Genomic DNA, 57,117 nt, shown 5'->3' on the forward strand with positions numbered 1-57,117 from the left:
ATGACTTTAAGGTGGCAGAGCTTATAAATCGTGAGGTTAAAGATTCGATGATATCTGGTGAGGAAGGAAAAGTTAGAGTCGAATTGATAATTGAGCATAATGGCAAGGTCTATAGGGTGGCACGGTATCAGATATTAGAGAAGAAAAATGGACGTTTAAAATTAATTAATGATGGTTTTATAATGCGCGAACAAGATGATTTGGGAGAATGGAGAAGTTTAAGCAAGGATGAGGCGTATGTCCAGATGAAGACGTTGTTGCCAGAATCGTTGGCAAGATTCTTTTTCTTTGATGGGGAACGAATTGAAGCAATGAGTCGCACATTGTTAGATGAAAAGAAAAGTGAAGAATTCCAAGATGCTGTAAAAGGGCTTGTGGGTCTGGATGCTGCTTTGAATGCAATAACTCATTTTGGGCCGGAGAGTCTTAAACGTACAGTAATGGGAAAGTTTTTTCAAGATGTTGGGGCTGGTGGTAATAATAAGATAGAAGAACTTACTGAGCAGATAAACAAGTTTAACGACGATGTGAAAACTCTTCAGGAACAAATACAAGGTGTAAAAGAAGAGGCAGAACGTTTTCAGCGAGATTTAACAAGGGCTGAAAATAAGAAAAATGAAATGAGGGAGGGTATTGACCGTAGTAATGAAGTTCGGAAATATACATTGAATTTGAATCAATATCATAATAATAAAAAGCAACATGCAGAGCGTTACATACATAAGTTTGCTGAAAATGCTCAAGCGTTGTGCTCTAAGTATGTTGTGGAACAAGCCTTGACGGTCATAAAAAATGCTGGAGCGTTAGATTCAGGAATACCTGCGCTTCATGCAGATGCAGTTCAGTTTTTGTTAGACCGTGGGATGTGTATATGTGGAGCTGATTTGAATAATGACTATGAAAAAAAGAAACATTTAGAAAAAATGTTGCAGATGCTCCCTCCATATAGTGTGTCTACAATTGCGTCTCAGCTTGCAGCTGATCTTCAAGAACAGGTAGCTAGGGTTGAAAATGTAGAAATAGAATTAGAAGAATTGTTGAAAGATGAGCGGCGTGATGAAGCACAAATTTCTGATTTGGAAGACAAGCTGAGTATGATTGATCGGAATATTCCAAGTCAAGACAAAATCGAGAGCCTCAATAATCAGATTAGTCGGTTTAAAAAATTGAAATTAGATGCGGGAAATGAGTTTGCAAAACTTAATAGCCAGAAGGGAAAGGTAGATTATCAGTTAAAAACAGCAATAAATAAGCGTAATGAATTGCTGATTGAAGATCAAAGAAATCGGACAAATTTAGTATACTTGTCTTATGCTCGATCTGTTTATGATAAGTTGTTAGACTATTATAAAGTAAGAGAAGTGGAAACGAGAAAGCTGCTTCAAGATGAGATTAATAGGATTTTCGAGGATATTTATGATGGCGGTATTCAAATTAATGTTGCAGATAATTATACTATAACCACAGATGTTATAGATCCTTCAGGACAATTTGATGGAACAAATCTTGAGCAGAATACTGCACAGAGCTATGCGATTATTTTTGCGTTTATTGCAGGATTAATTGAGTTGGCGAAGAAGAAATATATTCAGCGTAGTGAAGAATATTCCGATGAGGATATGGATGTTATAGATGGATATCCGTTAGTTATGGATGCGCCGTTATCTTCTTTTGATAAAAATAGAATTCATAAAATTTGCAACGAGCTGCCTAGAATAGCAGAACAGGTTGTCATTTTTATAAAAGATACGGATGGTGAATTGGCAGAACAGCATTTAGCAGATAGAATTGGGACGAAATGGACTTTGATAGCTGATAGCAAAGTATGTAGTCATATCGAAAGGAGAGCGTGATAATGTTTGATAAGCAGATGACGTTTTCGGGTAAACATGCAGATTATTTACGACACTTAGCCCCTTCTAAAAAGATGGGGGAAAGCAAAATGCAACGGACGACGATTTTTTCCTCGAATATCGAAGTGTTGAAAGTTGCACCAGTCGTGGGATTCTTATTTAATCGTTTAGGGCAAGTAGAACATGATAAGGAGATTACAGATAATACCATTTTTCTTGAGCAGGTTCTTAAAATTCAGAAGAATCTTATACAGAATTATCGTCTAATAATGTTGTTGCATGATCAAGATAAAGTATCGGTAGATGAACGTATTAACAGAGCCTTTAGGTATGATCGGCAACCAGAAAAAAGAGTCTACGGGGATAAAGTGTTTAATCAGTATTTATTAGGCGGCATAGAGGTCTTGTACGAAGAACTTGTCGAAGGGAAAGATAGTTTAGATGAGGATGTCAGAGGTGTAGCAGAATTCCTTTTGACATGTAAGGAGATGTTTGGAAGTAAATTTTCAATGGAGCGTATAGATGCGTTGTGTAACGAAACTAAAATTTAATAAAATTAATGGTTAGGTGGGAGGACGGTTGACATGTCAAAAAATGACTTGTCAATTGTCGTGAAGATTATTGTGATAGGAAGACCAAAAACGGCAGAGCTATCGAACTAGATAGCTCTGCCGTTTTGTCTATAGGAAATGATTATTTATCAACACCCCAGGCATGGATGCCGGTTTCGTCGCCGAGGATGGCCGGGTCGAAGACTGGTTCTTCGATGCCGCGGCGTTTCTGGTCGACGTAGTCGCTCAGCGTGATGCTGACGCGTTTGGCCAGGCGGGCGACGGCGTAGAGATTCGTCAGGCACAGGAAGCCCATGAAGAGGTCAGCCAGGTTCCAGACCAGCGAAAGTTCAGCTACGCTGCCGAAGAAGATCATGGCGACAACGAAGAGGCGGAACAGCGTCATGAAGCGCTTGCTCTTGCCCTCGAAGAAGGCGATGTTGATTTCGCCGTAGTAGTAGTTGCCGCAGATGGAGCTGAAGGCAAACATCATGATCATGAAGGAAACAGCGATCGGGGCAAGGGAGCCGAAGATGCTGGCCAGGGATGCCTGCGCGAGGGCGACGCCCGTGACTTCGCCGCCAATGGTGTACTGACCGGTCAGAAGGACGATGAAAGCCGTAGCCGAGCAGACGAGCCAGGTATCGACGTAGACGCCGAAGGCCTGCACAAGACCCTGCTTGACCGGATGCGTGACATCAGCGGTAGCGGCAGCGTTCGGGACGGAACCTTCACCGGCCTCGTTGGAGAACAGGCCGCGTTTGACACCCGTAAGGATAGCCGAGCCGAGACCGCCGCCGACAGCAGCCTGCGGGGAGAAGGCATCGTGGAGGATCAGGGCGAACATATCCGGTACCATGCCGATGTTGAGGATGATGATGACGATGGCCGTCAGGATGTAGAGGCCAGCCATGATCGGTACAAGGAACTCGGTGAATTTGGCGATACGCGTGACGCCGCCGAAGATGACGAGCGCCGTGAGCACGCAGAGGATGGTTGCCGTGATGACCGGCTCGACGCCAAAGGCGCTCTTGACCGACAGGGCGATCGTGTTGGCCTGTACCGAGTTGTAGATGAGGCCAAAGGTCACAGCAATCAGAACGGCAAAGAGCTTAGCAACGCCAGGCTGCTTGAGTGCGTTCTGGATGTAGTAAGCCGGACCGCCATGGTAGGCATTATTGCCCCGGGGCAGTTTGTAAATCTGGGCGAGGGTGCTCTCTACAAAGCCTGTAGCGCAGCCGATGAAAGCGATGACCCACATCCAGAAGACGGCACCCGGGCCGCCGGTAACGATTGCAATAGCCACACCAGCAATGTTGCCGACACCGACACGGGAGGCCGTGCTGACACAGAAAGCTTGGAAGGAGCTTATGGCCTTGCCTTCCGTTTTCTTGCCGATACCTTCGGTCAGCAGGCGAATCATCTCCGGCAGCATGCGCAGCTGGACGAATTTCGTCGAGAGCGTGAACCAGAGGCCGCAGCCGACGAGTACCGCAATGAGTACATACGACCAGAGGACGTTGTTGACTTCATTGACAACAGTGTTTAATAGATCCATGAATAATACCTCTTTTCCAATAAAATAAGCCTTTTGTTCCTACCACAAGAAAAGCACACGTCACCCATGTACCGGATAGTCGCAAAAGGCGCCATTGCCTTAAATATAATAATTTTTACATATCTATTATATCGGCAAGGATTAGTAACTGTCAAGTTTGTGTTAGTTTGTATACAAAAAACAGCCCCGCAAAATCGCGGGACTGTTGACTTATAGGATAACAGGAGGTGCCAAGTATTTTCAGGCTTTCTTGTAAGCCGTGATTTTCTGGTAGTGATTCTGGAAGAACTCTTCTGCGACCTGTGGGAACAGTGCGTAGGAGAGGACGTCCTCCTCAGACGGATTTAAATAGCCCTTCTCTTTGAGTTCGGCTTCGAACTCAGCGAAGGTTTTTGCCTTAGCGTCTTCGACGGAGCAATCTTCGATGATGTCCTCTGGAGCGATACCAAGCGTCTTCGTGAGGAAGTCGCGGTCAACGGCAACCGGCGTGCGGCCGAATTTGCCCCGGGCCAGATCCTTGAATTCTTTCGGAACCATCTTATAGCGCTGACCGCTCATGACGTTGAAGGTAGCCATGGTGCCGACAATCTGGGAGGACGGCGTGACAAGCGGCGGATATCCCAAGTCTTTGCGAACTCGTGGCATCTCATCGAGAAGTTCTTGATATTTGTCTTCCATGCCGGCTTCTTTGAGCTGGTTGGCAAGATTCGAGAGCATGCCGCCCGGAATCTGGAAGTCGAGGACGTTCGGATTGATATCGAAATACCCCTTGAGGTTGAATTCCTCAATGATGCGTTTCTTGACGGAGAGGAAGTGTTTGGAAATCGGTGTGAGTTTCTGAACGTCAATCCCCGTGTCGTATTCCGTTCCCTCAAGGGCGCGAACCATGGTTTCCGTGCATGGCTGGGACGTATCCGAGGAGAAGGGGGCAAGGGCCGTATCGATGATGTCGACACCAGCCTCGATTGCCTTGAGGTACGTGGCATGACCGAAACCGGACGTGCAGTGGGTATGGAGCTCAACCGGGATGTCGAGGGCAGCCTTGAGCTTCTTGACGAGGTCTTCTGCTACATAGGGCTTTAGCAGGCCGGACATATCCTTGATGCAGACGGAATGGCAACCCATATCTTGAAGCTCTTTGGCGAGTTCGACGAACTTTTCGTTGGTATGAACCGGGCTGATGGTGTAGACGAGGCAGCCCTGTACCTCTGGTTTTTCCGGACAATTGAGTGCTGCATTGATGGCAACTTTGAGGTTGCGGACATCGTTCAAGGCATCGAAAATGCGGAATACGCCGACACCGTGCTCGGAAGCTTTCTGGACAAATTTTTCCACAACGTCATTGGAGTAGTGATTGTAGCCCAAAAGGTTCTGGCCGCGAAGAAGCATCTGAATCGGTGTGTTGAGGTTGGCTTTCAACGTATCAAGGCGTTCCCAGGGATCCTCCCCAAGGAAACGCAGGCACGTATCAAACGTTGCACCGCCCCAGGCTTCCAGTGCTTTATAACCGACAGCATCTAATGCTTCCAGTTGCGGGAGCATATCTTCGATGCGCATGCGCGTTGCACACAAAGACTGATGACCATCACGAAGGACTGTCTCCATAATCTGAACTGGGTTCTTTGCCATAATGAAACACTCTCCTCAAAATTATTAACTCATAAGCCTAGCTTATGGATGATTTTAGCAAAAACAGTGAAAACTTAGCCGGAAAAACAACTTCGAAGCCGCATAAAAACTAGAATTTTCATGAATCAGCCATAATTATCATCTCAAGAATAGTATAGGTACTAAAATGTTCTTTGTCAATGGAAAACGTGATTATTTTCCCATTCTATAACTAATTTGAATCGTTATTTGCAATTGTTATGATATAGTTATTATTGATTGTAGGGCGGAGGATAAAGGAAGATTATCGTATTACTGGAAATAGTTTTGAAAAAATGAGCGTTGTCCTGTATAATCAATAGGGTTAGATTTTTAAATATATATAGATAGGAAGACTGCATAATGTTTCGTATGATAAAGGTTAAGGCTATTATTGCTGGCATATTGATTTTACTGTTGCTGGGTGGAGTCGTTTTGTTTGGATTGGTCAAGATTTCGCGGGAGCGGTTGCTGGCTGAGAACTTGGAGAAAGGTAAGGCGATGCTGGCAGAGGACGATTACCAATCGGCCCGGGTATATCTGTCCTTGTTTGAAGACGAAGGCCAGAAAAGCCTTGGCTATAATCTTTATGGCTATGTGTCCGCAGAGATTGCTTACCGGGTCTATCTGGGCAATGGTGATATCAATAAGCTTCAGGTGGCTAGCGATTACCTGTCAGCGATTAACATGAATGACCTTGGCGGATATGGCAGTAATGCCAAAGAGTTGAAGAAGACAGTAGAGGACTGTTTAACCTCTTACGAGGAGCAAGTCCAGGCACAGGAACAGGCTGCGGCTGATGCAGCAGCTGCTGCTGAAGCGAAGGCAAAGGGAAAACAGGAAGCAGCGAAAAATGGCAAGGCAGAAAAGGCCGTTGTGCCGGAAAAACAAGAGAAAACAGTTCCTGCAACTAAAGCCGCCCAGCCGCCTAAGACACCTGCTGGACAGGAAACTAAGGCTGCACCGAAAAAATAACGGAGAAATTGCATAATCATACAGTTTTTCTTGCAAAAAATAAATAATGCTGTATAATAATTACTGCACATGAATAAAACGCAACGACATTTCATAAAACAGGTAACATCGTGAAATGTCGTTGCTTATTTTATGAAAGAAGGTACAAGGATGGAAGGTGCGATGGAAAAAGAACAAGCACAAAAAAGGAAATATTCTTGGAAGGAAACGGTAAAATTTTTGCTTTGCTCGGGCTTTGGCTGTTTTATGTTTCTGTTCCCAGTGAGCGGTGGTCAAAGCGATTTCAACACGACCTTGTCGGTGCTGACGGAAATGTTGGACAAGGCCATCCAGGCGAATCTGCCATGGCTGCTGACGGCAATCGTAGTTTTTTCTTCAGTCGGGGCGTTAGTGGGGCAGTTCTGGAAGCCAGCTTTTGTGCGGAAATATGAATGGCTATCCGAGCTCTTATTTGTCTCTAAGCCCTATATGGTAACGCGGTTGGTGGCCCTGTTCGTTACCCTGTGCGTGGTGTTAGGCGTCGGCCCCGAAGCAGTTCGCAGTGCGGATGTAGGCGAAAGCATGGTGGGACTTTCTCAGACGTTGGTGGCATTGGCCGTGACGTTGAGTTTTGTGTTGCCTTTTTTGACGGATTGCGGCATTATGGAATTTACGGGGATTTTGCTGAAACCCTTGATTCGTCCGTTGTTTCATGTTCCAGGCCGGGCGTCCGTGGACCTTATCGCTTCTTGGCTGGCATCCTCCAACACGGCGGTGCTGATCACGGGAAATCAGTACAATAGCGGGTTCTATAGCAAACGAGAGGCCGCATCGATTATGACGAATTTCTCCTTGGTGTCGATTCCCTTCTGCATGGTGGTAGCGGAGACCCTTCACGTCACGTCCCATTTTCTGCTGCTTTACGGTTCGGTTACGATTATCGGTCTGATATTGGCGGCAATTGGTGTTCGCATTCGTCCGTTGAAATCCATTCCGGATACGTTTCATGGGGAAAAGAAAATCAACGAAGAAGTGCCTAAAGATGCTTCGCTCGTTCGTTGGGCGTGGACTGAGGCGTTGGGACGAGCTGCAAAATTCCGTCTTGCCGAAGCCTTAAAGGCCGGTGGTAAAATGACAATCGGTATCGTGCTGGATCTCATTCCTATCGTTATCGCCTGGGGAACCATTGGCACGCTGCTGGTCAATGAGACGAGCATCATGCAGTGGATTTCCTATCCTATGGGGGCTTATATGAGCCTTATGGGAATTGAAGGGGCATTTCAGATTGCACCAGCAACCTTGGTGGGTTTTATCGATATGTTTATCCCCGCCTTGATTACCAGCCCGGATTTGCCCGAAACTACGCGGTTCCTCGTGGCCGGTCTTTCTCTGGTACAGATTATCTATTTGACTGAAGTAGGCAGTATCATCGTAAAATCAGGCGTCGGACTTGACTTCAAAAAGTTGTTCCTCATTTTCTTGGAACGCACGATTATTGCTATTCCTTTGTTTGTCATGGTGACGAAGCTGTTGTGATTTTTTCGCCTATTCCTGGCGCGCCAACAGGATTTTCAAGAAAAGCTGTAGAATATAGTGGAGCAATGATGTTGGAAAAGGCGGGGGATGGATATGAACATACTATTGCGAATTATCCTGTTGACAGGTGTTTGGCTTGTCCTGCAGGTTGGATGTCTGCAAGCCGCTGGTTGCGATTCGGATTCGGAGTGTGAGATAGAAGACTTCGCTTATGGAGTGCTATCTTTGGTGAATCAGGAACGGGAAAAACAGGGCTTGACTCCTTTGGTGATGGCTTCTGATTTGACGGCTGCCGCAGTCCTGCGGGCTGAGGAACTAACGGAAGTTTTTTCCCATACGCGCCCAAATGGGGAGCCTTGTTTTTCCGTGATTGCGGAGCAAAAGAGGACCATAGGCGAAAATATCGCCGCCGGACAGCCAACGCCGGAAGACGTTATGGACTGTTGGCTCAGCAGCCCCGGCCATCGTGCAAATATACTGAATCCCGATTTTCGGGAGCTGGGAGTCGGCTATCTCTATCGGGAGGGCGAAGAGTACCGGCATTACTGGGTACAGCTGTTTCGTGGATAGAATACAAGACAAAGGCCTTTCGATTTTTATCGAAAGGCCTTTGTTTATGTGTTTTTATAGGGGATTTACGGAGAAAATGTCTGTTTCATCAGGAGAAGCATTCTTTTTGTACGAGATTTTGATATTCTTCAAGCAGGGCTTTTGCTACTGGGCCAGGGGCGCCACTGCCGATTTTTTGGCCGTCGATTTCGATGACGGGGGTGACTTCGAGGCTGGTACTGGTGGCGAAGGCTTCGTCAGCGGTCAGGGCAAATTCTGGGGTAAAGGCTTTTTCGACGACGGTGTAGCCGAGTTTGGGGATGATTTCTTCCATTAAAATAGAGCGGGTGACGCCTTTTAAGATGTAGTTATCTGTTGGATGGGTCCAAATCAAGCCGTCTTTTACGATGAAGAAGTTGCTGCTGGAGCCTTCGGTGATGAGGTTTTTGTCCTTGCGGAACTGGATGGTTCCGTCGACGCCTTTGTCGTGGGCGGCTTGTTTGGCAAGGACGTTGCCGAGGAGGTTGAGGCTCTTGATATCGCAGCGAAGCCAGCGGATGTCTTCACAAGTAATGCAGCGCATGCCGGTTTCCTGCTGAGCAGTATTGGGGGTCGATTCGTGGATGGTCATGGAGAGATTGGGGATGACCTGGTCCGGGAAAGCATGGGTGCGTTTGGCGGTGCCACGGGTAAACTGGAAATAGATAGCACCGTTTTTGATGCCGCTTTTCTGGATGAGGTCGTAGTGGATGGCGGTGAGTTCTTCGTCCATGTAGGTGATGGGGATGCGCAGTTCGCGCATGGAACGGCGGCAGCGGGCCAGATGACGGTCTAAGGCAAAGCATTTGCCGTTGTAGACCCGGGTGACCTCGTAGATGCCATCGCCAAACTGGTAGCCGCGGTCTTCGAGGTTTACCGATGCCGAGTCAAGGGAGATAAATTGGCCGTTAAAAAATCCATAGTCCATAGAAAATCCTCCAATCAATAATTGCTTTTTTTATTATAGCGCGACTGCTCCTGTTTTGCCAAAGACAATTGTTAAAGTTAGGACATATGACATGTTTTTTTCGAAAGAATTTTCGCATGGCTATTGGTTTTTGCGGCTTACCTTGATATAATGAAGAAGATGATTTGTGTTGACACATTGTTCTATGGTTTACACAATAACAAGTAGAAGTTGGAATAAGAAGGAGAAATGTGTAAATGAAACTTGTAGTGACAGTCGTTGGTAAAGACCGTGTCGGTATCATCGCGATGGTTAGTCAAATCCTCGCCGAGAACAATGTCAATATTCTGTCTATCAATCAGAACATCATGGATGGCTTCTTCAACATGATTTTGATTGCTGAAATCAGCGAGAGTAAAATCAAGCTGGTGGACCTGCAGAAGACGCTCAAGGAGCGCGGACAGGAAATCAACGTAGATATTAAGGCACAGCATGAGGATATTTTTAACGTCATGCATAATATTTGACATGTCAAAAGTCAGATGTCAAAAGTCAATTGTCAATTGACAAGTCAGATTTGACCGTTTAGGAGGATTTTGAACCTGTGATAACAATAGATGACATTTTAGAAACCAATGCCATGATAACGGAGAATAAGCTCGACGTACGTACGATTACGATGGGGATTTCACTCCGCGATTGTGCGCATCCGAATATCAACCAGTTTTGCCAGAACGTCTATGACAAGATTACGAAGTCAGCAGAGTTTTTGGTAAAGACTGGCGAAGATATCGAGGCCGAATACGGAATCCCTATTATTCACAAACGCATTTCGGTAACGCCGATTGCCATTGCAGCAGATGCCTGCAAGACGGATTCTTATGTTCCGGTGGCAGAGGCGATGGATCGGGCGGCAAAAGCTGTTGGCGTAAATTTCATCGGCGGTTTTTCGGCACTGGTGGAGAAGGGCTTTACGCATGGTGACCGCGTGCTTATCAATTCGATTCCCCAGGCGTTGGCGTCTACGGATCTCGTTTGCTCTTCGGTGAACCTCGGCTCGACGAAGACGGGTATCAATATGGATTGCGTCCGTGAAATGGGTGAGGTTATCAAGCGTACGGCTGAACTCACGCGTGATACGCAGGCTTTGGGTTGTGCGAAGCTCGTAGTATTCTGCAATGCACCTGGCGATAATCCGTTTATGGCTGGTGCTTTCCATGGTGTCAGTGAGGCGGATAAGGTAGTAAGCGTTGGCGTCAGCGGTCCGGGCGTTGTAAAACACGCGCTGGAAGGTCTTAAAGGTGCAGATTTCACGGAAGTTGCCGAGACGATAAAGAAGACGGCGTTCAAGATCACGCGTGTTGGTCAGCTGGTGGCTCGTGAAGCGTCGAAACGCCTTGGCGTTCCGTTTGGCATCATCGATTTGTCTTTGGCACCGACGCCAGCCGTCGGTGACAGTGTGGCGCGTATTATCGAAGAGATGGGCATCGAAAGCTGCGGCGCTCCGGGCACGACGGCAGCATTGGCTCTTCTTAATGATGCGGTCAAGAAGGGCGGTCTTATGGCATCGAGCCATGTCGGTGGCCTTTCTGGTGCGTTCATCCCGGTCAGTGAGGATGAGGGCATGATTGCAGCCATTAAATCTGGCAGTCTCTCGATTGAGAAGCTTGAGGCTATGACTTGCGTATGCTCGGTAGGCCTCGACATGATCGCGATTGAAGGCGACACTTCGGCGGCTACGATTTCCGGCATCATTGCCGATGAGGCTGCAATCGGCATGATCAACAACAAGACGACGGCCGTTCGCGTCATCCCGGTTCCAGGCGCGAAAGTTGGAGATATGGTTGAGTACGGCGGTCTTTTGGGCTACTGCCCGATTGTACCGGTTCGGAACCAGTACAGTTCGGATGCGTTCATTGCCCGCGGCGGCAGAATCCCGGCGCCAATCCGAAGCTTGACGAACTAAAATTATATAGCCTTCCCTGCGGGGAAGGCTTCTTTATTCGGCGGACAAGAAGGTGTGAATATGCGGGTAACGAAAAAAATCAAGGAAGAACAGCTCGCCATTTTGGAAGAAACCTATCGTGGGGCCAAGCCGGAATTGGTGTTTTCCAATGCTTTTGAACTTTTGATCGCGGTGATTTTGTCGGCACAATGCACGGATAAACGAGTCAACGTGACGACCGCCCGCTTGTTTCAGAAGGCGGCGACGCCGGAGGCAATCCTGGAGATGGGATTGGCGCAGCTCGAAGAAGAGATTCGCGACTGCGGCCTTTTCCGCAATAAGGCGAAGAATATTTTGGCGGCTTGCCGGATTCTCTGCGAGAAATATGGCGGGCAGGTGCCGGATTCCTTTGCGGATTTGGAATCTTTGCCGGGCGTTGGGCGCAAGACGGCGAATGTTGTCATGAGTGTAGCGTTTCATCATCCGGCGATTGCGGTGGACACGCATGTGTTCCGCATCAGCAATCGGTTGAAACTGGCTGTTGGGACAACGCCTTTAGAGGTAGAAAAAGAACTACAACGGGTAATTCCGCGCGAGAAGTGGTCGGATGCCCATCATTGGCTTATTTGGCATGGCCGTAAAATTTGCAAGGCGCGAAAGCCACTTTGCGGAACATGTCCGTTGGCTGATGTCTGCCCCAGTGTGATGGCAGAATGAATTTTCGGAAATGAGATGATTGAGTGAAATACCGTAAAGCAACATTTGATGATGTCGAGGCAATCTATGCGCTGGTGTCGGATTACGCGACCGATGGCGTGATGTTGGCTCGTTCGCGAAATACGCTCTATGAGACACTGCGTGATATGGTGATCGCGGAAAATGATGAGGGGGAGATTGTGGGCGTTGGTGGCCTGCACTTGATTTGGGACCGTCTGGCCGAAATCCGTACCATGGCGGTATCGCCCAAGATGACCCGTCAGGGAATCGGTGCCGAGATTGTGACGCGTCTCATTGACGAAGGAAAAGCCTTAGGCGTGGAGAAGTTCTTTACCCTGACGTATAAGCCGGGGTTTTTTCAGACCTTAGGGTTCCGTACCATCACCAAGGAAGAACTTCCGCACAAGGTTTGGAAGGAATGTATCGATTGTCCGAAATTCCCCAATTGTGATGAAATCGCGATGATTCGGGAGTGATGAAATAAATGTGTTTCACTGATGGAATAGCTTTACAAATCGTTTGCAAAAAACTATTGACATTGTGGCGCTATCTTGATATATTATTAAGCAACAAGTGAAATGCATGGACGGAGAGAAGTAAATCGCAGGACTTCCTAAGAGAGCGGCGGGGTGGTGTGACGTCGTGAAGGACGCGATGGAAATACACTCCCGAGCAGCAGGCTGAACCTTTTAGTAGGCCGCGCCGGATGCCACCGTTATCATAGGCTAGGATATGTCAGTATCCGAATAGAGAGGCTTGCATCGGCAAGCAGGGTGGTACCACGGGTATATCAGCTCGTCCCTGTAGAGGGGCGGGCTTTTTCTATTTTCATTTTTCGCGAGATCATTTGCCAGCGTGCATCACAAAACTATTTGGAGGGAAGGAATATGATTATTGTAATGAGCCCAAACGCAACGAAAGAAAACCTTGATAAAGTTATTCATAAAGTAGAGGCAGCAGGCCTTAAGGTTCATGTTTCAACTGGTGAGGAAGTTACGATTGTCGGCGTTATCGGCGACAAGAAGAAAATCGCTGGTCTCGAGATGAACATGATGGAGGGTGTGGAGAAAACCGTCCGTATTACCGAAAAATATAAATTGGTCAGCCGTACCTGGCATCCGGAAGATTCCGTTGTTGATGTCGATGGCGTAAAAATCGGTGGCGAGGAAATCGTCGTTATGGCTGGCCCTTGCTCGGTGGAGAGCTTGGAGCAGCTGCGCGAGGCCGCTAAAGCGGTAAAGGCTGGTGGCGCACAGTTCCTTCGTGGCGGTGCATTCAAGCCGCGCACGAGCCCGTATGATTTCCAGGGGCTCGCGGAAGATGGCCTTAAAATGCTGCGTCAGGTAGCAGATGAGGTAGGACTTAAAGTAGTAACGGAGATTGTCGATAAGGATGATATTGAACTGGTTGGCAAATACGCCGATGTTTATCAGGTCGGTGCCCGCAATATGCAGAATTTCCAGCTGTTAAAGGCACTGGGACATGCTAAGAAGCCGGTTATGCTCAAACGCGGTTTGTCGGCAACGATTAGTGAGTGGCTCAATGCTGCCGAGTACATCATGGCCGGAGGCAATGAGAACGTCATCTTCTGTGAGCGTGGTATCCGTACGTATGAGACGTTTACCCGCAATACCCTCGACCTCAGTGCGGTAGCCGCCATCAAGGAGCTTTCTCATTTGCCGATTATCGTAGATCCGAGCCATGGCACGGGGCGTTGGCAGATGGTCAAACCGATGGCGCGGGCAGCGGTAGCCGCAGGTTGTGACGGTCTTATCATCGAAGTTCATCCGCATCCGGAAGTTGCCCTTTCCGATGGCGATCAGAGTCTTACGCCGAAAAACTTCAACCGCCTGATGGAAGACTTGGGTAAGATTGCGGAAGTCATGGGCCGGAAATTATGAGTGAAGAGCGGGTGAATCTTGCCATCATCGGCGTGGGCCTTATCGGCGGTTCTTTGGGCCTTTGCTTAAAGGAGAAGATGGGAGAAAACATCTACATAACCGGTCTTTGCCGTACGAAGGCTTCAATGGATAACGCGGTGAAGCTTGGCGCCGTTGACTATGCCGATGCGGATATTGAGACAGTAGTCAAGGATGCGGATATTGTCTTTTTGAGTCCGCCTGTTTTGCAGATTGTGCCGATGGTAGAGAAAATCCTGCCCTATCTGAAAAAGGGAGCAATCCTGACGGATGCTGGCAGTACGAAACAATATATCTGGCAGCATTTACAGAAAATCCTGCCGGAGGATGTGTATTACATCGCCGGACATCCGATGACCGGACGAGAAAAAAGTGGGGTCACGGCGGCGCAGAAAGATCTCTTTGTCGGCAAGGCTTATGTGATTGTGGAGGATACGGGAGCACCAAAAGAAGCGCACGAAAAGCTCATGCGTGTGCTTCGGCATACCGGGGCAAACTTCACGACGATGGATATTGCCAAGCATGACCGCTGTGCATCGGTTATCAGTCATGTGCCTCACGTGACGGCAGCAGCACTGGTAACGCTTTTGAATCGTACCGGAGGAGATTTGGATTCCTGTATCAAACTGATTGGCGGCGGGTTCAAGGATACGACGCGTATCGCCTCGTCGAATGCGGATATGTGGGCAGACATCTGCATGACCAATGGAGAGGCTATCGTGACCAATCTCAAACAACTGCAGAATATTCTCGGTGAGGTCATTACGGCCTGTGAAAATCACGACCGTCAGGCGGTGCATGATTATTTTGTCGCATCGAAACAGCGGCGTGACAGCTTGCTCCAAAATGCTGCCCAAAAATTCGATACGAATTAACCGATAAAGTCTTTCCCGTAAGGGGAAGGCTTTTCTTTTTCCAGGAAACCGTGTACAATAAAAAAGAATGCAAAAACGGAGGCAATGATATGAAAGTTAAACTGAAAGAACTGGCGGCGGCCATGCGGGAATCCGATGTGCGGCAAAGCTATGTCGATATTGCACAGGGCAAGGTCATCCTGCTCGACGAGGATATGGGAGAGGAAGAAGCGCTCGATCATGTCTTTGACATTGAGGATGACTGGGAACATTATATTCCGGTGCCAAATGTTATCGATGACGACCTGCCAGCTATCATGCAAGGCTTTGCCGAAACCTGCAAGCGGGAGGAGACCAAGGAACGCCTGCTGGAGGCATTGAAAGGGCCAGGGGCAGTGGCCCGATTTTATCATCAGGTAAAACATCTGTTATTAAAAAAGGCTTGGGAAGACTACCTTGACGAACGGCTGGTAGAGATTGCCCGTGACTGGTGCGAGGAAAATCAGCTGGAGTATGAAGATAAGGAGCGGTGACGATGCAAAAGAAGTCTCTTTCGAAGGTTGTGGCGGTAATGCTGGCAGCTTCCTGCGTGGCGATTCCCCTGCAGGCCATGGCGGCTGCGGTAGATTACACGAAACTTTATTCCGGTGTGGATTACCAGAATAAGACGACTTGTGTTATTGGCCCGGAAAGCCAGAATATGGATTCGGTGGGAGCGACCATCGGGTATGCCTATCTCAAATCGAAGCTAGGAATGGCGACAGAACCGCGGGTGGCAGCACCACTGAATCGCGATATGAGCTATATGCTGGAGTATTTCCACCTTCCGCAGCCGGCTGTTATGAACGATGCGACAGGCCAGCAGGTCATTCTCGTGGATCACAGCAGCTATGGGGCAGCCATAAATGGCATGAAAAAAGCCCGCATCGTGGAGGTCATTGACCGCCATAACTTGGGGGGCTTGCAATCCGATGGCTTGGTTTATTCGCGAAATATCCCGACGGCGGCGACTTCTTCTATCGTGTATCTTTCCTTCAAGGAAACTGGTGTCGATATGCCAAAGGCAATCGCGGGTGTTTTGTTTGCCGGGGTAATGTCAGCAACCGATAATTTACAGGGAAGCAATGTGACGGCGCTGGATCGTCAGGCCTATGAAGAGCTCAAGGGAAAGGCTGGGGTCGAGGACATTAACGGGTTCCATAAGGCATTGGAAAAAGCGGCGTTTACCCATGAGGGCATGAGTGACAAGGAAATCTTTGAGACGGATTGCAAGGACTACGCCGTAAAAGATTGGGCGATGACCATCAGTCAGTTGGAATGCCTCAATGACGAAGAGTTTGCCCAGATGAAGGAGCGCATGCTGGCATATATGAATAAGATTCCTGGCCGCAAAACTGGAATACTCTATTTCCTCGTGCTCAAAAACCGTAGCACGGGCGCAGCGGAACTCTTGTATACGGGGGATATGGCTGAGTCCGTAGCGAAAAAAGCCTTTGCTGGGGCGGATGCGAATCATGCGGTCCTCAAGAATAATGCAGACCGCAAGCGTGATGTCGAGCCGGCAATCCGCACGGAACTGGAACGTTATATGCAGTATTGATACCTGGAGAATAAGAAACAGCGCAGGCTGCAGGGCTTGCGCTGTTTTTGTGTGAATTTTTGCCAGAACCTGTTCAAAATGATATAATTACGATTGTATGATTTTTTTAGACGCGGCAGGTGTATTGGCATGTGCCCAAACAGGAGGTGTCTTTTTTGACACAGTTTGATAAACGAAACATTTCCATGATGATGGATTTTTATGAAATGACCATGGCGAATGGCTATTTCCAGGATCATGATAAAGACGTACAGGTGGCATTTGACGTATTTTATCGCGCCAATCCCGACAAGGGCGGCTTTGCGATTTTTGCTGGCTTGGAGCAAATCATCGAGTACGTGGAAAACATGGAATTTTCGAAAGAAGATGTGGAATACTTCCGTCAGCAGCATATCTTCTCGGAAGCGTTCCTGCAGTATTTGGAAAACTTCCATTTCTCCGGCGATATTTATGCTCTGCCGGAAGGCACGATCATGTATCCGAATGAACCATGCATCACGGTAGTGGCTCCGCTTATCGATGCGCAGCTGGTCGAAACGGCAATTCTCGCGCAAATCAATCATCAGTCTTTGATTGCGACGAAAGCCCGCCGCATTGTAAAAGCGGCCGATGGCCGGGCAGTATCGGACTTTGGCGCGCGTCGGGCACATAACATGGATGCGGCAACCTATGGAGCCCGTGCGGCTTATATCGGTGGTGTGGTCGGCACGGCGACGGTATCGGCAGGTCAGATGTTCAACATTCCGATTTCGGGCACGATGGCGCACAGCTGGGTTATGTTCTATAAGGATGAGTATACGGCTTTCAAGAAATATGCGGAGACTTATCCGGATGCAACGGTGCTGCTCGTAGATACCTATGATGTTATCCATTCGGGCATCCCGAATGCCATCCGCGTGGCGCATGAGGTCTTGGAGCCTATGGGCAAGCGCCTCGTCGGCATTCGCATCGATTCGGGCGATTTGGCGTACCTGTCCAAACGCGTGCGCAAGATGCTCGATAATGCCGGTTTGGAAGACTGCAAGATTGTCGTCTCGAACAGCCTCGATGAATTTACGGTTACGTCGCTTTTGAATCAGGGGGCCTGCATCGACAGCTTCGGTATCGGCGAACGCCTGATTACGGCTAAATCCGAGCCGGTATTCGGTGCGGTGTACAAGCTGGCTGCCGTGGGCGAGAATGGGGAATTTGCACCGCGCATCAAGGTTTCGGAAAATATCGAGAAAATCACGAATCCGGGCCTTAAAGATCTCTATCGCGTCTATGATGCCGATGGTCATGCGGTGGCTGATATGCTGGCGGTGTGCGGGGAACCTATCGATCTTTCGGAGCCGTTCCGTTATGTCGACCCAGTCAAGCCGTGGAAGAACCGTACCTTTGAAGGCTGCACCATCAAAAATCTGCGCAAGCTCTATGTGCGTCAGGGCAAGCGCACGGAAGAGCTGCCGACGCTTGACGAAATCCGCACGTATGTCAAGCAACAGCTCGACAACGAGATTTGGGAAGAGGAGCAGCGCTTCGAAAATCCGCACCGCCATTATCTCGATATGACGCCGGCTTACTACGAGCTCAAGATGGAGCTGTTGTCTAAGACGCGCGAAGAGCACGCCTGAGCCTGGCTGACAGGTAAGCCAAGACGGTGACAAGATTCGGAGGGATTTGTGATGCTTACGGGAACGACCAAAAATCTTGCGGTAATCGGCTGGCCAATAGCGCATTCGCTCTCGCCGGTTTTACAGAATGCAGCTATTGAAAAGGCAGGTCTGGATTACGTTTATACCGCATTGCCGGTAAAACCGGAGGACTTGCCGGCAGCGGTGCAGGGCTTGAAGGCGTTGCAGTTTCGCGGCTGGAATGTCACGATTCCGCACAAGACGGCTATCATGCCCCTATTGGATGCTATTGATGAGGATGCGCGTATCATTGGAGCGGTCAATACGGTCGTCAACGAGGATGGCCATTTGACGGGCTATAATACCGATGTGACGGGCTTTATCCAGGCGCTGCTGGACGCAGGCTTTGCGCCGCGGGGAAAGACAGCGGTGCTCTTGGGCGCAGGCGGCGCGGCCCGCGCGGTCATCTGGGGGCTTATCAAGGCGGGCGTTACAGCCATCCATATCGGTGTGCGGAATCCTGCCAAAATCCAGCCGCTGGTTCGCGAGTTTGGCGCCTATGGCACGCTTACGGCCAGCCATTGGGAACAGGAGGACTTTGCGGCAAAACTTTTATCCGCGGATCTTTTGGTCAATACGACGCCGCTGGGCATGACGCCGCAGACCGATGCCATGCCGCCCGTTGACTGGTCAAATGTCAAGGCGGATGCGTTTGTCTATGATATCATCTACACGCCTGCGGAAACGCGTTTGCTGCGTGAGGCGCGTGAACATGGCCATCGCATCCTGAATGGCGAAGGCATGCTCGCCGGACAGGGCGCGGCTGCTTTTCGCAAATGGACAGGCGTCACGCCGGATACCGGGCTGATGAAAGCCAGGCTGCGGGAAGCATTGTCAACGTGATAACAGAATACATAGTTAATCCATAACAGCAAAGAACAGCATCATCTACTAGGGATGGTGCTGTTTTTTGTACCCGTAAAAGCACTGAAATGCATGGGAAGATGAGGAGGAAATGCTTTTTTTTGGCGAAGAAAGCAGAAAGCATAATATGGTGTCGACCGTGAGAGGGAGGTAATGATTATGAAAGCTACGCGCAATCTTTTTTATGTTTGTTTACAAACCTGTTTTCTCATGATATGTCTGTTGGTGAGTGGAGTAAGTTGTGGGGATGCCAAGTCTGTGTATCGGCAGCCGGTTATTTTTGACACGGATATTGGCAACTCGACCGATGATCTTTATGCGATGGATTTGCTTTATAAAATGGCTCGAGACGGTAAGGTGGATATCAAGGGAATCGTGGTGGATCGTCAGGGTGAGGGATTTGCTGCACTGGCGGATATCATGAACACTTATTATGGATTCCCGGATATCCCTATCGGTGTAGAACGGCATGGTGTGGCAAACAGCAGGCTCTATATCGATTACCGCCTGTTGGATGATTTGAAAATGGCTGATGGCAGCAAGATGTTTGCCCGCACGGACAAAGATTTTCGGGATAATCTGGATGGGTATAAACTTTATCGCAAATTGTTGGCTGAAGCTAACGATCGTTCTGTTAAAATTATTGGCATTGGTTTTGTGTCCAGTTTGGTGCAGTTGTTGGAATCGGGGCCGGATGAATATTCGGATTTACCGGGCAGAGAACTGGTAAGGCGTAAGGTGGATTCTCTTTATTTTATGGCGACAAAGCTGGGGGAAAGCAAAGATCCAGGCTATAACCTGCGGTATGATCTTTCTTTGAGCAGACGCTTTTTGAGTGAATGGCCAAGGGAGGTAAAAGTGTATCTTTCTCCAAGTCCTGTGGGAGGAGCTATCGAGTATCCAGCGGAGACTGTCATGAAGGATTTGGCCGCTTTTGCTGTGCATCCCATCAAGGAAGTTTATCGCAATAAGGATTGCAGTACAGGTCAAAAGATGTGGGACTATCTTTGTGTGGTAAATGCGGTGGAGCCGAAGCGCTTTTCTTATTCCCGGCCAGGGTTTGTTTCCTTGAATGAAGTGGGGGAAATCTGCTATACCGAGGATCGTCAGGGCAATTTTGTCTATCAGTTGCCGGGCGATAAAATATGGAATGAAAATATGCTGGACTTCTTACGATTTTATGGGAAGTAAGAGGCGGAAGAATAAATTGATGGAAGGGGCTGTGAAAGAACATAGCCCCTTTTTGTGCGTGCTTTTTTATGAGTGGATGGTACTGATTCCGATTTGTGGCAAGCAGGATTTTCATGATATTTATAGAAACTAGGAAGATGTAGGTAAGGTTTTTGCCGATAGGGAAGTGGATGCGGAAGATATCGGAAGGATTATCTTGAAAATTGCATGGAGTGAAAAACATGAGTGAGAGCAAAGAAATCAAAGAAAACCAAGAAAAACAGGCACCCCAGGAACTCAAAACGATGGAGAAAATCGAGGAAAGTGTAGATACAAAAGTCTCCCCGAAGACAGTCAGCGGGGACGAAAAGAAACCGACGCCCCAGATAGCCGAAGGCGGTTTGGCCGATCAGGAGGCGCAGGAATACCAAGGGGAAAAGCGAAAAAATGTCGTTATTGTCATGTGTAAATACAGTGTGGTGGTGAAGGGAATCGAGCGGAAACTCAAAGAGCTTGGCTGCAAAGTATCCATTATCACGCAGGAAAATGATACGATTCCTCAGATTGATGAAGAAAGAGAATCGCAGCTATTTATCCTTTACCTACCGACGAAGATTATGGACGACATGCTTAAATTCAATTGGCTGGAGCATATTTATAATGCGATTTATGAAATGAAAGGCGAAATCCTTGTAATCGGGGATAAGTGGGATCGGGAGGATTTGGCTGGCCGGATTTTTGATATGCTCCATGTTGGCTGGCTCGATAGACCGTTGAAGATGGAAGAATTGGAACTGGCGGTGACGGAAGGGATACTGCCGCGCTCTGGGGATAAGCGCAAAAAGCATATACTCGTCGTGGATGACGATCCGTCATATGCGAAAATGGTGCGGGAGTGGTTGAAGGATGTCTATCAGGTAAGCATCGTTACTGCCGGGATACAGGCGATTACGTTATTAGCCAAAAACACTGTGGACTTGATTCTTTTGGATTATGCTATGCCGGTGGTCGATGGACCGCAGGTACTCCAGATGCTGCGGCAGGAAAAGTCTACCCGGGGGATTCCCGTGGTGTTCCTGACGGGAGTCGGCACGAAGGAAGAGGTAGAACGGGTCTTGCAGCTCAAGCCGAATGGCTATGTCCTCAAATCCACCACGCGAGAGAAACTGCTGAACTATTTGCAGACAAAGCTCTGAGCGCGCTGATGGAGGGAGACTGGGGACTTTATGGAAACCATTATGCAAATCAATGGTGTGGTAAATAACTTTGTCTGGGGACCTCCGGGGCTTACCCTGCTGGTCGGGACAGGGATTTATCTGTCCATTCTGCTTAAACTGCCACAGATTCGCTATTTTTTTCCGGCATTAGCGGAAGTGGTACGGTTCCGGAAGAAACGTGAAAAGGATAAGGGCATTCCTGCTTTTGCGGCAATGGCTACCGCGCTGGCTGCGACGGTGGGGACGGGCAACGTCGCCGGCGTAGCAACGGCGCTTCATCTGGGAGGTCCTGGGGCGCTGGTATGGATGCTCATTTCGGCGTTCTTTGGCATGTGCACGAAGTTTGCTGAGGTCACGCTGGCTGTCCATTTCCGTAAAGAGGACGAGCATGGCGACTGGCGTGGCGGGCCGATGTATGTCTTGGAGTACGGGCTCGGGGCATGGGGCGGTATATGGAAACCGATAGGAAAGCTGCTGGCCGTCCTGTTTGCTTTGTTTGTCCTCATGGCTTCCTGGGGGATGGGGGCGGCAGTTCAGGCAAATTCCGTAGCAGAAGTGCTATTCATGGGCTGGGATGTGGATCATCTGTATAGCGGCATCATGATAGCAGTGGCGGTAGGGTTGGTCATCATTGGCGGCCTTACGAGTCTTTCCCGGGTGGTCGTGCTTGTTGTTCCGTTCATGATCGTTTTCTATATGGTAAGTGCCGGTATCATACTGGCAGGTCATATAGCGCAAATACCTGCGGTGGTCGCTAATGCGTTCCAGCTGGCTTTTCATCCGGACCCATCCGTCATGGCGGGAGGCGTGGCAGGCTGGTGCGTGATGGAAGCCATCCAGCGCGGCGTAGCACGCGGTGCCTTTTCTAATGAAGCCGGGATGGGGTCTGCTCCAATGGCTTATGTCACGGCAAATAATACTCATCCGGTTCAGATGGGGTTCTACGGTATTGTGGAAGTGTTTGTGGATACTTTCGTAATCTGCACCATTACGGGTCTGGTCATTCTCGTGACTGGGACGATGACGTATGCACCGGAACTTACCGGCGCGCAGCTGGCGCTGCGGTCTTTTGAACTTGCGCTGGGAACGGCCGGCAAGTATCTGCTTTCCATTGGCATGATACTTTTTGCGGTCACGACGATACTCGGATGGTATTGGTATGCAGAGACGGCCGTGACGTATCTTTTGGGCATACGGTTCGAGTCGGTTATAAAACTATTGCTGCTGGTGATGATAATCTTTGGTGCTTCGGGCCTGCAGTTATTTGACGCTCCTGGCTATGAATTCTTGAATAATATATGGAATATTTCGGATACACTCAACGGCCTTATGGCATTACCAAATCTGATTGGATTATTGCTGCTTTCCCTGACGCTACGGCGCATTGTCGAGGATTATGATGGGCAAACGGTAGAGGATATGCCGGCAGGAAAGCTATGCGTCAAGGAGTGGCGGGGCAGGCTGGTGATGGCTGCCTGCGCAGTCCTGCTGCCATTGGCCATAGTTGCCTGGAGGGGCGGAGGGCAGGAGCCCCTCCATAAGCAGGATGTATCCCTGCAAATGGTAATGGATAGTGGAAAGTTTGTCTTTGGTGTCGATGACTGCTTCCCGCCGATGAGTTATATGAACGCTGACGGTGAACTAGTCGGTTTTGATATTGATCTGGCCCGTGAGATTTGTTCTCGGATGGGCGTTGCATGTGTGATGCAGCCCATCACCTGGAAAGACAAGGATGCGGAGCTGGCTGAACGCAGGATAGACTGTATCGCCAGCATGTCTGTGCCGTTGCAGCCGCTGGAGAACATGTGTCTGTCGGAAGCATATGTCAACGATAATCTGGTCTTTGTCGTCCGTGGCGATAGCCGCATTATGTGGATGCGTGACCTCAAGGGAAAGGTTTTGGGAGTGCAGGCCGGTTCCACTACCTTTGATGCGCTTCAGGCGTCGGATTTATACGAGGATGTTACAGTCGTTCCGTTGGAGGATAATATATCAGTTCTCCGACAGGTGAGGGAGAAAAAACTCGATGTGGGATTAGTGGATTCCCTGGCTGCGTTTTATTTTATCCGTTCGAACAAGGAGCGTTATTTTATTCTTCCGGAAAGCCTTAGTGACGAGGATCTGGCCATAGGTTTCCGCGCGGAGGACAAGGAGCTGCGCAACGAAGTGCAAAAAATCCTCAGTGAAATGAAAGCAGATGGAACTTTGGGGAAAATATCCCAAAAGTGGTTTGAAAGCGATATTATGATTGTTCGTTAGGCTCTGTCAGGAGGAAGAATATGGATGAAAAAAAAAAGAAAAAAGCCGATTCTGTCCTGAAACGAGTAGATGTGACAACGATTATCCTCTTGTTTTTCCTGGCAGTGATCATGGCTTATTACACGATGCTTCAGGCGGAGATGAAACAGAATATTATCGCCGAACGGGAGGTTATTGCCACAAAATCAGCTAATCAGATCAATGAGTATCTTTCCACAGGTGTGGATATCATAAATGTGGCATCTTACACCTTGGATGATATGATCCGCAAGGGGCGCTCGCATGAGGAGATGCTTGAGTTCCTGCGGAACCAGTCGGCTGCTACCGAGCATATCACCAAGGGAAATTCGGAGGGGATATATGCTGTCGTAGAGGATGTTTTCCTCGATGGGACCGGCTGGATTCCCTATGATGGTTATGTCCCGCAAAAACGGCCCTGGTATGGCGGTGCGATGGCAAACATCGGGGAGGTTGCTGTCGTTGACCCTTATCTTGATGCGAAAACCAATACGATGATGATTACGCTGGCCAAGTCGCTTTGTGATGTGAAAAGCGTGGCGGCGATGGATTTTTCGCTGGGGTATCTGCAGAATATGACGGAGGAACTGGCGGTTAATGGCGATTCGGATATTGAAATCGTCATGGACCGCAAGTATCAGGTGGTAGCCCATTCTGACCGTGGGGAAGTGGGGAAAAGCTATCTTACCGAGGAAGGCACGTTTGGCCGGGCACTGGTCGATAAGCTGCGTTCCTCGGAGGAAAGATATTTTTCCTTCCGGTATGGCGATGCGGAGTATATCGTTTATACGATGCCGGTGGCAAACAGCTGGCGCTGCCTGTCTGTGTTTGATGCGACAGCCACCTTTGCACAGCTTAGGAGAACCTTGGTCTTGACGATTTTCGTGCTGCTACTGGTCGTTTCTATCTTGTTGTTTATCATGACCCATTATGAGCAGAAGGCCCGCCTGGCCCAGGAGTATAACCAGAAAGCGGAAAATGCGGCCGCTGCCAACGAAGCCAAGTCGGCGTTCCTGTCGAATATGTCGCACGAGATACGCACGCCGATCAATGCGGTGCTCGGAATGAACGAGATGATCCTGCGTGAGAGCAGTGAACCGAATGTTATCGAGTATTCGGAAAATATCCGTACAGCGGGCAATACTTTGCTGGGGCTTATCAACGATATCCTTGATTTTTCCAAGATCGAGGCGGGAAAGCTGGAAATCATCCCGGTCGAGTATGATCTTTCTTCCATGCTTAACGATTTGGTGAATATGGTCCATACCCGCGCTGACGCCAAGGGACTTACTCTTGTGGTGGATTTCGATCAGGAAACGCCAAAATGCCTCTTTGGCGATGAGGTCCGCGTCAAACAGGTCATTACGAATATCCTGACCAATGCGGTAAAATATACGGAAAAAGGCAGCGTGACGCTTACGGTGGGGTTCGAGCGTATTGCAGCTGAGCCGGACAGCGTGCTGTTGGTGGTGGCTGTCAAGGATACTGGCATTGGTATCAAGCCGGAGGATAGGGAGAAGTTGTTTTCCAAGTTCGAGCGTATTGAAGAAAGGCGCAACCGCAACATAGAAGGCACAGGGCTTGGCCTGGCCATCACACTGAACCTGCTGGAAAAGATGGGGTCTGTCCTGGAAGTGGAAAGCACGTATGGTGTGGGCTCGACGTTTTCCTTCAAGCTGCGGCAGCGCGTGGTCAAGTGGGAGCCGTTGGGCGACTACAAAGCCGCGTATCAGGCACTGCTCAAAGGCCATAAGAAATATCAGGAGAAATTCACGGCACCCGAGGCTGCGGTTCTGATGGTGGATGACAATCCGATGAATCTGACCGTGTTCAAAAGTCTTATCAAGAAGACGAAAATCAAGGTCGATACAGCGGGCAGTGGCGATGAAGGGCTGCTGCTGGCTCAAGCGAAGAAATACGACATAATTTTCCTTGACCATATGATGCCGCATAAGGATGGTATTGAGACGCTGCACGAGCTGAAGGCGCAGCAAGCTGGACCCAATGCGGATACGCCGGTAATCTGTTTGACTGCTAATGCGATTTCTGGGGCAAGAGAGCAGTATATCGCGACTGGCTTTGATGACTATCTGACCAAGCCCATTGATGCAGGCCGCTTAGAAGAGATGCTGCTTGATTATCTGCCAGAAGGGAAAATCCAGGCGGCAGGGGCAGAAGCGGCCGTGCAGCAGGAAAATCTGGCGATACCGGAAAATTTGGAACCTCTCAAGGGACTGGCTTGGTTGGATCTGGCACTTGGTATAAAAAATAGTGGTTCTGTGGAAGGTTATTTGCCGCTTTTGAAGATTTTCTATGATTCCATTGAGGAAATGGCTGCGGACATCGAGGGCTTCTATGCCGAACGCAATCTAAACGACTATACCATCAAGGTGCATGCCCTCAAGAGCTCGGCAAGGATTATTGGTGCCAAGGATTTTGGCGAAGAAGCACAGATGCTGGAAAATGCGGGCAAGGCTGGGAATATGGACTATATCCGGGCGCATCATGAGGATTTCCTCGAGACGTATCGGGGCTTCAAGGTGCAGCTCGCGGCGGTCTTTGGCACTGGGCAGTCTGCGCTGGAGGCGGAAAAGCCAGAGGCAGATAAAGAGCTGATGGAAAGTGTTTACGAAGAATTGCGGGCGGCGGCAGAGGAAATGGACTGCGACCGCCTGGAAGATATTTTTACGGAAATGGAGGCGTATTGCATTCCAGCGAAGGAGGAAGAGCTCTATCAGAAACTTAGACAGGCTGCTGCGCATTATGATTATGATACCATTGTGACGTTGCTTGACGAGCAATAAGACGGGAAGAAGATAGGTGATAGCTATGGGATATTGGATTGTAGTAGTGGATGACGATGCAATGGCGCTGACACATGTCAAAAATATCCTGCGTGAGCAGGATATGCGTGTCAGCTGTCTGCGCTCTGGGCAGGATCTGTTGAAATTCATGACGAAAAACGCGCCGGATCTTGTCCTGCTCGATATTCAGATGCCGGAAATGGATGGATTTGAAACCTATCAGGAGTTGCGGCGAATAGAAGAGGAAACGGGACGAGAACCCACTCCAATCATTTTTTTGAGCGGAATGGAAAACAGCGAGGCAGAACGGCGCAGCTTGGAGCAAGGTGCTTCTGATTTTATTCGCAAACCTGTTCACAAAGGAATCCTGGTAAAGCGCATTCTGAATGCAGTCAAGCATACCAAGGATATCGAGAATCTGAAAGAAGAGGCAGCCGTTGACAAGCTGACAGGGTTTTTGAATAAAGCCGCAGGGACGGTCAAACTGACAAAACTTTGCGAAGAACGGGCGGGCATGTTGATGATTTTGGATCTCGACAATTTTAAGCAGGTCAACGATATTTATGGCCATAGCATGGGGGATAAATTTTTAATGGCCTTTGCCAATGTGATCAAGCGCAACATCCGGGCGGAGGATGTCATGGTAAGAATTGGCGGAGACGAGTTCATGGGCTTTTTTGGTAATATGAACGAAGAAAGTGCGCTGGCCAGCTTGCACCACCGGCTGAATGATCAGCTGCTTAAGGAGGCCGTCCGGTTGGCGGGAACAGGTTTTGTTATTCCGCTGAGCATTTCCATAGGTGCTGCGTTGGTTCCGGAACAGGGGCGGAATTATGAGATGTTATTCCCCTTAGCGGATAGTGCCCTTTACCGGGTCAAGCAAAGTGGCAAAAACGGCTGCCGGATATATGGGCAGGATGGAGAAAATGATCTATCCTGCGATAACGATATCAAAAAGGAGTTTGCGCATATCACGCAGATCGTTGAAGGTTGGCATAGCCGTGGGGGAGCCTTGTTGCTGAATTTGGAACAATTTGCGATGTTTTACCGGTTTATCCGGCAATTCTACAAGAGATACGGTGGCATGATTGTCAAGTTGATATTTATCCTATCTGAGAAAGATACAGGGGGGGAACGTTCGTATAGTCTATTGGAAGCTGCCGATAAGTTTGGACTTTGCCTGCAGGACACCTTGCGAAAAAGTGATATGATTCTTCGGTATAAACCCAACCAGTTCTTTGTGATTCTGCAGAATGTTTCGGAGGAGGATTTTGCAATCGTGTTCCGTCGTATCATGGAAGTATGGACGGCTGGGGAACATCATACGGGGATACGGATTGAGCATCTTACGGAGTTTGTGGTTTATGAGAAGGAAAATTATGATAAGTGAAGTGCCTTGGTTTGGGAATCTTTTATCGTAGTTTCTCTGATGGCACGGGTAAAAGGCCCGTGCCAATTTTTGTTTTTTATGGTAAAATGAATGTTATGTGGGTTCAATGGGAGTAGAAATTCTATTGGACAAGTATCGTTATTAATAAAACTATTGGGGGTTTTTGTTTGACAGCGATTACCTATGAATTGATTCGCAAGGATGAAAAGACGGGGGCGCGTGCGGGCATCATCCACACGCCGCATGGAAGTTTTCCTACTCCAATCTTTATGCCGGTGGGTACCCAGGCAACGGTAAAGGGTGTAAGCCCTGATGAGCTCAAGGACCTTGGTGCTGGTATCATCTTGTCGAATACATATCACTTATTCTTACGCCCAGGCATGGAGCTTATTAAAGAGGCTGGCGGCCTGCATAAGTTCATGCATTGGGATCGTGCTATCCTGACTGACAGCGGCGGGTTCCAGGTGTTCTCGCTTGGCGATTTGCGCAAGATTACCGAGGAGGGCGTAACCTTCCGCTCGCATATTGACGGGTCAAAGAAATTCCTGTCGCCGGAAGTATCGATGCAGGTGCAGATGTGCCTGGGCTCGGATATCGTCATGGCTTTTGACGAATGCGTGCCGTATCCGGCGGACCACACCTATGCCTTGAAGTCGAGTGAGCGCACCCTGCGCTGGGCAGAGCGCTGCAAGAAGACGATGACGGCTCCGAACCAGGGCCTATTCGGCATCGTGCAGGGCGGCATGTATAAAGACCTGCGCAAATGGCATGCGCAGGCGCTCGTTGACATGGACTTCCCTGGCTATGCAGTCGGTGGTCTCTCCGTTGGTGAGCCGCCGGAGCTCATGTATGAGATGCTTGACTATTCGACGTCGCTGCTGCCGGAGAACAAGCCGCGTTATCTCATGGGCGTCGGCACGCCGGACCATCTCGTCGAGGGTGTCATGCGCGGCATCGATATGTTCGACTGCGTCTATCCGACGCGCGTTGCCCGCAATGGCATGGCGATGACCTGGACGGGACGCCTCGTCATGAAGAATGCCCAGTTCACTCACGACCACAATGTCATGGAAGAGGGCTGCGGCTGCTATGCGTGCCGCAATGGCTATACGCGTGCGTATATCCGTCATCTGGTGCGTGCGGGCGAGATTTTCGGCCTGCGTCTTTTGTCGCTACATAACCTCTACTTCCTGGAAGAGTTTGTGCGACGTATGCGCCAGTCCATCATCGATGGGAAGTTCACGGAGTTCCGTACGGACTTCTTGAATAACTATAACAAAAAGTAATTGAACTGAAGGAGTGGATTTTTATGAATCCGGAAATGGCAGCTGGCCTTGCTACTTGGGGGCCTATCGTCGTCATGATTGCAATCTTCTATTTTTTGCTGTATCGTCCGCAGAAGAATGCCCAGAAGCGCCGCATGAGCATGCTGGACAGCTTGGAAAAGAATAATAAGGTCATGACGATTGGCGGCATTTATGGGACGATTGTAGACCTTGATGATACGAAAGTAAAGCTCAAGATTGCGGAGAATACGGTCATTGAGGTGGCTCGCTCTTCAATCAATTCGAATCTTACGCAGGAGAAGTCAGCCTGACGATGGAGAGGGAGCCGGTAAAAGAGGCAAAGAAGGTCTTGCGGAAACGTGTTACAACTGCCCGCAAGGCTTTGACGGACTCCTATCGCGCCACGGCCAGCAGTAAAATGCTGGATGCCGTTTGCCAGTTGCCGGTATATCGGTCGGCCCATACGGTGTTCCTTTATGCCTCGATGCCTGAGGAGGTTCAGTTATACGGACTGATGAGACAGGCATTGATGGATGGAAAGACGGTTTGTCTGCCGCTCATCACGGGAAAAGGGACAATGGAGGCGGTGTCGTTTTCTTCGCTGGATGACCTGGTGGCGGGGGACTACAGTATTTTGACCGTTGATCCGGCCAAACGAAAAATTGTTCCTGCCGAAGAAATCGATTTGATACTTGTTCCCGGAGCAGCGTTTGACCGTGAGGGAGGACGCCTTGGCCTAGGGGCGGGGTTCTATGACCGTTTTATGACCGAAAAAGCACCACAGGGGTATCGTTGTGCCATGGCTTTTTCCTGCCAGCTGGTGAAAAAAGTTCCGATGGAGCCTCATGATGTGGCTGTGCAGTACATCATTACGGAGAACGAGGCCTTTGCCGTAAAGTAAAGTGAGTGGTTGTTATGGAAATCAAGATTGGTCTGGCAAAGACGGCCAAATATGCAAATGAAGTGTGTGGCGATTGCTGTGATATTGCGGAGCGCCCGCACGGTGGTATTTCGGCAATCATTGCCGATGGACAGGGGCATGGTCTTTCGGCGCATCATACCAGCAGCTGGGTAGTCAATAAGGCAGTACAGCTGATTTCAGATGGTGCTCGGGATGGAGCCGTAGCCCGTGCCGTTCATGACTATCTTTATGCCATGAAGGACAAAAAAGTATCCTGTACGCTGACGGTAGTCAGCGCAGATTTGGATACTGAGACGGCGGTTATCAGCCGCAACTCCAATTGTCCGGTCATCGTGAAGACTGAGGAATATGAATCGGTTTACGATGAGTCGGTGGAGCCGATTGGTGTCAACCGCCATATGAAGCCGCTGATGTATGAGATTCCACTGGAGGCGGGGATGCTTATCGTATCGTATACCGATGGCATCGACCATGCAGGCAGAAAGCGGAATGGACATGGCGCGGACTTTGGGAAAATCATGGAAATCATCCGCAAAAACAAGGCGGAGGATGCACAATTTATCGCGAAGAGCATTATGGATTATGCTTTGACATTGGATGCGGATAAAGCTTCGGATGATATGACTGTTCTGGTCATGGGGGTTACGGAAGGTTCGTCCAATCCGCCCCGTATTGAGCAGATTGAGGTCACATATCCCTATTGACAAGGGGGCAAATGCTTTATGAGAATTGCAATTGTTGGTGTTTGCGCTTCGGGCAAGACAACGCTCGTTGCGGGACTTAGAGCCGCAGGCTATGATGCGTATAATGTTGCACAGGAACACTCCTGTGTGCATGATTTCTGGGCCAAAAAGAATCCTGACATGTTGGTCATGATCGATGCCACCATGCCGGCCATCCACAAGCGCCGAAAGGTGTATTGGGATGAGAACCGCTTGGTATCCCAGCATAAAAAACTGGCAGATGCCAGGGCTCATGCAGATCTCTATATCCAGACGGACCAGTATAACGCTGACGAAGTCCGGGAAAAAGTCATTGCCTTTATCAAACAAAAGGAAGCGGGTAAGTCCGCGTGATTTACCACGTCTGCTTTTACATAAAAAGTAAATCTGGGAGCGAGGCTCCCACAAGAAAGGGTTGAATCCGTTGAGAAAAGACAATCTCATCAAACTGATTGTCTGCGTTGTTGCTATCATCGGCATTTTTGTCGCTTTCGTCAAACCCCTGGCATTTTCGATTCGCCAGGGCCTTGACCTGCAGGGCGGCACCCATGTCGTACTCGAGGCAGAGGACACAGACATTGCAAAGGTCAACGATGACGCCATGAACCGCGTTGTCACCATTATGGAAAAGCGTGTCAACGCGTTAGGTCTTACCGAGCCGATTATCCAGCGCGAGGGTGAACGCCGCGTTATCATCGAGCTGCCGGGCGTCAAAGATCCGGATGCCGCCATCAAGACCATTGGTAAGACGGCTATGCTGGAATTCAAAGACGAAGAGGGCAATACGGTGCTTACGGGTACGGATCTTAAAGATGCCCAGGCGGCTACGAATCAGCAGAATGGCCAGCATGTGGTCAACCTGGAGTTCTCTGATGAAGGTGCCAAGAAATTTGCGGATCTTACCACGAAAAATGTCGGCCGCACCATTGCCATCCTGCTGGATGGTGAAGTGCTGACGGCACCGAATGTCCGTGAGCCGATTTTGGGCGGCAAGGCGGAAATCTCCGGCCAGAAGACGCTGGAAGAAGCACAGCAGCTGGCGGTTGTCCTCAGAAGCGGTGCTCTGCCGGTCAAAGTCAACATCATTGAGACCCGCACCGTTGGTCCGTCCTTAGGCAAGGATTCCAAGGATAAGTCTACCTTTGCCTTTGCTGTCGGTATTGGCGCGGTCCTCGTATTCATGATTCTGTTCTATCGTTTGTCGGGCTTTATTGCTGACGTGGCCCTGATGGCTTACACCATCATGCTGCTGGGCCTCCTGTATCTCCTCGATGCGACGCTGACACTTCCTGGTGTCGCCGGTATCATCCTGTCGATTGGTATGGCCGTCGATGCGAACGTCCTGATTTTTGAGCACTTCAAAGAGGAGTATCAGATTCAGGGTAAGACGCTGCGCCTGTCGATGGATGCAGGCTTCAAGCGTGCCTTTACGACGATTTTTGACTCGAACATCACCACGATTATCGCCGCTGGTGTCCTGTTTTTCCTGGGCACGGGTACGATTCGCGGTTTTGCCATCACGCTGGGACTTGGTACGATTCTGTCCATGTTTACGGCTATCACCTTGTCCCAGTACATGCTGAAACTCATGATTAACTCGAAAATTGCAGAGTCCCCGAGCGCTTATGGCGCCAATGGCTATATGCTTTGGAAGAAGGAGGACCTGAAACATGAATAAACTCAATCTAGCAGGACATAGAAATATTTTCTTTCTCCTTTCAGCTATCATCATTGCCGCAGGTATTGCCTGCATGTGCATCCGCGGCTTTAACTTCGGTATCGACTTCACGGGCGGTACGATTATCGACCTCAAATTCGAAAAGCCGGTAACGATTGCTGAGGTTCGCTCGAGCCTGGCCAAATACAATCTCGAAGGCTCGACGATTCAGCTGTCGGGCGAGAATGGGGCTGCAACGGATGCAACCGTGGGTGAGAACGTCATGATTCGCACGGTGGACCTTGAGGAAGACCAGCGTAAGGATGTTATGGCAACGCTCAAATCCGATGTGGCAGACTATCAGGTTCTGCGCGAGGAGAAAGTCGGTGCTACGATTGGCGGTGAGCTCATCACCAATGCGGTATTGGCGCTGGTCGTTTCTTGGGGCCTTATTATTCTCTACGTTGCTTATCGTTTCGAATGGCGCTTTGGCGTTGCGGCTGTCCTTGCATTGATTCACGATATTCTCATCGTGCTGGCAGTATTCTCGTTTACGCAGCGTCAGATTGACTCGTCGTTTATCGCGGCTCTCCTGACGGTCGTTGGTTACTCGATCAACGATACCATCGTTATCTTCGACCGCATTCGCGAGAACCTCAAGCTGCACTTCCGCCGTGGTGGCAACATCGATACGCTCGTCAATACGTCGATTTTCCAAACGCTGACGCGTTCGCTGTACACGGTCTTCACGGTTATGTTCACGACGTTTGCCCTCTACTTCTTCGGCGGCGACACGACGAAGGACTTCGCCTTCGCCCTGCTCGTCGGCTTTGGCTGCGGCTGCTATTCGTCCATCTTCATCGCCAGCCCGCTGTGGATTGTCTTTCGCAACTGGGGCGAGAAAAAACATAAAGTAAAAGCTGTAACGGAATAAGACAGCAACAGAAGCCTTCCCGGCAGGGAGGGCTTTTTTTATGGAGAATTAACTTGTTTTTAAACCAACGCGCACATAATAGCAAGTGGTGATGGATTATGAAAGAATATACAAGTGTAGGAAAAAGGTGGTTATTGCAAGTAGGAGGTGGTTTGCTGCTCATCATGCTGCTTGTTTCGCATTGGGCAGCAGCGGCAGTTCCTGCGCCGCCGACGACGGATATATATGTGCTGGATAACGCACAGTTGATGCAGGCGGAAGATAGAGAAAGAATCCTTGCGCTTGGGGAAGAGTTAGATAGGAGCTTTGGCGCGCAATTGGTAGTGGTAACTGTGAATTCTCTAGAAGGAGAGGCAATAGAGCCTTATGCGAACCGATTGTTTTGTTCCTGGGGCATAGGCGATGCGGAAAAGAATAATGGTGTATTGCTTCTCATAGCAAAAGAAGATCGCAAGTTTCGAATTGAGGTCGGTTATGGGCTGGAGGATGCGATTACCGACGAGGAGGCACAGCAAATACTCGCAGGGTTGGTACCTGATTTTCGCGAGGGAAACTATTCGCAAGGTATCTGCTATGCCTATCAGAGGTTGGCTCAGGCGATATATACGGCGTATGGGGAAAACATGCCGGAGGATTTGCTGAAGTCGGATAAGCATACTAGACACGAAAAACTGATCGGTGGAATCGGTACTGTTGGTGTGATGGTTCTGTTGTTGTCGGTGGTTTGTTTTTGGGCTAAGATTATGGATTGGCTGTTATCGTTACTTGCTACGTTATGCTCAATTATCGTTAATGCCTTTTTGTATGTTGTTCCGATTTGGTGTGGAGGCGCTCCGTCCTTTCATTGGAAGGAGGTTCATTTTTTTCGGCAAATGACTTCGCGGGACAACTGCTATGGTGGTTCAAGAATTGATGGAGGCGGTTTTGGAAATTCTGGTGGCTTTGGCGGCGGAAGTTCTGGTGGTGGTGGCGCTTTCGGTGGCTGGTAAGCGATAATTTTACTTGAAAGAGCAGGATTTTTGGGAAATAGCGCGAACTTCTCTCTGTATAGTTTTTTTGTATTTTGAGGAGGTTCTTATGGATTTTTCGACATACTTGAAACAATATCCGAATGAGGAAGGGCGTTTTGGCAAGTTTGGTGGAGCGTATTTGCCGGAAAAGCTCATCCCGGCCTTTGAAGAAATCACCCAGGCTTATATGACCATCTGTCATTCTTCCCAGTTCGTCAATGAGTTGCGAAGAATCCGCAAGGAGTTCCAAGGTAGGCCGACGCCGGTTTATCATTGCGAGCGGCTTTCCCGCAAACTGGGGAATTGCCAAATTTATTTAAAACGAGAAGATCTCAACCATACCGGAGCCCATAAGCTCAATCATTGTATGGGGGAAGGGCTGCTGGCAAAGTTCATGGGGAAAAAACGCATCATTGCCGAAACGGGAGCTGGCCAGCACGGGGTGGCTTTAGCCACGGCGGCGGCTTTTTTCGGCCTGGAATGTACGATTTATATGGGGGAAGTGGATATTGCCAAGCAGGCCCCCAATGTGGCCCGGATGAAGATTCTAGGAGCAAATGTTGTGCCGGTAACCCATGGTCTTAAAACGCTGAAGGAAGCTGTCGACGCCGCCTTTGCTGACTATTTGGAAAACTATCAAGACACCATTTATTGCATCGGTTCGGCGGTGGGCCCCCATCCCTTCCCGTTGATGGTTCGGGATTTCCAGACTATCGTGGGCATTGAGGCCAGAGAGCAGTTCCAGGAGATGATGGGATTTTTACCCGATGTGGTAACCGCCTGCGTAGGTGGCGGCAGCAATTCCATTGGTATGTTCGTGCCCTTCTTAAATGATCCGGTGGAGATTGTGGGGGTAGAACCCTTAGGGCGCGGCAGCAAAATGGGAGATCATGCGGCGTCCATGACGTATGGCTCGGAGGGCGTTATGCATGGTTTTGATAGCATTATGCTAAAGGATGAACATGGCGAACCGGCGCCAGTTTATTCGGTGGCTAGTGGCTTGGATTATCCTTCGGTGGGACCCGAGCATGCACTGCTGAAGGAGGAAGGTCGGGTGAAATACGATTCGGTTACCGACGAGGAGGCAATCGATGCTTTCTTCAAACTTTCCCGCTACGAAGGAATTATTCCCGCCCTTGAAAGTGCCCACGCCGTAGCCTATGCAATGCGCCGGGCCAAGGAGATGAAGACGGGGTCTATTCTGGTCAACCTCAGTGGCCGTGGCGATAAGGATCTGGATTATGTCATCGAGCATTATGGTTTGGGGGAAGACCATCGGGACTTTTAAATCCACCGGGATTGTACAAATTAGCTTGAACAAGGATAAGGTTCCATGATAAACTATAACTAGGAGAGCGTTATATATACGTGATAGAGTCCTCAGGTTTTTGTGTATTAGCCTGAGGACTCTTTTTGTAAAAAAATATTATTTTACTATTGAAAATGATTATCAAGTGTGCTATATTATGTACAGGCTTTCGTTAAAGCTCTCCTAAAATATAATACACAGCGAAAAGACGGTCGTACTGCTCATGCGGCCGTCTTTTCGTATCGCATGTGTGTATCTTCGGCAGGATTTGGTTTCAATGCTGGCGAAATAAGCAAGTAACGAATAGGTTTAAACGAGAAGGAGGAACGTGATGCCGAAACAAGTACTGCTGATTCATATGGGGAAGTCCTTTATGGTGGGGACGATTGCCAAGAATTTTGCCGATGGAGGATATGAGGTTACAGAGTCTGAGCCCACGATAGACGAAATCCGCCTGCATAAAGATGAAGCGGATTTATTGGTGCTTTATCTGGGAGATTATGTGGAGACAATGTCAGGGGCTTTGGCTTATTTGAATGATATCTGCAACAAGGAAGACAAGTTGCTGCTCCTCATTGGCACGGCGATAGAAATTGAGACGGCAACCCAAATCATTCCGATGGCAGCGGTGGCTGCTGCTTTTGAGCGGCCATTTGACCTAAAGGAAATGGTGGCCCAAGCGGATGGGCTGCTGTCCACCAATGCGGAATTATCCAAACGGAAAAATATTTTGTTGGTGGATGATGACAGCACCTTTTTGAAGATGGTAAAGGAATGGCTGGCGCCTAAATACCGGGTGACGGTGGTGACCTCCGGGGCCCAGGCACTCATGTATGTGGCGGATAACACGCCGGATTTGATTTTACTGGATTACGAGATGCCGGTAACCTCTGGGCCCCAGGTGCTGGAGATGATTCGCAGCGAGATAAAGGTCGATTCCATCCCCGTGATTTTCCTCACGGGAAAAGGGGATAAGGAAAGTGTCATGAAGGTATTGGAACTGAAACCCGATGGATATTTGTTAAAATCCATGGAACGCACTAAGCTTATCGCTGCCCTGGATGATTTCTTTGAAAAACAAAAATATCAAAAACTGCATGCGACGCAAATGTCTTGATGTCGTTGCGTTCTGTTGCCCTTGCTGTCGCAGGGGCATTTTTCACAGAAAGGCGGAATCCACATGTTGCAAAAAAATTATTGGGTCTGTAAAAAGGAATCCTTGGATGTGATGCAGTGGGAATTATCCGATATTTTGACCGAAATAAAGCAGCAGGGGGAGGAGCTAGGCGTTTCGTCGATTTATCTTCACTTGCTGTTTCGGGGGATTAGCAAAACCGAAGGACAAGCGATATATCGCCAACTCCGGGCCGAAATCCCTAAGGCCGTGATTACGGGCATGACGGAAACCATGTTTGGCAATCAAGAGGAATGCCCGTCCTTTAAACTCAATTGCAATTTTTTTACCGAAGCCAACGTGAAATTGCTGGAATATGTAGGCTGCCAGAAAAATTATCGCGAGGTTGGGCAGGAGCTGGGGCAGCAGTTGTCAGGTTTTCGAGATGCGAAAGCCGCAGCTGTATACTGTGGGGGCTTGAGTACGGAAGTAGTGGATTTTATGACGGCTTTTGCCGAGAACAACGAAGAGGTGTTGATTTTCGGCGCGGTGGCAGGAGTCTTTGAGGAGTCTGGTTCGTCGGCACTAAAGGAAGCCTTTCCGCCTCAAGGCCGGAATCTCTTTAAGCAGCATGCGTGCAACGAAAAAGAATGGCAATACATCATGGGCGGGGATATTTATACGATGGCAATTGTGGTGGCGGTTTTCTGTGGCTGTGATCTAACAGTACGGGGGGATTATGTCTTAGGCTGGAAGCCATTGGGCAAGGAACTGACGGTTACGGAAACCTTGGGGAAAACTTGCATTGTAACCCTGGACGATATGCCGGCCACTGAGATTTATAAGCATTACCTAAACGTTTTGCCTGATGAAAATTTTTTGTTCAATATTTCCGAATTTCCCTTGATGGTGGAGCGAAATGGCTTGCCCATTGCTCGGGTTCCACCGGTGTGTGATGGGGAAGGGCGAATTTACTTCAATGGGGATATCTATAAAGGGGAAAAAGTGCGCTTGACTTATGCGGTTCATGACGAAGTGCTTCACATTACCGATTTGGCCAGTGAAAAGATGTATAATTTTTCCCCGGAAGGTTTATTTTTAACAGTCTGTGGCAATCGAACGTTTTTTTTACGGGAAGATGCGGATAAGGAGTTGGCCTTTTATCGTCGCATTACGAAAGACCTTATCGTCAATCATGGCACGTCGGAACTCTATGCGTATCAGCGTCAAGGGGGCATATTAAACAGTGCTTTGGTGGCAGTAGGCATGCGGGAGGGAGATCCCCAGGAACGATTGGACTGCTATGTTTCCTTCACAAACCGGGGAAGCATGCACCGTATTCGGCCGCTGGCGGCAAGAATGGAGGTGTTTTTGGATGCCACTACCAAAGAGCTGGCCGATTCAAACGAAAATTTAAAGAAAATGGCTTTGGCAGCGAAGGAGGCCAATTTGGCTAAAAGCCGGTTCCTTTCCAATATGAGTCATGAAATACGCACGCCAATCAATGCGATACTGGGAATGGATGAAATGATTCTGCGGGAATGTCAGGACCCAGTAATCTGCGAATATGCGGAAAACATTCGTCTGGCAGGCAATACCTTGTTGGGGCTGGTAAACGATATCTTGGATTTTTCCAAAATCGAAGCCGGCAGATTGGAACTCATTTCCGGAGAATATTCTCCCAGTTCTTTCCTAAACGAGCTGGTAACTATGACTGCTCCACGGGCAGAAAAAAAGGGGTTGGCCTTTCAAGTGGAAGCGGCAAAGGATTTGCCCAGTGTCCTGCAGGGAGATGAATTACGCTTGCGGCAGATTGTCACCAACTTGTTGACCAATGCCGTTAAATACACCGAAAAGGGGAAGGTTACTTTAATCCTTGGTTGGGAAAAGATAGCGGCGAGTACCATTAACTTGAAGGTAGCCGTGCAGGATACCGGGATTGGCATTCGGGAAGAAGATAAGGAAAAACTGTTTGTCGCCTTTGAACGCCTGGAGGAAGAACGAAATCGCACCATCGAGGGGACTGGACTGGGCATGAATATTACCCAGCGCTTGTTGAAGCTTATGGATAGTGAGCTAACCGTGGAAAGCGAATATGGGAGCGGGTCAACTTTTTCCTTTGTGGTGAAGCAGGAGGTGCTTAATTGGGCCCCCATGGGGAACTACGAAGATGCATATCGGCAAAGGGAAAATAAACAATATGAGAAGCGAGCGGGCTTTGTGGCCCCTGAGGCCAGGGTGCTGGTGGTGGATGATACCCCGATGAATCTCACGGTGGTAAAGGGGCTTTTGAAGCGCACGCAAATACAGGTAGATACCGCCGTCAGCGGATATGAGTGCTTGGAAATGGCAGCGAAAAAGGACTATGATGTGATTTTCTTAGACCATCGCATGCCGGGGATGGATGGCATACAGACCCTAGCGGCTCTGCGGCAGGGGAAAGAAGCCCCGGCCCGCCACACGTCGGTAGTGGCTTTGACTGCAAATGCCATTGCCGGGGCGAAAGACGAATATTTGGCCGCAGGCTTTGACGACTACCTGACTAAGCCTATTTATGGGGAAACGTTGGAGGGGTGCTTGCGCCATCTTTTGCCCAAGGAAAAAGTCACGGTGGTAGAGCAGCAAGAGCAAGGGGAAATGGAGAAAAAACTGCCGGAATGGCTGGGGAGAATTCCGGGAATGGATACGGCTCGTGGCGTTCATCACTGTGGGGGCGTAACCGCCTATCTTACCGCTTTGACTGTTTTTGTGGAGTCGCTGCCGGAAATGACAGCCGAAATCGACCGGTTTTTCCAGGCCGAAGATTGGCAGAACTATACGACGAAGGTTCATGCCCTAAAGAGCACGGCGAAAATGGCGGGGTTATTGGAGCTATCGGAAAAAGCAAAGCGATTGGAGATGGCAGGAAATAGCGGCTATGTGGATGAAATTGGTCAGGATACGCCGATTATGTTGGCACTATGCCGGAGTTATTTGGATAAGCTCTCCCCGCTGGTGGCAGAAAATGACACCACGCCGAAAGAACGCATTGCTCCGGAAGAATTGGCAGAAGCGTGGCAATCTATGAAGGAGGTTGCCCATGCCTTTGATTATGACAGCCTAAATTACATCTTGACGGAACTTTCGCATTACGATTTGCCCGCTGATGAGCAAAAACGCCTGCAGGCAATACGGAAAGCTGCAGATAAACTAGCCTGGGACGAAATTGCCAAGCTGATTTAAGACAGAAAAAAGGGGACACATTGCTTACTGGCAGTGTGTCCTCTTTTGGGGATGGGGGGTTATTATTTTTTCAGTTGGGAGACGAAAAAGTCGGTTACCGCTTGGCAGGCACCCTGTCTGTCATGGGTGAAGCCATGGTCTTCTCCCGGAACGAGTTTCAGCTGGCCTTGGAAATAGATGCGCTGATACCGCTGGCTGTAGGTATAGGGGACGATTACGTCGCCCGTGCCGTGAATCATGAAGGCAGGACCCTGATAGCGGACGGCCGTTTCGTAGATGGGGAGAACCTGAGCCGTCAGTACGTAATTTCGGCCTAAGGTCAGGCCTTTTTTGATGGGGATGGTTTCGGGGACGTTGTTGGCATCGTAGCGTGAACCCTGGCAGTCGCCGCGGATGGCATCTTCACGCAATACAGCGGCTGGAGCCATGAGGGCCAGGCTCTTTACTTTGTCGGTGCCCAAAAGCCCTGCCGTCATGCTGGCAACAACGCCACCTTGGGAATGACCAGCTAGGGAAATGGAGGTAACATGGGGGAGTTTGGCGGCGTAATCGTATACTTTTTTCGCGTCTTCAATTTCGTTGGGCACCGTCATGTCCTGAAAGCGGCCTTCGCTTTTTCCGTGACCGTTGAAGTCAAAACGCAGGGAAGCGATGCCGGCTTTTTCCAAATCCTTTGCCAGGGTTTGCATCAGCTCGGTGTCTTTGCCGGAGGTGAAGCCGTGGCAGATGATATCCAGGAGATATCTTACCTCTTGCCTGGGAGAAATGTCAAGGAAAAAGGTGTAAATAATTACATCACGTGTCATTTCATGGTATAATCAGGGAAGAGAAAGAAGGATGGTTGCGTATGGCACAAAAAAATGTATTGAAATATGTCGTCCTGGGGCTACTGTCCCATCGGGATTTGACTGGTTATGATATAAAAAAACTCTTCGAGGGGGAACTGGGGGATTTTTGGTATTCCAACCACAGCCAAATTTATCCAGAACTAAAAAAGATGGTGGAGGGGGGCTTGATTTCTTCCTATGATGATACGGTGGGGCAGAAAATGACAAAGACCTATTATCGGCTTGAGCCCCAGGGACAGGCTGAGCTGGCTGGATGGATGGAGGAGCCCCTTAACGCCCTTCCACCGACCCGGGATGAGTTTTCGATGAAGATGTATTTGCTAAAGGATGACAAGGACCCGCGGATAAAAAAATTATTTGCAGAGGAAATTGCCCGTCATGAAGAGAAATTAGAATATCTAAAATCTCGGTGGCAGACTGTTTTTTCCTCGCAGGCAGAAAAAAAGCAGTATTATGGTCATGCCTTGATTTTGCAGCAGGCGATTCACCGGGAGGAACAACGGCTGCAATGGTTGCGGGAAGAACAAGCAAAACTTCCTGGGTAAAAGATTTTAGCGTTTGAAATAAGGGAGCGAGTGACATGAAATTAGCAATATTGGGTACCGGTTTAATTGTAAAGGAAGGGGCATTGCCAGCCCTTCGCCAGGTGCCGGAAATCGAGGTGGTGGCTATTTTTGCCCGCCCTGCCAGCCGGGAGAAGGCGGAAAAACTCCAGCACGGGTATTCGATACCGAAGGTCTATACGGATTATGATGAGCTGCTGGCTGACCCGGAGATTGATTTCGTGTATGTGGGGCTGGTCAATAGCGTTCATTACGAGTACACGAAAAAGGCTTTATTGGCGGGCAAGCATGTCATCGTAGAAAAGCCCTTTGCCTCGGCCGCCCGAGAGGTACAGGAACTGCGGCAGCTGGCTATAGATCGGGGGCTTTATGTCTTTGAAGCCGTAACGCTGCTTTACCTGCCAAACTTTGCCGCCATTCGGGAGGCATTGCCGCAGTTGGGGAAAATAAAAGCGGTGATGGCCAATTACTCCCAGTATTCCAGCCGCTATGACCGTTACCTTCAGGGGGAAGTGCTGCCGGCCTTTGACCCGGAGCGAAGCGGCGGTGCCTTGTACGATATCAATATTTACAATCTAAATCTCATCATTGGCTTGTTTGGTGCACCAAAGGCCGTTCAGTATACGGCAAATATCGGTTTTAACGGCATTGATACCAGCGGTGTGGTGCAGCTGCAATACCCGGATTTCTTTGCTCTAGCTATGGGGGCCAAAGATTCCGACAGTCCCGGCTATGCTGTAATACAGGGGGAGAAGGGCTATATCCGGATGGAGGGCAATCCCAATGAACTTCGGGCCTTTGAGCTAAAGCTTCGCGGCAGCGGCGTGAAGCACCATTACGAATTGAATCGCTACAGCCATCGCATGGTGCACGAGTTCCAGGAATTTGCCAAAATTTTTGCCGCCAAGGATTATGACCGGGTAAAAGAGGGGCTGGAAGTATCGGCGGCGGTGCTGGAAACGGCGGAAACCGCCCGCAAACAGGCAGGGATTGTTTTTCCCATTGATGGGGAATCGGTGTGATTGTGGCTGGGAGTATCTTCTTGCTCTTTTCAGATAGGTTTTTTATAATAGGAATAGCAATTTTGAAAATGAGGTGTAACCGATAATGCGAGATAAGAAACGTCTTTACATGATACTGGGTGTGGTAGCAGCTGTGGCAGTGGCGGTTGGATGTTACCTGTGGAATGGTGGCCAGGCACCGCAGAATGCTCAGGTGGATGGTGGCAATGTTACCTCGGTGGAGGACGCAAAAGAGCCAAAACCAGTGGAGGAGCCCCAGGTGAAAGAGGAGAAGCCAGCTGAGGTGCAGCGCAGTATCCCCGCTGAAGATGTGGTTGCCATGACCTTTGAGGGAACGAAGACGTATATTGTTGCCGGGTCGGTTACGGGAACGAGGGATGGTAACCAGTGGACGGCAACCCTTCGCAACGGCACCGCTGGCAAATTGGTAAAGGTGGAGTTCAAGCAGGAGGGAAAGAAAATCCTGACGCGCAACGAAGGTGGTTCTTGGCGTACGCTTGATGAAATGGACCAGTCGATTTTCCGCAAGGTGCAGGAAATTGTAGCAAAACAGTAAAAAAATTAAAAAAGTTTTATTTTAAGGGTTGACATATGTTTAGCTTATCCGTATAATAATATTTGTCGCTGAGAGACAGCGGCAAGAAAAGAAAACGGCCCGGTAGTTTAGTTGGTTAGAATGCCGCCCTGTCACGGCGGAGGTCAGGGGTTCAAGTCCCCTTCGGGTCGCCATTATGCGGAAATAGCTCAGTGGTAGAGCACCACCTTGCCAAGGTGGGGGTCGCGAGTTCGAGCCTCGTTTTCCGCTCCATTATTTCGGCGACATAGCCAAGTGGTAAGGCCGAGGACTGCAAATCCTCTATCCTCAGTTCGATTCTGAGTGTCGCCTCCAATTTTATATCTGATGCGGAAATAGCTCAGTGGTAGAGCACCACCTTGCCAAGGTGGGGGTCGCGAGTTCGAGCCTCGTTTTCCGCTCCATTTTTATTTTGGCGACATAGCCAAGTGGTAAGGCCGAGGACTGCAAATCCTCTATCCTCAGTTCGATTCTGAGTGTCGCCTCCAAAATAAAATAAACAGTCCGGAGGAGAAATTCTTTCGGATTTTTTTTATGGAAAGGATTCCTGCTTGCTTTTTGGGTAAATTGAGAGTTAAGGATGGATGGTATGGAATGGAATAAGAGATGGGGAATCGCTATCGGGGTCATTCTGTCGGTGCTTTGGGGAACAACAGCTGAGGCACGTCCCGTGCTTCGGGTGGGAATCCAATATGTACATCCGGGGTATGTGGTGCAGGATAGCGACGGCTACTATCATGGTATGGATACCGATTATATGCAGGCGCTGGCGGCTTATGCCGGCATGGAATGCGAATTTGTCCAGGGGAGTTGGGAAGAGTGTGAACGTCGTCTGGCTAGTGGGGAAATCGATGTGATTCCCGGGCTGGTTAAGACGCCAGAACTTCGTCAACAGATGGACTTTTCGGCGCTGCCCATGGGGAAGAATAATAGCTCCCTGTTCCTCCATGGCGGGGCCAAGAGCTTTGATGGGTATGGGAAGTTGGGCCGGCCGGTGAAAATCGGTATGTTGTCCCGGGTATTCCAAAGTCCAGTTTTGCCGCGAGTGGCGGAAGCTGAGGGTTTTTCCTATGAACCGGTAATTTTCCATACGGCTGAGGAGATGCTGGCTAACTATCAAAAGCAACAGATAGATGGTTTTTTGTTTGGAAATTCGCTGCAGGGATATGAAGCCGCGGCGGAGTTTGACAGCAATTATCTTCATTTTGCCGTGCGCAAGGGCAATGAAAAGCTCCTAGAACAGCTAAACATGGCAGCGGACCGGTTGTCTTTAGCTGAACCACAGCTGTTGGAGCGCCTTTACTGGCAGTATCATGACAATGAAGAGGATACGCCGCTGCTCCTTATGAAATCGGAACGGCAGTACCTGGCGGAAAAGAACAAGTTCCGTATCGTCGTACCGGCCAAGGAGCGACCTTATTCCTATTGGGAAGATGGCGAGGCCAAGGGGATTTTAGCAAGCCTGGCAAAGAAAATTGGTGAGGACCTTGGTGTGGAGGTTGAGGTTTTTGCCACCAAAACATCTGCTGAAGCTTTTGAGGCCGTTAAATCCGGGAAAGCCGATTTTATGTTGGGGGTATATTCCGATTATGGTTGGGCGGCCAAGCATAATATGAATATTACGGCGCCGATGTTTACGGCGCACCATACCGGCGTAACCCGGCGGCATCCGCTGTCGAATAATCCCCGCATTGCGGTCCAGCGGGATTCGTTCCATGTGGAACGCCATTTGAAGAAGCGTTTCGATGAATCGCAATTCGTTTATTGTGATACACCGGAAGATTGCCTGCGGGCTGTTTCGGAGGGAAGGGCAGATATCACCTATGTGCGGATTATTACAGCCCAGTATTATATCTGGAAGGGCACTTATCCGGATCTTATGATGACTGGTGGTGTGGCCGTGTCCTATCCCTTGTCGATTGGGGTATCCAAGGAGGCCGATGCGCGGCTGTTGGCCATCCTCGACCGGGAACTCATGCACATTGGGCCCTATAAGATTTGGGCGATGATTAATGAGAGTTCCGTGAATCTAGAGACCGAACGCTCGATTTGGTCGCTGCTTTATATGCATCCGCGTAAGACCTTATTGGCGTTCCTATTGGCAATGGCGGTGGTGATGCTGTTCATGCTTCGCCTCATGTATATGCGCCAGCGTCATGTGAAAACCATTCAGCAGATGCTGTTCCGGGATGCAAGTACTCAGCTTCGCAACCGGGTTTGGCTTGAGGCGGAAGCGGTGAAACGAATGTCGCTGGTTTCTGCTGGTACCATGGAGCAGTGCGCTGTGGTGGTATTTGTCCTGCCGAAAATGGAATACTTAGAGGCCGTTTATGGCCAGCATGTGGTGGATGAAGCCCTGCGCAAGCTGGCTTTGGCGGTAGATGCGGACAAAAAATGGGCTCAGGCAGTAGGAGTGCGCTCTAGCGCCGGTCAGGTGATTGTACTGACTGCTCCCCAGCAGCAAACCCAGCTATTGCAGGTGGTCAACCAGGCCATATCGCACCATGAATTGCTGGAGGTCGGCTCCATGCGGGTGGGCATAAGTCTGAAAGCGGGCGGAAGCTTTTTAAAGCAAGCCGACTCCATGGAGGAGACGGTGCGCCAAGCAGTGCTGCAGGCTGAAATCGCCGCCAGCGAAGCCACGGAAAACAGCATGCGTTTCTACGATGAAAAATTGTTAGAGCGCCAGCAGTTGGCACTAAATATCCAAAACTGTATGAAGCAGGCCATTGAAAAGCGGGAATTTGAAGTCTGGTATCAGCCCAAGTACGATTTGCTTTCCCGCAAATGCGTTGGTGCTGAGGCCTTAGTTCGCTGGAATAGTAAGGAGCTTGGCTTTTTGTTGCCAGGGCAGTTTATCGACTTATTTGAGCGGACGGGCTTTATCACCCGGCTGGATTTCTACAATTTGGAGAAGGTTTTTAGTTTCCAGCGCCGCCGCCTAGAGCATGGCCGGCCCATTGTACCCATTTCTGTCAATCAGTCTCGGCTCCACCTGAATGAACCCGATTACTTGCCGAAGATGCAGGCTCTGACGAAACAGTTCCGCTCGGCGGAGGGGATTCAGCTGGAGATTACCGAGACGGCCTTCGAACTTGAGGGGGCCAAACGAAAGAAAGCCGCTCTTACGGTGATGCTGTCCCTAAAGAAGATGGGTTACGAGCTTTCCATTGATGATTTTGGCAGCGGCTATTCGGATATGGCGCTTTTGAATGTCATGCCCTTTGACGTCATGAAGCTTGACCGGAGCCTTTTAGTGGCTGCTGAAGGCTCCCACCGCATGCGGACCGTAGTAAAGCATTCGGTGCAGATGGCAGAAGAGCTGGGGATGCGGGTACTCTGCGAAGGGATTGAGACCAAGGAGCAGGAAGAAATCCTTATTTCCTGTGGCTGTCATTATGGCCAGGGATTCCTGTATGGGAAGCCCATGAGTGAAGAAGATTTCGACCGTTTCCTGGAAGAACATCTTTAAGCACATAAGCGTTGGCAAAATATGCCCAATCGCGTTATAATATACTATTGCTGATTAATACGAATGAGGAGTTGTTCACCATGGCTAATGAACCATCCCGGATTACGGATAACTTATTAAATGTCTTTAACTATTGCTTTGTCGAAACAGTACCCTATGCGTTTTTTAAACCAAATCCGGAGCGGGATATACCAGTGAAACTGGTTGGGAAGGAATACCATTGTTCGTGCTGTGGCAAGGTGTCGGTGGTGAAATATAACGAGCGCCCACTGACGTATTATTCGAAAGGGAAACTGGCACAAGAGCGCCGCGTTTACGATAAATTAGGCAAAGATTTTCCAGTTATGGGGGAAATCTTTGATGGACAGCCCTTTACCAATGAGGCAATTGGCCTTTGCCGGGAATGTGCCCAAAAGGACGTGCTGGGGGCAGATAATCCGGAGCAGTTGGCCGTCAATCTGGCAGATCGGCTTCATCGCGCCGATGAATTGCTGGTAGCAAAAGCCCGGGCAGCTATGGAGAAGGCCTTAACGGATTGGCTGGCAAAGGTGGAAAAGCCAGAGGACTTCCTGCAGTATAATCTGACGGATTTTGCGGCCCTGCGGGACTTTATCTGTGCCGTTATGCTGGAGGATATTTCCCCGGAAACAGAGATTTTGCGGGCGTACCGGGAGGAAATCGCGGCCATCGAAGGGCAGCTCCAGCAGCTGTTAGAAGAGTTGCCGGAGGAGTGGAAGGCTTATGCGGCCCGGTCAACGGCGGTATTTGAGTCCATGAATGACAAGATGTATCACGAATATACGGTGGTATTCCCGGCACCGGGGCAGCTGCCGGAGGATTATTACATCTATCGAAATATTGAAAAGAAGCGCGTGTTGATGTTCCTGGAACAGCCTCGGGTGGAAACTCTCGACGAGTTGTTTATGGAAGTGGGATTCCACGGCGAATGGATTGATTTGGTAACCAATCGCTTAGAGTCCTTGGCGCAGGAAAAAGAGTAAGGAGATTATTCGCTACATGAAAAAGGCTTTTATTGGCGTCTATGGATGCCAGATGAATATCAGTGATGCCGAGCGCATGGAAGGCCAGCTGCGGACTATTGGCTATGAGCGGGTGGAAGAGATGGAGGGGGCAGACCTCATTCTCTTAAATACCTGCTGCGTGCGCGAGACGGCAGAAGACAAGGTCTATGGCAAGATTGGCGAAATCAAGCATTTAAAGCGAGCCAATCCGAACCTGATTTTTGGCATCACCGGCTGCATGGCCCAGAAGGAAAGCGACGGGCTTATTAAGCGAGCCCCCCATATCGATTTTGTGTTGGGCACCAATAAAGTCCATGAGCTCACCCATGTGGTTCAGGAAATCGAACGGGAGCGCGGCCATATCGTCGACACGCAGCTTGGCGAGACCGAACTTCCCGACGATGTGCCGGTAGCGCGCGGTGGCAAGTTCTCGGCCTGGGTGCCCATCATGTACGGCTGCAACAATTTCTGCACCTACTGCATTGTTCCCTATGTGCGCGGCCGCGAGCGCAGCCGTCTGCCCGAGGATGTCGTAAACGAAGTCCGCGAGGCGGTGGCGCAGGGCTATACAGAAGTCACGCTTCTTGGACAGAATGTCAATTCGTACGGTAAAGACCATAAGCTGGCGGATTTTGCGGATCTCTTGAAAATGGTCGACGAAGTGCCGGGTATCAAGCGCGTGCGCTTTATGACGTCGCATCCGAAGGATTTGAGCGACAAGGTCATCGCCGTGATCCGCGATGGCAAGCATATTTGCGAGCACATCCATCTGCCGGTGCAGTATGGCAGCAATAAGATTTTGAAGGCGATGAACCGCGTCTATACGGTGGAAAGCTACAAGGATTTGGTGCGCCGCATCCGCCAGGAGATTCCGAATGCCTCGCTGACTACGGACCTTATCGTGGGCTTCCCTGGCGAGACTGAGGAGGACTTTGCTGAGATGCTGGCTTTCCTCAAGGAAATCCGCTACGATTCAGCCTATACCTTCCTTTATTCGAAGCGTTCGGGCACGCCGGCGGCCACCATGGAAAACCAGGTTGACGACAAAATCAAGCACCAGCGCCTCGAACAACTTATGGCCTTGCAGAACGAAATCAGCCTGGAAATCAATCAAGGCCTTAAGGATAAAGTGCTGGAAGTCATGGTGGAGGGCCCAAGCAAGAACGATGCAGCTATCTGGAATGGCCGCACCCGCACCAATAAGATTGTGCTGTTCGAGCATAAAGAGGAACAGGAAGGCGACTTCATCAATATCAAGATTACCCATCCGCAAACCTGGGTCTTGAAGGGCGAGCGGGTTTAACTAGACCGGAGGTATTTACATGGAACTTACGCCGATGATGCAACAGTATCTGGCAACCAAGGAGCAGAATCCCGAGAGCATCTTGTTTTTCCGTTTAGGCGATTTTTACGAGATGTTTTTTGACGATGCCCGGATTGTTTCCAAGGAGCTGGGCCTGACCCTTACGAGCCGCAGCGGCAACAAGGATAAAGCGCCGATGTGCGGAGTACCGTATCATGCGGCGGAGACCTATATCAATAAACTCGTCGGCCGTGGCTACAAGGTGGCTATCGCTGAGCAAATTGGCGACCCCAAGGCCAAGGGCCTCACGAAGCGCGAAATCATCAAGATCATCACGCCGGGCACGGTGCTCTCCGAGTCGGCGCTCAAAGATGCGCAGAACAACTACATCGCGCTGGTCTACGAAAAAAATGAGGACATCGTGCTGGCCGGTGCTGACATCTCGACGGGTGAGTGTTTCTATGGCATCTACACGGGGGGCAACCGCTTGCAGATGCTTTTAGATGAGCTCTACCGTCTGGCGATGCCAGAGCTGCTGGTGGTGGGGAAGCCATCCTTTATGGACGCTCTCAAGGAGTTTACCGACCTGCGGCTGCCCAACTGCTCCTATACCCTGCGGGAGGAAATCTCCCGGGCCGTCGACGACCGCATCATCCAGCATTTCGATGCGGCCACCCGGCCGGATAATCAGGAGGCACGCGAGGCTGTGGCAACGCTCTTGGATTACCTCCATGAGACGGTTATGACTGACCTCACGCATCTGAACAAGCTCACGTATCTTGACGCGTCGGAAAATCTCGTCATCGATACCTATACGCTGCGCAACCTCGAGATCACGCGCAACCTGCGGGATGGAGGCAAGAAGGATACGCTGCTCGACGTGCTGGACTTCACCGAGACGGCTATGGGCAGCCGCTTGCTCAAAAAATGGCTGGAGTATCCGCTGCTCAATGTACTGCCGATAAACCGCCGTCTTGATGCGGTGGAGGAACTTACCCAGGACTTTTCTCTGCGGGGAGGCCTGCGGGCGGACTGCAAGGAAATCCACGATTTTGAGCGCCTGCTCACTCGCATTGAGGTGGGTACGGCTAACGCCCGGGACCTTATCGCCCTGAAGATTTCCCTCATGTGCCTGCCGGGAATCCAGCAACATATGGCAGGTGTAAAATCTCAGGTGCTTACGGAGTGCAAGGCGGGCATCCAGTCCTTTGATGCCCTGGTGGACCTTCTGCAGCGCTCCATTGTCGAGGAGCCGGGCATTTCCCTGCGGGAGGGCGGCATCATCAAATCCGGCTATAATGCCGAGCTTGACGAATACCGCCGCATTGCTCATGACAGCAAGGCCATGCTGCAGGAAATCGAGGAGCGGGAGAAGGAAACGACGGGCATCAAGTCGCTAAAGATTGGCTACAACAAGGTCTTCGGCTACTATATCGAGGTGCGCCACAGCGGCACGGACCTGGTGCCGGACCGCTATATCCGCAAGCAGACCCTGGCCAATGCTGAGCGCTATATTACCGAGGAGCTCAAGGAGTTTGAGACAAAAATCCTCGGCGCCCAGGAAAAAATCGTGCAGATTGAGTACAATTTGTTCACCGAAGTCCGGGAGACCATCAAGAGCCAGTTGACGGAAATCCAGGCCACGGCCCATGAGATTGCCATCGTCGATGTGCTCACGAGCCTGGCTGAGGCGGCCAGCACCTATAACTACGTGCGTCCCCGCATGACAAGTGACGGCGTCATCGACATCAAGGATGGCCGTCATCCACTGGTGGAGCGCATCTTGACGCGGGACCTCTTCGTGCCCAATGACACGCACCTTAGTCATAACGACTGCGAAATCATGCTGATTACGGGGCCGAACATGGCCGGTAAGTCTACTTACATGCGGCAGGTGGCGCTGCTGACATTGATGGCACAGATCGGCAGCTTCATCCCGGCACGGGAAGCCGCTATTTCGCCCGTTGACCGCATCTTTACGCGCATCGGGGCCAGCGATGACCTGGTGAGCGGCCAGAGTACGTTCATGGTGGAGATGAATGAGGTGGCGCAAATCCTAAAATACGCCACCAAGGATAGTCTCGTGATTCTCGATGAGATCGGACGCGGCACCAGTACCTTTGACGGCATGAGCATTGCCCGGGCCGTCATCGAGCATATCGAAAGCAAGGTGCACGCTAAGACGTTGTTCGCCACCCATTACCACGAGCTCACGGATCTCGAGGACGATAAGGTCAAGAATTTCTGCGTGGCCGTAAAAGAGCGCGGCACCCAGGTCGCGTTCCTGCGACGCATTGTGGCGGGCTCTGCCGATAAGTCCTACGGCATCCATGTGGCGCGGCTGGCGGGACTTCCCAAGGCCGTGACAAAACGGGCGGAAGATATCCTGGCCGCCCTGGAGTCTGAGCAGGGGGCCGAGGTGGCAGCGGCTGCAGCGCAGGTGGCAAAACCTGGGCAGAAGGCGGCCGCAAAGGATGATATGATGGGCTCGCTGTTTGCGAGCAGCTTGAGCGACACCTTGCTTTCGCTCGATGTTATGACGATGACGCCCTTAGAGGCGATGAATGAACTTTACAAACTGCAGGAGCAGGCAAAGAGGGAGGCTGGACAGGCATGAGTCTTATCCATGTTTTGGACGATAACACCATCAACAAGATTGCTGCCGGTGAGGTGGTAGAACGGCCGGCGTCGGTCATCAAAGAGCTGATAGAAAATGCTATGGATGCTGGCGCCAATCGTATCGAAGTCGAGATCATGGCCGGCGGCACCAGCTTCATGCGCGTTACCGATAACGGCAAGGGCATGAGCATGGAGGATGCGAAACTTGCCATCCTGCGCCATGCCACCAGCAAGATCCGCGAGGTGGGGGACCTGAACACCATCGGGACCCTGGGCTTTCGCGGCGAGGCCCTGCCCACCATTGCCTCGGTCTCACGGTTTACGATGCTCACGCGCCAGCAGGGAGATGACCTGGGCACCCGCGTGGATATCAGCGGCGGCAAGACGCCCGATATCCTTGAGACGGGCTGCGGTCTTGGCACCACCATCAAGGTGGAAGATTTGTTTTTCAACACGCCGGCCCGCAAGAAATTCCTCAAGACGAATCACACCGAGGGGTCGAAAATCAATGACTTTATCGTAAAGCTTGCCCTGTCGCGGCCCGATATCGAATTTCACTTTATCAACAACAACAAGGTGTCGGTGGTGACGCCTGGGAGCGACAATCTCTTTGATACGATACAGGCCATCTATGGCGCCAATGTGGCCGATTCGCTGCTGGCTTTGAGCCTCGAGAGCGAGGAAGTCAAAATCAGCGGCTATATCACCAAGCCTTCGATGCTAAAGAGCAGCCGCGGCTGGCAGACCTATATCGTCAATGGCCGCATTATCCAGAACCGTGCCATTGCCAAGGCCATCGATAACGCGTATAAGTCCTTGATTCCCAAAAGCGGTTTCCCGCTGGCGGTGTTAAAGATTGAAGTGCCTCAGCGCACCATTGACGTCAACGTCCATCCCCAGAAGAGTGAGATGAAGTTTGAAGACGAGGGCCTTATCTTTAAAGCCGTCTACAAAGCGGTGCTTGACGCCATCCGTCCCGCATCGGATCGGGGGTTAGGCGAGGTGGCAGCAGTGGTGGAAAAGCCGCGGCCCAATTATACCATGGAGCCCATGCGCTTCGTGCCGGCAACGGAACCCGTACGGCCGGCTTCGGCGGAGGATCGCAGCCATGACAACGCTCCGCGCACGATTTATGAGGCCGTTCGCCGGCCGGCAAGCCAGCCCTCCATGAGCTTTGCCGCTGCCCAGGCCGAGCTCCAGCAGGAGCGGCAGACCCATTATCCAGCGGCTGAGTCCCATGAAACCATCGCCGAAGGCCCACGGGGCTTTGGCGGTGACCGGTCAAAGTTGACCAGTCAAGTTGACAAGTCAAATCTGACCGGTCAGGATGACTTGTCAGATTCCGGTCAGGCTGGGGAGATTTCGCCCCAGCCTGACTGCGAGGGACAGGCCCTCCTTGATGCCGATGGCACGATTATTCCCATTGGCCAGGTTGACCTTACCTATATCATCGCCCAGGATGCCAAGGGGCTCTATCTTATCGATCAGCATGCAGCCCATGAGCGCATCTTGTTTGACAAGTTGTCGGCGATGGCTGACGGCATTCCGTCTCAGCAGCTCTTGGTGCATCAGCTTTTGACCTTTGATCGCAAGGAAGCAGCGCTGGTGGAGGAGAATAAAGAACTCTTTGCAAGGCTAGGCTTTCATATGGAGTCGGCAGGGGATTTGGATTACCGGCTCATGGAAGTGCCGGCGGATGTGCCGATCAGTGAGGCCGAGGATATCATCCGGGAAATCCTCACGGGGCTTAACGAGATGCACGAGACGACGGCCAAGGAAATCCGCCAGCACTGTCTGGCGACCACGGCTTGCCGGGCGGCCATCAAGGCAGGGGAGGAACTAAACCTGCGGCAGATGCAGATCCTCTTGGAGGAGCTTTCCCATACGCCGTTTCCTTATACCTGTCCCCATGGCCGGCCAACAATCTTGAAATTTTCCAGTGAGGATTTAGCCAAGATGTTCAAGCGGACAGGCTTTGGCTTTTGATAGGGAGGTACTATGACAGATACCCAACTTTCGGCGGCGGTTACGACGGCGCGGAAATGGAACGACGAGTCCATTGCCCTGGCGAAGGCCACGGCGGAAAAACTCGGCATCGTCTATGCGCCGCGGCTGCGGCTTTCGGTGGATGAAGTGCGGGAGCGCTATGACGTGGACTTTGTTCTCGTGGCCAAGCAGGATTTGCTGGTGCTCGACACACCGCAGGGCGAGCTCTTCTTCCATCCCAATATGGCTCATCTTCGCCTCAAGAATATCCGCAAGGGGGACGGCGACCGCATGGCAGAGGCCATGGACTTAAAGCCCGGCATGTCGGTGCTGGATGGCACCTTGGGCTTTGGCGCTGACTCCATTGTCGCAAGCTTTGTGGTGGGGCCCGAGGGAAGTGTTACGGGCTTGGAGTCAGAGCCTCTTATCGAGGCTGTCGTGAGCCGGGGCCTTTCGCATTTTGAAGGCGATACCTGGCGCATCATCGAGGCCATGCGCCGGGTCAAGACGGTCTGTGCAGATTCACTGGATTATCTGAAGCGTCAGCCCGATAATTCCGTGGATGTGGTCTACTTTGACCCCATGTTCCGCCATCCGCTGATGGATAGCGCCAGCCTCACGCCTCTGCGTACCGTGGCCAATCATGCGGCCCTTACGCCAGAGCATATCGAAGAGGCGCGCCGCGTGGCCCGCCATCGCGTCGTGTTCAAGGAAAACGCCCGCAGCGGTGAATTTGCGCGCCTTGGCTTCACGCGCATCGAAGGTGGCAAATACAGCAAAGTGCATTACGGCGTTATGGTGCTGGATGAAGAATAAAATCGCATAGCATAAAACGGCTGCCCACAGGACTTACTGGTGGGCAGCCGTTTTTACATGGTGATGATAACGCGGTATATGGTATAGAAACAAGTGAAGTATAATAGCGTGAAGATGATGCGCTTGATGATGGGGACAGGAAAGAAGCGGAAGGTCAGCTGCCCTAGCAGGATGCCGCCGGCTAAGCCAGGCAATAGGTAGGTGAATTCGTTTAATGCTGGCAAAAGGTCTACACCGCCAAGGGTAAAGGTCGTTAGCGATATCAGGTTGGAGAAGAAAAAGAAACCGATGGAGGTGGCTCGCAGTTCCCGAGCGGTTATGGCGGTGCTGGTAAGGTACATGATGATGGGCGGCCCCGCCATGCCCGTGGTCATGGCCATGGTGCCAGCGGCAATGCCGGTGAACAGTGTATTGCGGGGGCTGATGGCAATCTGCTGCTTGCGCAGCTGCATGATGGTCAGCGAGAAGAGTATCACGACGCTGATGAGGATTTTTAGATAGTGGGCGGGAATGATGGCATAAATCTGATAGCCAAGGGGCTGCCCGATAATGGCGCCTAGCAGCAGATAGCCGATAAGCTTCCATTTGGCTTCGCGATGCAGCAGGATGGTCTGGGCGATGTTGCCGCAGGTAGCCAATAGAATCATGATGGGGATGACGAGCTTGGGATCGTAGAAGAACATTAAAAGCGGCGCTGCGACGATGACGAGACCGAAGCCTGTGATGGACTGCAGGAAGGCTGCGAGAAAAACGCAGAAGAGCGGCGCGGTATGAAGCGAAAGATTTATAAGATATGTGTCCATAAAAGTACACCTGCCTTTCGGTGAGGATATCTTTATTATACTACAGCACACGGAACCATTTTGACTTCTCGGAAACAATAAGGGTATAATAAATTTAGTATTACCGTAATTTTTTCGTTTGTTTCGTGTCTTTCTGTGTAATTTGGAAGCCAGGAGGATTTCGATGATGCAGTTCAAATCCATACAAGCTCGTTTAACAACAATTTTTATCGGCATATCGTTTTTGACGATGCTGTTTTTAGGCAGCTGCGGTATTTATGGTGCAATGCAGGAGAATAATCGCCTGATTCGGGAATATCGCCGGGATATGGAAGACAGTGCCAAGCTTCAGCTGGAGTGGCAGACCCACTCGGCGTTAAGTGTAGTGGAAAACTGTTACCAGGCACAGTTGCGCGGTGAGCTCACCCAAGAAGAGGCTATGCAGCGTGCCGCTGACCTCATTCGCAATATGCGCTATGATAACGGGCAGGGATATTTTACCATTGATACCGACCAAGGCGTCAATGTGGTTTTGCTGGGAAGTGCCGCTGAGGGCAAGCTGCGGATTGATGCCAAAGATCCGAAGGGGCGTTATTATATCCGTGAGATGATCGAGCAGGCCAAACAGGGCGGCGGTTTTTCTGATTTTATGTTCCCAAAGCCAGGCCTTACTGAGCCGCTGCCCAAGCGCTATTATACGATGGAATTTGCGCCCTATCATTGGGTGATTGGCACGGGAATTTGGCTCGACCAGATTGACCGCCGGGTGGCCATGCGGGAAAAGGCCTTTGTACAGAACATGAAGGAACAGGTCATCCGCACCCTTACGGGACTGGTTTTGCTGGAAATCTTATTTGTTCTGCTGGCTATCTTTGTGGGGCGGCGGCTGGCCTATCCCATTCAAGTGGCCACCAAGCGAATGCGGGAACTGGGTAATGGTAAACTTAAGATGGATGCTCAAACGAAAGCGGAGATGCGGGAGCTTTCAAAGCGCAATGATGAATTTGGAGCCATGAGCCGGGCCATGAATGAGATGAATCAGAAGCTGTACGACAATCAGCGCGTCATCCTGCGCATGGCTCAAAAGGATGCCCTTACAGGCCTTGCCAATCGGCGTCATTTTACGGAGTTTATCCAAAAATGTTCCGACGATACCATGTTTACGCTGATTTCCCTTGACTTAGACCATTTTAAGGCAGTCAATGACAACTTTGGACATCAAACCGGTGATGCGGCCCTTTTGATTTTTGCCGAGGTCCTAAAGAGTCAGTTCACCGATGCCCTCAACGTTCGCATGGGCGGCGATGAATTCCTTGTGGTACTTACAGGCAAAGTTGACCCAGAGAAGACGGAAGCACGCTTGCAAGCCTTTATGCGGCAGCTGGTGGCTGTATACCGGCAGGATGAGGGCCTGAAATGCCTGACGGTCAGTGCTGGTATTGCCTATGCCAAGGAAAAGCCGGTCCCCATTGAGGTGCTCATGAATCACAGTGATGAGGCCCTCTATGAGGCAAAGGCCTGCGGCCGTTCCTGCTATCGTGTCTATCAGGAGGAAAAGAGTCAAGAGGACACTGTTGGCTAATGATTGATAAAACGAATCCCCGTTGACAAGTGAACTGCTCCCCGTCAAGAGGACAATAAAAAAATATAAGATTTCTTTGGTCGGCAGATTCGTCTGCCGGCCTTTTTATGCGGCTAAATACAAGGTATGTTTCTCTATCGGTGTTAGGATACCAAGGTTACGTTGCACACGCTTGTGGTTGTAATAATGAATGTATGCTTCAATCGAACGCATAAGTTCACACTTGCTGGTAAAACGTCTGCCGTAGTACATCTCCCGCTTAAGGATGCCCCAGAATCCTTCCATAGGACCGTTGTCAATGCAATGGGCTACACGGGACATGCTTTGT

At 50.1% G+C, this 57,117-nt stretch carries 47 protein-coding genes, 5 tRNA genes and 1 other annotated feature (1 of these 53 cut by a window edge); of the genes, 46 read left to right on the plus strand and 6 right to left on the minus strand.

What is annotated here, in order from left to right; genetic code table 11:
- Together BLQ36_RS04205 and BLQ36_RS04210 are read left to right on the plus strand one after the other, a co-directional pair.
- Window positions 1-1,853: the 3' portion of an AAA family ATPase gene (locus tag BLQ36_RS04205; protein ID WP_074514125.1), read on the plus strand. It extends 166 nt beyond the left edge of the window; only the last 1,853 of its 2,019 coding nucleotides appear in the window; the start codon falls outside the window, past its left edge; the stop codon is at window positions 1,851-1,853.
- A 2-nt stretch (window positions 1,854-1,855) separates the two neighbouring features.
- Window positions 1,856-2,404 carry a hypothetical protein gene (locus BLQ36_RS04210; protein WP_074514126.1) on the plus strand — a complete coding sequence of 183 codons (549 nt, stop codon included), beginning with the start codon at window positions 1,856-1,858 and terminating at the stop codon, window positions 2,402-2,404.
- A gap of 142 nt (window positions 2,405-2,546) precedes the next feature.
- Here BLQ36_RS04210 and BLQ36_RS04215 read toward each other — a convergent pair whose 3' ends face one another.
- Both BLQ36_RS04215 and BLQ36_RS04220 read right to left on the minus strand, forming a co-directional pair.
- Entirely contained in the window at window positions 2,547-3,962 is a 1,416-nt protein-coding gene (locus tag BLQ36_RS04215) for an alanine/glycine:cation symporter family protein (protein WP_074514127.1), read from the minus strand.
- A gap of 240 nt (window positions 3,963-4,202) precedes the next feature.
- Entirely contained in the window at window positions 4,203-5,591 is a 1,389-nt protein-coding gene (locus BLQ36_RS04220; protein WP_074514128.1) for a pyruvate carboxylase subunit B, read from the minus strand.
- A 381-nt stretch (window positions 5,592-5,972) separates the two neighbouring features.
- Here BLQ36_RS04220 and BLQ36_RS04225 point away from each other — a divergent pair, with 381 nt between their 5' ends.
- From BLQ36_RS04225 to BLQ36_RS04235, 3 genes are all read left to right on the plus strand, one after another.
- Window positions 5,973-6,584: a hypothetical protein gene (locus BLQ36_RS04225; protein ID WP_074514129.1), complete on the plus strand. Its 612-nt coding sequence runs from the start codon at window positions 5,973-5,975 to the stop codon at window positions 6,582-6,584.
- 162 nt (window positions 6,585-6,746) lie between these two features.
- A complete protein-coding gene (locus BLQ36_RS04230; RefSeq protein WP_074514180.1) occupies window positions 6,747-8,099 on the plus strand; it encodes a nucleoside recognition domain-containing protein in 1,353 nt (450 codons plus the stop codon).
- A gap of 93 nt (window positions 8,100-8,192) precedes the next feature.
- Window positions 8,193-8,669 carry a CAP domain-containing protein gene (locus tag BLQ36_RS04235; RefSeq protein WP_180364830.1) on the plus strand — a complete coding sequence of 159 codons (477 nt, stop codon included), beginning with the start codon at window positions 8,193-8,195 and terminating at the stop codon, window positions 8,667-8,669.
- A gap of 88 nt (window positions 8,670-8,757) precedes the next feature.
- On the opposite strand, the gene dat is transcribed toward BLQ36_RS04235, so the two are convergent.
- On the minus strand, window positions 8,758-9,615 hold the full coding sequence (gene dat, locus BLQ36_RS04240; protein ID WP_074514131.1) for a D-amino-acid transaminase: 858 nt from the start codon (window positions 9,613-9,615) through the stop codon (window positions 8,758-8,760).
- Window positions 9,616-9,851: 236 nt separating this feature from the next.
- On the opposite strand from dat, the gene BLQ36_RS04245 reads away from it, so the two are divergent.
- The 26 genes from BLQ36_RS04245 (at window position 9,852) to BLQ36_RS04370 (ending at window position 40,200) form a co-directional block, all read left to right on the plus strand.
- Window positions 9,852-10,121 (plus strand): ACT domain-containing protein, encoded by a 270-nt coding sequence (locus BLQ36_RS04245; protein ID WP_033170091.1) that lies wholly within the window; start codon window positions 9,852-9,854, stop codon window positions 10,119-10,121.
- A gap of 77 nt (window positions 10,122-10,198) precedes the next feature.
- Entirely contained in the window at window positions 10,199-11,560 is a 1,362-nt protein-coding gene (locus BLQ36_RS04250; RefSeq protein ID WP_033170092.1) for a PFL family protein, read from the plus strand.
- 60 nt (window positions 11,561-11,620) lie between these two features.
- Complete coding sequence (gene nth, locus BLQ36_RS04255) at window positions 11,621-12,256, plus strand: endonuclease III (RefSeq protein WP_033170093.1); 636 nt, start codon at window positions 11,621-11,623, stop codon at window positions 12,254-12,256.
- 23 nt (window positions 12,257-12,279) lie between these two features.
- On the plus strand, window positions 12,280-12,732 hold the full coding sequence (locus BLQ36_RS04260) for an N-acetyltransferase (RefSeq protein ID WP_033170094.1): 453 nt from the start codon (window positions 12,280-12,282) through the stop codon (window positions 12,730-12,732).
- 98 nt (window positions 12,733-12,830) lie between these two features.
- Window positions 12,831-13,062: a binding site (T-box leader), on the plus strand.
- Between the two features lie 81 nt (window positions 13,063-13,143).
- Window positions 13,144-14,157 carry a 3-deoxy-7-phosphoheptulonate synthase gene (gene aroF, locus BLQ36_RS04265; protein WP_074514132.1) on the plus strand — a complete coding sequence of 338 codons (1,014 nt, stop codon included), beginning with the start codon at window positions 13,144-13,146 and terminating at the stop codon, window positions 14,155-14,157.
- Window positions 14,154-15,050 carry a prephenate dehydrogenase gene (locus tag BLQ36_RS04270; RefSeq protein WP_074514133.1) on the plus strand — a complete coding sequence of 299 codons (897 nt, stop codon included), beginning with the start codon at window positions 14,154-14,156 and terminating at the stop codon, window positions 15,048-15,050. The genes aroF and BLQ36_RS04270 overlap by 4 nt, the downstream gene beginning before the upstream one ends.
- An 89-nt stretch (window positions 15,051-15,139) precedes the next feature.
- Window positions 15,140-15,562, plus strand: a complete 423-nt coding sequence (locus tag BLQ36_RS04275; RefSeq protein WP_074514134.1) for a UPF0158 family protein — start codon at window positions 15,140-15,142, stop codon at window positions 15,560-15,562.
- A gap of 2 nt (window positions 15,563-15,564) precedes the next feature.
- Window positions 15,565-16,629, plus strand: a complete 1,065-nt coding sequence (locus BLQ36_RS04280) for a DHH family phosphoesterase (RefSeq protein WP_033170097.1) — start codon at window positions 15,565-15,567, stop codon at window positions 16,627-16,629.
- Window positions 16,630-16,784: 155 nt separating this feature from the next.
- The gene (locus BLQ36_RS04285) at window positions 16,785-18,242 is read left to right on the plus strand and encodes a nicotinate phosphoribosyltransferase (protein WP_033170098.1); all 1,458 of its coding nucleotides are present in this window, start codon (window positions 16,785-16,787) and stop codon (window positions 18,240-18,242) included.
- A 51-nt stretch (window positions 18,243-18,293) separates the two neighbouring features.
- Window positions 18,294-19,145 (plus strand): shikimate dehydrogenase, encoded by an 852-nt coding sequence (locus BLQ36_RS04290; RefSeq protein WP_074514135.1) that lies wholly within the window; start codon window positions 18,294-18,296, stop codon window positions 19,143-19,145.
- A gap of 180 nt (window positions 19,146-19,325) precedes the next feature.
- Window positions 19,326-20,357 (plus strand): hypothetical protein, encoded by a 1,032-nt coding sequence (locus tag BLQ36_RS04295; RefSeq protein WP_074514136.1) that lies wholly within the window; start codon window positions 19,326-19,328, stop codon window positions 20,355-20,357.
- Window positions 20,358-20,578: 221 nt separating this feature from the next.
- A complete protein-coding gene (locus tag BLQ36_RS04300) occupies window positions 20,579-21,532 on the plus strand; it encodes a response regulator (RefSeq protein ID WP_074514137.1) in 954 nt (317 codons plus the stop codon).
- A 30-nt stretch (window positions 21,533-21,562) separates the two neighbouring features.
- A complete protein-coding gene (locus tag BLQ36_RS13380; protein WP_074514138.1) occupies window positions 21,563-23,812 on the plus strand; it encodes an amino acid carrier protein in 2,250 nt (749 codons plus the stop codon).
- Between the two features lie 20 nt (window positions 23,813-23,832).
- Window positions 23,833-26,634 (plus strand): ATP-binding protein, encoded by a 2,802-nt coding sequence (locus tag BLQ36_RS04310; protein ID WP_074514139.1) that lies wholly within the window; start codon window positions 23,833-23,835, stop codon window positions 26,632-26,634.
- Window positions 26,635-26,659: 25 nt separating this feature from the next.
- Window positions 26,660-28,024, plus strand: coding sequence for a diguanylate cyclase (locus BLQ36_RS04315; RefSeq protein WP_074514140.1), 1,365 nt, complete (start codon window positions 26,660-26,662; stop codon window positions 28,022-28,024).
- Between the two features lie 167 nt (window positions 28,025-28,191).
- Window positions 28,192-29,310 (plus strand): tRNA guanosine(34) transglycosylase Tgt, encoded by a 1,119-nt coding sequence (gene tgt, locus BLQ36_RS04320; RefSeq protein ID WP_074514141.1) that lies wholly within the window; start codon window positions 28,192-28,194, stop codon window positions 29,308-29,310.
- A gap of 23 nt (window positions 29,311-29,333) precedes the next feature.
- Window positions 29,334-29,621 carry a preprotein translocase subunit YajC gene (yajC, locus tag BLQ36_RS04325; RefSeq protein WP_033171160.1) on the plus strand — a complete coding sequence of 96 codons (288 nt, stop codon included), beginning with the start codon at window positions 29,334-29,336 and terminating at the stop codon, window positions 29,619-29,621.
- 2 nt (window positions 29,622-29,623) lie between these two features.
- Window positions 29,624-30,211: a 5-formyltetrahydrofolate cyclo-ligase gene (locus BLQ36_RS04330; protein ID WP_074514142.1), complete on the plus strand. Its 588-nt coding sequence runs from the start codon at window positions 29,624-29,626 to the stop codon at window positions 30,209-30,211.
- Between the two features lie 14 nt (window positions 30,212-30,225).
- A complete protein-coding gene (locus BLQ36_RS04335) occupies window positions 30,226-30,936 on the plus strand; it encodes a PP2C family protein-serine/threonine phosphatase (RefSeq protein WP_033171158.1) in 711 nt (236 codons plus the stop codon).
- Between the two features lie 18 nt (window positions 30,937-30,954).
- The gene (locus BLQ36_RS04340; RefSeq protein WP_074514143.1) at window positions 30,955-31,308 is read left to right on the plus strand and encodes a hypothetical protein; all 354 of its coding nucleotides are present in this window, start codon (window positions 30,955-30,957) and stop codon (window positions 31,306-31,308) included.
- A gap of 88 nt (window positions 31,309-31,396) precedes the next feature.
- Entirely contained in the window at window positions 31,397-32,632 is a 1,236-nt protein-coding gene (secD, locus tag BLQ36_RS04345; protein ID WP_180364831.1) for a protein translocase subunit SecD, read from the plus strand.
- On the plus strand, window positions 32,625-33,545 hold the full coding sequence (gene secF, locus BLQ36_RS04350) for a protein translocase subunit SecF (protein WP_074514144.1): 921 nt from the start codon (window positions 32,625-32,627) through the stop codon (window positions 33,543-33,545). The genes secD and secF overlap by 8 nt, the downstream gene beginning before the upstream one ends.
- Before the next feature lie 98 nt (window positions 33,546-33,643).
- Window positions 33,644-34,534, plus strand: a complete 891-nt coding sequence (locus tag BLQ36_RS13385; RefSeq protein ID WP_074514145.1) for a TPM domain-containing protein — start codon at window positions 33,644-33,646, stop codon at window positions 34,532-34,534.
- Window positions 34,535-34,622: 88 nt separating this feature from the next.
- Window positions 34,623-35,843 carry a tryptophan synthase subunit beta gene (gene trpB, locus BLQ36_RS04360; RefSeq protein ID WP_074514146.1) on the plus strand — a complete coding sequence of 407 codons (1,221 nt, stop codon included), beginning with the start codon at window positions 34,623-34,625 and terminating at the stop codon, window positions 35,841-35,843.
- A gap of 352 nt (window positions 35,844-36,195) precedes the next feature.
- Entirely contained in the window at window positions 36,196-36,981 is a 786-nt protein-coding gene (locus BLQ36_RS04365) for a response regulator (RefSeq protein ID WP_074514147.1), read from the plus strand.
- 63 nt (window positions 36,982-37,044) lie between these two features.
- Window positions 37,045-40,200, plus strand: a complete 3,156-nt coding sequence (locus BLQ36_RS04370; protein ID WP_074514148.1) for an ATP-binding protein — start codon at window positions 37,045-37,047, stop codon at window positions 40,198-40,200.
- 62 nt (window positions 40,201-40,262) lie between these two features.
- Here BLQ36_RS04370 and BLQ36_RS04375 read toward each other — a convergent pair whose 3' ends face one another.
- Window positions 40,263-41,006 (minus strand): alpha/beta hydrolase, encoded by a 744-nt coding sequence (locus BLQ36_RS04375; protein ID WP_318260910.1) that lies wholly within the window; start codon window positions 41,004-41,006, stop codon window positions 40,263-40,265.
- 41 nt (window positions 41,007-41,047) lie between these two features.
- Here BLQ36_RS04375 and BLQ36_RS04380 point away from each other — a divergent pair, with 41 nt between their 5' ends.
- The 14 genes from BLQ36_RS04380 (at window position 41,048) to BLQ36_RS04445 (ending at window position 54,425) form a co-directional block, all read left to right on the plus strand.
- Entirely contained in the window at window positions 41,048-41,593 is a 546-nt protein-coding gene (locus BLQ36_RS04380; RefSeq protein ID WP_074514149.1) for a PadR family transcriptional regulator, read from the plus strand.
- A 35-nt stretch (window positions 41,594-41,628) separates the two neighbouring features.
- Window positions 41,629-42,633, plus strand: coding sequence for a Gfo/Idh/MocA family protein (locus BLQ36_RS04385; RefSeq protein WP_074514150.1), 1,005 nt, complete (start codon window positions 41,629-41,631; stop codon window positions 42,631-42,633).
- 85 nt (window positions 42,634-42,718) lie between these two features.
- Window positions 42,719-43,189, plus strand: coding sequence for a hypothetical protein (locus BLQ36_RS04390; protein ID WP_074514151.1), 471 nt, complete (start codon window positions 42,719-42,721; stop codon window positions 43,187-43,189).
- A gap of 96 nt (window positions 43,190-43,285) precedes the next feature.
- A tRNA-Asp gene (locus tag BLQ36_RS04395) sits at window positions 43,286-43,362 on the plus strand.
- A 4-nt stretch (window positions 43,363-43,366) separates the two neighbouring features.
- Window positions 43,367-43,441: transfer RNA gene (locus tag BLQ36_RS04400), tRNA-Gly, on the plus strand.
- A 7-nt stretch (window positions 43,442-43,448) separates the two neighbouring features.
- Window positions 43,449-43,522 (plus strand) — tRNA-Cys (locus BLQ36_RS04405).
- Window positions 43,523-43,536: 14 nt separating this feature from the next.
- Window positions 43,537-43,611, plus strand: a tRNA-Gly gene (locus BLQ36_RS04410).
- A gap of 10 nt (window positions 43,612-43,621) precedes the next feature.
- Window positions 43,622-43,695: transfer RNA gene (locus tag BLQ36_RS04415), tRNA-Cys, on the plus strand.
- Window positions 43,696-43,796: 101 nt separating this feature from the next.
- Entirely contained in the window at window positions 43,797-46,679 is a 2,883-nt protein-coding gene (locus BLQ36_RS04420; RefSeq protein ID WP_074514152.1) for an EAL domain-containing protein, read from the plus strand.
- A gap of 80 nt (window positions 46,680-46,759) precedes the next feature.
- Complete coding sequence (locus BLQ36_RS04425; RefSeq protein ID WP_074514153.1) at window positions 46,760-47,680, plus strand: hypothetical protein; 921 nt, start codon at window positions 46,760-46,762, stop codon at window positions 47,678-47,680.
- Between the two features lie 16 nt (window positions 47,681-47,696).
- The gene (miaB, locus tag BLQ36_RS04430; RefSeq protein WP_074514154.1) at window positions 47,697-49,004 is read left to right on the plus strand and encodes a tRNA (N6-isopentenyl adenosine(37)-C2)-methylthiotransferase MiaB; all 1,308 of its coding nucleotides are present in this window, start codon (window positions 47,697-47,699) and stop codon (window positions 49,002-49,004) included.
- A gap of 19 nt (window positions 49,005-49,023) precedes the next feature.
- Window positions 49,024-51,621 carry a DNA mismatch repair protein MutS gene (gene mutS, locus BLQ36_RS04435; RefSeq protein WP_074514155.1) on the plus strand — a complete coding sequence of 866 codons (2,598 nt, stop codon included), beginning with the start codon at window positions 49,024-49,026 and terminating at the stop codon, window positions 51,619-51,621.
- Entirely contained in the window at window positions 51,618-53,609 is a 1,992-nt protein-coding gene (gene mutL, locus BLQ36_RS04440; protein ID WP_074514156.1) for a DNA mismatch repair endonuclease MutL, read from the plus strand. Before mutS ends, mutL begins: the two co-directional genes overlap by 4 nt.
- A 12-nt stretch (window positions 53,610-53,621) precedes the next feature.
- Window positions 53,622-54,425, plus strand: a complete 804-nt coding sequence (locus BLQ36_RS04445) for a class I SAM-dependent methyltransferase (protein WP_074514157.1) — start codon at window positions 53,622-53,624, stop codon at window positions 54,423-54,425.
- A 53-nt stretch (window positions 54,426-54,478) separates the two neighbouring features.
- On the opposite strand, the gene BLQ36_RS04450 is transcribed toward BLQ36_RS04445, so the two are convergent.
- The gene (locus BLQ36_RS04450; protein ID WP_074514158.1) at window positions 54,479-55,228 is read right to left on the minus strand and encodes a sulfite exporter TauE/SafE family protein; all 750 of its coding nucleotides are present in this window, start codon (window positions 55,226-55,228) and stop codon (window positions 54,479-54,481) included.
- 163 nt (window positions 55,229-55,391) lie between these two features.
- Between BLQ36_RS04450 and BLQ36_RS04455 the strand changes: the two genes are divergently transcribed.
- On the plus strand, window positions 55,392-56,789 hold the full coding sequence (locus tag BLQ36_RS04455; protein WP_074514159.1) for a cache domain-containing protein: 1,398 nt from the start codon (window positions 55,392-55,394) through the stop codon (window positions 56,787-56,789).
- Between the two features lie 105 nt (window positions 56,790-56,894).
- Here the strand turns inward: BLQ36_RS04455 and BLQ36_RS04460 are convergent.
- Window positions 56,895-57,117 (minus strand): IS3 family transposase (locus BLQ36_RS04460; protein WP_143558670.1); only part of this gene is annotated, 223 nt, incomplete at its 5' end.

Origin of the sequence: Selenomonas sp. WCT3 (genome assembly GCA_900100835.1) — a bacterium.
Taxonomy (GTDB): Bacteria; Bacillota; Negativicutes; order Selenomonadales; family Selenomonadaceae; genus Selenomonas_A; species Selenomonas_A ruminantium_E.

What these genes read in the sequence shown, in the direction of transcription:
- yajC (WP_033171160.1), top strand. Translation starts at nt 29,334, where the DNA reads ATGAATCCGGAAATGGCAGCTGGCCTTGCTACTTGGGGGCCTATCGTC.
- trpB (WP_074514146.1), top strand. Translation starts at nt 34,623, where the DNA reads ATGGATTTTTCGACATACTTGAAACAATATCCGAATGAGGAAGGGCGT.
- BLQ36_RS04330 (WP_074514142.1), top strand. Translation starts at nt 29,624, where the DNA reads ATGGAGAGGGAGCCGGTAAAAGAGGCAAAGAAGGTCTTGCGGAAACGT.
- BLQ36_RS04385 (WP_074514150.1), top strand. Translation starts at nt 41,629, where the DNA reads ATGAAATTAGCAATATTGGGTACCGGTTTAATTGTAAAGGAAGGGGCA.
- BLQ36_RS04340 (WP_074514143.1), top strand. Translation starts at nt 30,955, where the DNA reads ATGAGAATTGCAATTGTTGGTGTTTGCGCTTCGGGCAAGACAACGCTC.
- mutL (WP_074514156.1), top strand. Translation starts at nt 51,618, where the DNA reads ATGAGTCTTATCCATGTTTTGGACGATAACACCATCAACAAGATTGCT.
- BLQ36_RS04310 (WP_074514139.1), top strand. Translation starts at nt 23,833, where the DNA reads ATGGATGAAAAAAAAAAGAAAAAAGCCGATTCTGTCCTGAAACGAGTA.
- BLQ36_RS04225 (WP_074514129.1), top strand. Translation starts at nt 5,973, where the DNA reads ATGTTTCGTATGATAAAGGTTAAGGCTATTATTGCTGGCATATTGATT.
- secF (WP_074514144.1), top strand. Translation starts at nt 32,625, where the DNA reads ATGAATAAACTCAATCTAGCAGGACATAGAAATATTTTCTTTCTCCTT.
- BLQ36_RS04295 (WP_074514136.1), top strand. Translation starts at nt 19,326, where the DNA reads ATGAAAGCTACGCGCAATCTTTTTTATGTTTGTTTACAAACCTGTTTT.
- BLQ36_RS04380 (WP_074514149.1), top strand. Translation starts at nt 41,048, where the DNA reads ATGGCACAAAAAAATGTATTGAAATATGTCGTCCTGGGGCTACTGTCC.
- BLQ36_RS04275 (WP_074514134.1), top strand. Translation starts at nt 15,140, where the DNA reads ATGAAAGTTAAACTGAAAGAACTGGCGGCGGCCATGCGGGAATCCGAT.
- BLQ36_RS04300 (WP_074514137.1), top strand. Translation starts at nt 20,579, where the DNA reads ATGAGTGAGAGCAAAGAAATCAAAGAAAACCAAGAAAAACAGGCACCC.
- BLQ36_RS04270 (WP_074514133.1), top strand. Translation starts at nt 14,154, where the DNA reads ATGAGTGAAGAGCGGGTGAATCTTGCCATCATCGGCGTGGGCCTTATC.
- BLQ36_RS04390 (WP_074514151.1), top strand. Translation starts at nt 42,719, where the DNA reads ATGCGAGATAAGAAACGTCTTTACATGATACTGGGTGTGGTAGCAGCT.
- BLQ36_RS04455 (WP_074514159.1), top strand. Translation starts at nt 55,392, where the DNA reads ATGATGCAGTTCAAATCCATACAAGCTCGTTTAACAACAATTTTTATC.
- BLQ36_RS04245 (WP_033170091.1), top strand. Translation starts at nt 9,852, where the DNA reads ATGAAACTTGTAGTGACAGTCGTTGGTAAAGACCGTGTCGGTATCATC.
- BLQ36_RS13380 (WP_074514138.1), top strand. Translation starts at nt 21,563, where the DNA reads ATGGAAACCATTATGCAAATCAATGGTGTGGTAAATAACTTTGTCTGG.
- BLQ36_RS04375 (WP_318260910.1), bottom strand. Translation starts at nt 41,006, where the DNA reads ATGACACGTGATGTAATTATTTACACCTTTTTCCTTGACATTTCTCCC.
- BLQ36_RS04365 (WP_074514147.1), top strand. Translation starts at nt 36,196, where the DNA reads ATGCCGAAACAAGTACTGCTGATTCATATGGGGAAGTCCTTTATGGTG.
- BLQ36_RS04450 (WP_074514158.1), bottom strand. Translation starts at nt 55,228, where the DNA reads ATGGACACATATCTTATAAATCTTTCGCTTCATACCGCGCCGCTCTTC.
- BLQ36_RS04230 (WP_074514180.1), top strand. Translation starts at nt 6,747, where the DNA reads ATGGAAAAAGAACAAGCACAAAAAAGGAAATATTCTTGGAAGGAAACG.
- BLQ36_RS04215 (WP_074514127.1), bottom strand. Translation starts at nt 3,962, where the DNA reads ATGGATCTATTAAACACTGTTGTCAATGAAGTCAACAACGTCCTCTGG.
- BLQ36_RS04370 (WP_074514148.1), top strand. Translation starts at nt 37,045, where the DNA reads ATGTTGCAAAAAAATTATTGGGTCTGTAAAAAGGAATCCTTGGATGTG.
- BLQ36_RS04280 (WP_033170097.1), top strand. Translation starts at nt 15,565, where the DNA reads ATGCAAAAGAAGTCTCTTTCGAAGGTTGTGGCGGTAATGCTGGCAGCT.
- BLQ36_RS04290 (WP_074514135.1), top strand. Translation starts at nt 18,294, where the DNA reads ATGCTTACGGGAACGACCAAAAATCTTGCGGTAATCGGCTGGCCAATA.
- miaB (WP_074514154.1), top strand. Translation starts at nt 47,697, where the DNA reads ATGAAAAAGGCTTTTATTGGCGTCTATGGATGCCAGATGAATATCAGT.
- BLQ36_RS04420 (WP_074514152.1), top strand. Translation starts at nt 43,797, where the DNA reads ATGGAATGGAATAAGAGATGGGGAATCGCTATCGGGGTCATTCTGTCG.
- BLQ36_RS04210 (WP_074514126.1), top strand. Translation starts at nt 1,856, where the DNA reads ATGTTTGATAAGCAGATGACGTTTTCGGGTAAACATGCAGATTATTTA.
- nth (WP_033170093.1), top strand. Translation starts at nt 11,621, where the DNA reads ATGCGGGTAACGAAAAAAATCAAGGAAGAACAGCTCGCCATTTTGGAA.
- mutS (WP_074514155.1), top strand. Translation starts at nt 49,024, where the DNA reads ATGGAACTTACGCCGATGATGCAACAGTATCTGGCAACCAAGGAGCAG.
- BLQ36_RS04235 (WP_180364830.1), top strand. Translation starts at nt 8,193, where the DNA reads ATGAACATACTATTGCGAATTATCCTGTTGACAGGTGTTTGGCTTGTC.
- dat (WP_074514131.1), bottom strand. Translation starts at nt 9,615, where the DNA reads ATGGACTATGGATTTTTTAACGGCCAATTTATCTCCCTTGACTCGGCA.
- BLQ36_RS04445 (WP_074514157.1), top strand. Translation starts at nt 53,622, where the DNA reads ATGACAGATACCCAACTTTCGGCGGCGGTTACGACGGCGCGGAAATGG.
- BLQ36_RS04425 (WP_074514153.1), top strand. Translation starts at nt 46,760, where the DNA reads ATGGCTAATGAACCATCCCGGATTACGGATAACTTATTAAATGTCTTT.
- BLQ36_RS13385 (WP_074514145.1), top strand. Translation starts at nt 33,644, where the DNA reads ATGAAAGAATATACAAGTGTAGGAAAAAGGTGGTTATTGCAAGTAGGA.
- BLQ36_RS04335 (WP_033171158.1), top strand. Translation starts at nt 30,226, where the DNA reads ATGGAAATCAAGATTGGTCTGGCAAAGACGGCCAAATATGCAAATGAA.
- BLQ36_RS04220 (WP_074514128.1), bottom strand. Translation starts at nt 5,591, where the DNA reads ATGGCAAAGAACCCAGTTCAGATTATGGAGACAGTCCTTCGTGATGGT.
- BLQ36_RS04315 (WP_074514140.1), top strand. Translation starts at nt 26,660, where the DNA reads ATGGGATATTGGATTGTAGTAGTGGATGACGATGCAATGGCGCTGACA.
- aroF (WP_074514132.1), top strand. Translation starts at nt 13,144, where the DNA reads ATGATTATTGTAATGAGCCCAAACGCAACGAAAGAAAACCTTGATAAA.